This window comes from Roseateles sp. (assembly GCF_049240545.1).
GTDB lineage: Bacteria > Pseudomonadota > Gammaproteobacteria > Burkholderiales > Burkholderiaceae_C > Paucibacter_A.
The window spans coordinates 1-57210 of record NZ_JBMLSK010000112.1; the positions used below are offsets into that span (position 1 = coordinate 1).

The 57210-nt window shown below is 61.7% G+C and carries 51 protein-coding genes and 1 pseudogene (1 of these 52 only partly in view); 15 read left to right on the plus strand and 37 right to left on the minus strand.

The window, feature by feature from the left end:
* The 3 genes and pseudogenes from ACOVRJ_RS07790 to ACOVRJ_RS07800 all read left to right on the plus strand — a co-directional run.
* A pseudogene (locus ACOVRJ_RS07790) lies at positions 1-173 on the plus strand (peroxiredoxin); the annotation flags it as partial.
* A gap of 279 nt (positions 174-452) precedes the next feature.
* Positions 453-2183 carry a PhoH family protein gene (locus tag ACOVRJ_RS07795; protein ID WP_422043317.1) on the plus strand — a complete coding sequence of 577 codons (1731 nt, stop codon included), beginning with the start codon at positions 453-455 and terminating at the stop codon, positions 2181-2183.
* Between the two features lie 80 nt (positions 2184-2263).
* A complete protein-coding gene (locus tag ACOVRJ_RS07800) occupies positions 2264-3100 on the plus strand; it encodes an HAD family hydrolase (RefSeq protein WP_422043318.1) in 837 nt (278 codons plus the stop codon).
* 44 nt (positions 3101-3144) lie between these two features.
* Here the strand turns inward: ACOVRJ_RS07800 and ACOVRJ_RS07805 are convergent, their stop codons facing one another.
* Both ACOVRJ_RS07805 and ACOVRJ_RS07810 read right to left on the minus strand, forming a co-directional pair.
* Positions 3145-3579, minus strand: coding sequence for a YidB family protein (locus ACOVRJ_RS07805; protein ID WP_422043319.1), 435 nt, complete (start codon positions 3577-3579; stop codon positions 3145-3147).
* Between the two features lie 134 nt (positions 3580-3713).
* The gene (locus tag ACOVRJ_RS07810) at positions 3714-5624 is read right to left on the minus strand and encodes a propionate--CoA ligase (protein WP_422043320.1); all 1911 of its coding nucleotides are present in this window, start codon (positions 5622-5624) and stop codon (positions 3714-3716) included.
* A 323-nt stretch (positions 5625-5947) separates the two neighbouring features.
* On the opposite strand from ACOVRJ_RS07810, the gene ACOVRJ_RS07815 reads away from it, so the two are divergent.
* The gene (locus tag ACOVRJ_RS07815; RefSeq protein ID WP_422043321.1) at positions 5948-6790 is read left to right on the plus strand and encodes a C40 family peptidase; all 843 of its coding nucleotides are present in this window, start codon (positions 5948-5950) and stop codon (positions 6788-6790) included.
* A gap of 58 nt (positions 6791-6848) precedes the next feature.
* Here ACOVRJ_RS07815 and ACOVRJ_RS07820 read toward each other — a convergent pair whose 3' ends face one another.
* Positions 6849-7373, minus strand: a complete 525-nt coding sequence (locus ACOVRJ_RS07820) for a hypothetical protein (RefSeq protein WP_422043322.1) — start codon at positions 7371-7373, stop codon at positions 6849-6851.
* Positions 7374-7570: 197 nt separating this feature from the next.
* Between ACOVRJ_RS07820 and ACOVRJ_RS07825 the strand changes: the two genes are divergently transcribed.
* Complete coding sequence (locus tag ACOVRJ_RS07825; protein ID WP_422043323.1) at positions 7571-8248, plus strand: DUF2306 domain-containing protein; 678 nt, start codon at positions 7571-7573, stop codon at positions 8246-8248.
* A gap of 1 nt (position 8249) precedes the next feature.
* Here the strand turns inward: ACOVRJ_RS07825 and paaZ are convergent, their stop codons facing one another.
* The 9 genes from paaZ to ACOVRJ_RS07870 all read right to left on the minus strand — a co-directional run bounded on the left by paaZ (position 8250) and on the right by ACOVRJ_RS07870 (position 16042).
* Positions 8250-10304, minus strand: a complete 2055-nt coding sequence (gene paaZ / locus ACOVRJ_RS07830; protein ID WP_422043324.1) for a phenylacetic acid degradation bifunctional protein PaaZ — start codon at positions 10302-10304, stop codon at positions 8250-8252.
* 39 nt (positions 10305-10343) lie between these two features.
* The gene (locus ACOVRJ_RS07835; RefSeq protein WP_422043325.1) at positions 10344-10970 is read right to left on the minus strand and encodes a TetR/AcrR family transcriptional regulator; all 627 of its coding nucleotides are present in this window, start codon (positions 10968-10970) and stop codon (positions 10344-10346) included.
* A gap of 21 nt (positions 10971-10991) precedes the next feature.
* The gene (gene paaE, locus ACOVRJ_RS07840) at positions 10992-12071 is read right to left on the minus strand and encodes a 1,2-phenylacetyl-CoA epoxidase subunit PaaE (protein WP_422043326.1); all 1080 of its coding nucleotides are present in this window, start codon (positions 12069-12071) and stop codon (positions 10992-10994) included.
* Positions 12072-12094: 23 nt separating this feature from the next.
* Positions 12095-12622, minus strand: a complete 528-nt coding sequence (gene paaD / locus ACOVRJ_RS07845) for a 1,2-phenylacetyl-CoA epoxidase subunit PaaD (protein ID WP_422043327.1) — start codon at positions 12620-12622, stop codon at positions 12095-12097.
* Positions 12622-13398, minus strand: coding sequence for a 1,2-phenylacetyl-CoA epoxidase subunit PaaC (paaC, locus tag ACOVRJ_RS07850; RefSeq protein WP_422043328.1), 777 nt, complete (start codon positions 13396-13398; stop codon positions 12622-12624). The genes paaD and paaC overlap by 1 nt, the downstream gene beginning before the upstream one ends.
* Before the next feature lie 13 nt (positions 13399-13411).
* Entirely contained in the window at positions 13412-13705 is a 294-nt protein-coding gene (gene paaB, locus ACOVRJ_RS07855) for a 1,2-phenylacetyl-CoA epoxidase subunit PaaB (protein ID WP_422043329.1), read from the minus strand.
* Complete coding sequence (gene paaA / locus ACOVRJ_RS07860) at positions 13702-14703, minus strand: 1,2-phenylacetyl-CoA epoxidase subunit PaaA (RefSeq protein WP_422043330.1); 1002 nt, start codon at positions 14701-14703, stop codon at positions 13702-13704. The genes paaB and paaA overlap by 4 nt, the downstream gene beginning before the upstream one ends.
* Positions 14704-14781: 78 nt before the next feature.
* Positions 14782-15225 carry a hydroxyphenylacetyl-CoA thioesterase PaaI gene (gene paaI, locus ACOVRJ_RS07865; RefSeq protein WP_422043331.1) on the minus strand — a complete coding sequence of 148 codons (444 nt, stop codon included), beginning with the start codon at positions 15223-15225 and terminating at the stop codon, positions 14782-14784.
* A 10-nt stretch (positions 15226-15235) separates the two neighbouring features.
* Positions 15236-16042 carry an enoyl-CoA hydratase-related protein gene (locus ACOVRJ_RS07870; RefSeq protein ID WP_422043332.1) on the minus strand — a complete coding sequence of 269 codons (807 nt, stop codon included), beginning with the start codon at positions 16040-16042 and terminating at the stop codon, positions 15236-15238.
* Positions 16043-16218: 176 nt separating this feature from the next.
* Here ACOVRJ_RS07870 and ACOVRJ_RS07875 point away from each other — a divergent pair, with 176 nt between their 5' ends.
* Positions 16219-16824, plus strand: a complete 606-nt coding sequence (locus ACOVRJ_RS07875; protein ID WP_422043333.1) for a phenylacetic acid degradation protein PaaY — start codon at positions 16219-16221, stop codon at positions 16822-16824.
* Positions 16825-16891: 67 nt separating this feature from the next.
* Here ACOVRJ_RS07875 and ACOVRJ_RS07880 read toward each other — a convergent pair whose 3' ends face one another.
* Entirely contained in the window at positions 16892-17884 is a 993-nt protein-coding gene (locus ACOVRJ_RS07880; protein WP_422043334.1) for a PfkB family carbohydrate kinase, read from the minus strand.
* 116 nt (positions 17885-18000) lie between these two features.
* Between ACOVRJ_RS07880 and moaA the strand changes: the two genes are divergently transcribed.
* Genes moaA through glp form a run of 4 tightly spaced genes read left to right on the plus strand, consistent with a single transcriptional unit; the run spans position 18001 to position 21752 of the window.
* Entirely contained in the window at positions 18001-19149 is a 1149-nt protein-coding gene (gene moaA, locus ACOVRJ_RS07885) for a GTP 3',8-cyclase MoaA (RefSeq protein WP_422043335.1), read from the plus strand.
* A gap of 14 nt (positions 19150-19163) precedes the next feature.
* A complete protein-coding gene (locus ACOVRJ_RS07890) occupies positions 19164-19724 on the plus strand; it encodes a GNAT family N-acetyltransferase (RefSeq protein WP_422043336.1) in 561 nt (186 codons plus the stop codon).
* A gap of 14 nt (positions 19725-19738) precedes the next feature.
* Entirely contained in the window at positions 19739-20398 is a 660-nt protein-coding gene (locus ACOVRJ_RS07895; protein ID WP_422043337.1) for a 3'-5' exonuclease, read from the plus strand.
* A gap of 40 nt (positions 20399-20438) precedes the next feature.
* Positions 20439-21752, plus strand: coding sequence for a gephyrin-like molybdotransferase Glp (glp, locus tag ACOVRJ_RS07900; RefSeq protein WP_422043338.1), 1314 nt, complete (start codon positions 20439-20441; stop codon positions 21750-21752).
* On the opposite strand, the gene ACOVRJ_RS07905 is transcribed toward glp, so the two are convergent.
* The gene (locus tag ACOVRJ_RS07905; RefSeq protein WP_422043339.1) at positions 21749-22795 is read right to left on the minus strand and encodes a hypothetical protein; all 1047 of its coding nucleotides are present in this window, start codon (positions 22793-22795) and stop codon (positions 21749-21751) included. The two genes, glp and ACOVRJ_RS07905, sit on opposite strands and share 4 nt — an antisense overlap.
* A 1-nt stretch (position 22796) precedes the next feature.
* Positions 22797-24275 (minus strand): MBOAT family O-acyltransferase, encoded by a 1479-nt coding sequence (locus ACOVRJ_RS07910; RefSeq protein WP_422043340.1) that lies wholly within the window; start codon positions 24273-24275, stop codon positions 22797-22799.
* 315 nt (positions 24276-24590) lie between these two features.
* On the opposite strand from ACOVRJ_RS07910, the gene ACOVRJ_RS07915 reads away from it, so the two are divergent.
* Complete coding sequence (locus tag ACOVRJ_RS07915) at positions 24591-25292, plus strand: YebC/PmpR family DNA-binding transcriptional regulator (protein WP_422043341.1); 702 nt, start codon at positions 24591-24593, stop codon at positions 25290-25292.
* Here ACOVRJ_RS07915 and ACOVRJ_RS07920 read toward each other — a convergent pair.
* From ACOVRJ_RS07920 to hrpA, 22 genes are all read right to left on the minus strand, one after another.
* Positions 25289-26173 carry a formate dehydrogenase accessory sulfurtransferase FdhD gene (locus ACOVRJ_RS07920; RefSeq protein ID WP_422043342.1) on the minus strand — a complete coding sequence of 295 codons (885 nt, stop codon included), beginning with the start codon at positions 26171-26173 and terminating at the stop codon, positions 25289-25291. The genes ACOVRJ_RS07915 and ACOVRJ_RS07920 overlap by 4 nt on opposite strands.
* 9 nt (positions 26174-26182) lie before the next feature.
* On the minus strand, positions 26183-26812 hold the full coding sequence (gene mobA, locus ACOVRJ_RS07925; RefSeq protein WP_422043343.1) for a molybdenum cofactor guanylyltransferase MobA: 630 nt from the start codon (positions 26810-26812) through the stop codon (positions 26183-26185).
* Positions 26813-26837: 25 nt separating this feature from the next.
* A complete protein-coding gene (locus tag ACOVRJ_RS07930; RefSeq protein ID WP_422043344.1) occupies positions 26838-27701 on the minus strand; it encodes an extracellular solute-binding protein in 864 nt (287 codons plus the stop codon).
* Complete coding sequence (locus ACOVRJ_RS07935; protein WP_422043345.1) at positions 27686-28411, minus strand: ATP-binding cassette domain-containing protein; 726 nt, start codon at positions 28409-28411, stop codon at positions 27686-27688. Before ACOVRJ_RS07935 ends, ACOVRJ_RS07930 begins: the two co-directional genes overlap by 16 nt.
* Positions 28408-29130, minus strand: a complete 723-nt coding sequence (locus tag ACOVRJ_RS07940) for an ABC transporter permease (protein ID WP_422043346.1) — start codon at positions 29128-29130, stop codon at positions 28408-28410. Before ACOVRJ_RS07940 ends, ACOVRJ_RS07935 begins: the two co-directional genes overlap by 4 nt.
* Before the next feature lie 7 nt (positions 29131-29137).
* Positions 29138-30208, minus strand: coding sequence for a DUF6352 family protein (locus ACOVRJ_RS07945; RefSeq protein ID WP_422043368.1), 1071 nt, complete (start codon positions 30206-30208; stop codon positions 29138-29140).
* Between the two features lie 24 nt (positions 30209-30232).
* The gene (locus ACOVRJ_RS07950) at positions 30233-30604 is read right to left on the minus strand and encodes a hypothetical protein (protein ID WP_422043347.1); all 372 of its coding nucleotides are present in this window, start codon (positions 30602-30604) and stop codon (positions 30233-30235) included.
* 28 nt (positions 30605-30632) lie between these two features.
* A complete protein-coding gene (locus ACOVRJ_RS07955) occupies positions 30633-31787 on the minus strand; it encodes a formate dehydrogenase subunit gamma (protein WP_422043348.1) in 1155 nt (384 codons plus the stop codon).
* 17 nt (positions 31788-31804) lie between these two features.
* On the minus strand, positions 31805-32041 hold the full coding sequence (locus ACOVRJ_RS07960; RefSeq protein WP_422043349.1) for a hypothetical protein: 237 nt from the start codon (positions 32039-32041) through the stop codon (positions 31805-31807).
* Complete coding sequence (gene fdh3B / locus ACOVRJ_RS07965; protein WP_422043350.1) at positions 32038-32676, minus strand: formate dehydrogenase FDH3 subunit beta; 639 nt, start codon at positions 32674-32676, stop codon at positions 32038-32040. Before fdh3B ends, ACOVRJ_RS07960 begins: the two co-directional genes overlap by 4 nt.
* A gap of 32 nt (positions 32677-32708) precedes the next feature.
* On the minus strand, positions 32709-35684 hold the full coding sequence (locus tag ACOVRJ_RS07970; protein WP_422043351.1) for a formate dehydrogenase subunit alpha: 2976 nt from the start codon (positions 35682-35684) through the stop codon (positions 32709-32711).
* A gap of 71 nt (positions 35685-35755) precedes the next feature.
* A complete protein-coding gene (locus ACOVRJ_RS07975; RefSeq protein ID WP_422043352.1) occupies positions 35756-36007 on the minus strand; it encodes a formate dehydrogenase in 252 nt (83 codons plus the stop codon).
* 146 nt (positions 36008-36153) lie between these two features.
* Positions 36154-36744 carry a TorD/DmsD family molecular chaperone gene (locus tag ACOVRJ_RS07980; protein WP_422043369.1) on the minus strand — a complete coding sequence of 197 codons (591 nt, stop codon included), beginning with the start codon at positions 36742-36744 and terminating at the stop codon, positions 36154-36156.
* A 68-nt stretch (positions 36745-36812) separates the two neighbouring features.
* Entirely contained in the window at positions 36813-38966 is a 2154-nt protein-coding gene (locus ACOVRJ_RS07985) for a 4Fe-4S dicluster domain-containing protein (protein WP_422043353.1), read from the minus strand.
* Positions 38887-39564: a DUF3306 domain-containing protein gene (locus ACOVRJ_RS07990; protein WP_422043354.1), complete on the minus strand. Its 678-nt coding sequence runs from the start codon at positions 39562-39564 to the stop codon at positions 38887-38889. Before ACOVRJ_RS07990 ends, ACOVRJ_RS07985 begins: the two co-directional genes overlap by 80 nt.
* A complete protein-coding gene (locus ACOVRJ_RS07995) occupies positions 39564-40094 on the minus strand; it encodes a DUF3305 domain-containing protein (RefSeq protein ID WP_422043355.1) in 531 nt (176 codons plus the stop codon). Before ACOVRJ_RS07995 ends, ACOVRJ_RS07990 begins: the two co-directional genes overlap by 1 nt.
* Before the next feature lie 71 nt (positions 40095-40165).
* A complete protein-coding gene (locus tag ACOVRJ_RS08000; protein ID WP_422043356.1) occupies positions 40166-41836 on the minus strand; it encodes a methyl-accepting chemotaxis protein in 1671 nt (556 codons plus the stop codon).
* 314 nt (positions 41837-42150) lie between these two features.
* Entirely contained in the window at positions 42151-43245 is a 1095-nt protein-coding gene (apbC, locus tag ACOVRJ_RS08005) for an iron-sulfur cluster carrier protein ApbC (protein ID WP_422043357.1), read from the minus strand.
* A gap of 122 nt (positions 43246-43367) precedes the next feature.
* Positions 43368-45035 carry a glycosyltransferase family 39 protein gene (locus ACOVRJ_RS08010; RefSeq protein ID WP_422043358.1) on the minus strand — a complete coding sequence of 556 codons (1668 nt, stop codon included), beginning with the start codon at positions 45033-45035 and terminating at the stop codon, positions 43368-43370.
* A 338-nt stretch (positions 45036-45373) separates the two neighbouring features.
* Positions 45374-47863 (minus strand): protein kinase domain-containing protein, encoded by a 2490-nt coding sequence (locus tag ACOVRJ_RS08015; protein ID WP_422043359.1) that lies wholly within the window; start codon positions 47861-47863, stop codon positions 45374-45376.
* Positions 47864-47925: 62 nt separating this feature from the next.
* On the minus strand, positions 47926-49794 hold the full coding sequence (locus ACOVRJ_RS08020) for a serine/threonine protein kinase (protein ID WP_422043360.1): 1869 nt from the start codon (positions 49792-49794) through the stop codon (positions 47926-47928).
* Positions 49795-49939: 145 nt separating this feature from the next.
* The gene (gene hrpA, locus ACOVRJ_RS08025) at positions 49940-53992 is read right to left on the minus strand and encodes an ATP-dependent RNA helicase HrpA (protein ID WP_422043370.1); all 4053 of its coding nucleotides are present in this window, start codon (positions 53990-53992) and stop codon (positions 49940-49942) included.
* A 58-nt stretch (positions 53993-54050) separates the two neighbouring features.
* Between hrpA and argA the strand changes: the two genes are divergently transcribed.
* From argA to ACOVRJ_RS08045, 4 genes are all read left to right on the plus strand, one after another.
* On the plus strand, positions 54051-55400 hold the full coding sequence (argA, locus tag ACOVRJ_RS08030) for an amino-acid N-acetyltransferase (protein WP_422043361.1): 1350 nt from the start codon (positions 54051-54053) through the stop codon (positions 55398-55400).
* Positions 55401-55472: 72 nt separating this feature from the next.
* Positions 55473-55745, plus strand: coding sequence for an oxidative damage protection protein (locus ACOVRJ_RS08035; RefSeq protein ID WP_422043362.1), 273 nt, complete (start codon positions 55473-55475; stop codon positions 55743-55745).
* A 280-nt stretch (positions 55746-56025) separates the two neighbouring features.
* Positions 56026-57027: a Fe(3+) ABC transporter substrate-binding protein gene (locus tag ACOVRJ_RS08040; protein WP_422043371.1), complete on the plus strand. Its 1002-nt coding sequence runs from the start codon at positions 56026-56028 to the stop codon at positions 57025-57027.
* 160 nt (positions 57028-57187) lie between these two features.
* Positions 57188-57210, plus strand: the start of a protein-coding gene (locus ACOVRJ_RS08045) for an H-NS family nucleoid-associated regulatory protein (protein WP_422043363.1). Its footprint extends 274 nt past the window's final position; 23 of the gene's 297 nt are visible here — the first part of the coding sequence; its start codon is at positions 57188-57190; the stop codon falls past the right edge of the window.

Here is a 57210-nt window from a genome sequence, read left to right on the forward strand (position 1 = left end):
GCGTGGTCAAGAACAAGATCATGTACGGTAAAAAGGTCAAGGGCATCGAGCGCTCCACCTTCTTGATCGACGCGGCTGGCGTTTTGCGCGCCGAATGGCGCGGCATCAAGGTTGCCGGCCATGTGGACGAGGTGCTGAAGGAAGTCAGCGCACTGAAGAAAGAAGCCGCTTAAGTCTTTTCTTGACCTTGCGTCGAAAAAAAGCCGGTTGGGCCATGGGCCTGAACCGGCTTTTCGCATTGGGCCAAGCGTCTTGCGCTCGCACAGATGTCTTCGAGTTCAGCAGCGCCAAGTGTCACTTGGCTTTGTGCATAATGGTTCCATGCTCGAGAGTCCTGAAGCCGAAATCAAAAGCCGCACATTGGCCTGTGCGGCTTTTCTTTTTTCTTCACCGCCTTCTTGTTTCCAAGCCCACGGCCCTTCGGCCGATCTAACGCAGCCTGACACCACGCCATGCCTCTGCCCAAAGCCCCGACAAAACGCGCCAGCCGTCTAGAGTCAAACGCATTTGAGACCACGCTGACTGTCAGCAAGCCCGATCCAAGCCGCAAGGCGGTGGCCGCAACGCCGGCGCCAATCCTCGCTGCGCCGCCAACGCCGGCGCTTCGCCCGAAGTCCTCCCCGGCGGCCACCAGCAAGTCGACAACACCAGCCGTGAACGCCAAGCAGGCAGAGCCGGTGCAAACCACGTTCGCGCCCAGCGCCGTGCAGGCCGCCAGAACACAAGCCCCCAAGCCCGCCAAACCCAGCGCACGCAAAGCTGCAGCCAAGCCAGCCAATGGCGAGGCCACCAAGTTGTTCGTGCTGGACACCAATGTGTTGATGCACGACCCGATGTGCTTGTTCCGCTTTGAGGAACACGACATCTATCTGCCGATGATCACCTTGGAGGAGATGGACGGCCACAAAAAGGGCATGACCGAGGTGGCGCGCAATGTGCGCCAGGTCAGCCGTGAGCTGGACAACCTGGCCGGCGGGCTGAAGAGCAGCGGCGTCGAGGAAATGGCCAAAGGCTTGCCGCTGGACCACACCGGCCACCGCGAAGCCGGCGGCAAACTCTTCTTCCAGACCGAGTTGATCGACGCACCGCTGCCCGCCGGACTGCCGCAAGGCAAAGCCGACAACCAAATTCTGGCCGTGGTGCAGGCGCTGAAGCTGAAGAACCCGGGCCGCGAAGTGGTGCTGGTGTCCAAAGACATCAATATGCGCATCAAGGCCCGTGCCTTGGGTCTGCCCACCGAGGACTACCGCAACGACAAGACGCTGGAAGACTCCGACCTGCTCTACACCGGGGTGCAGGCGCTGCCGGCCGACTTCTGGGAGCGCCATGGCAAGACCATGGAAAGCTGGCAGCAAGGCGGCCTCACCTTCTACCGCATCAGCGGGCCACTGGTGCCTTCGCTGCTGGTCAATGAGCTGGTCTATCTGGAAGCGCCCGGCGCTGCACCGCTTTACGCCAAGGTGCTGGAGATCACCGGCAAGACCGCCGTGCTGCGTACGCTGAAGGACTATGGCAACCAAAAGCACTCGGTCTGGGGCGTCACGGCGCGCAACCGCGAGCAGAACTTTGCCCTCAATCTGCTGATGGACCCGGACTGCGACTTCGTCACCCTGACCGGCACCGCCGGCACTGGCAAGACGCTGATGACCTTGGCCGCCGGCTTGTCGCAAGTGCTGGACGAGCGCCGCTACTCGGAAATCATCGTCACCCGCGTGACCGTGCCGGTGGGTGAAGACATCGGCTTCCTGCCCGGCACCGAAGAGGAAAAGATGAGCCCCTGGATGGGCGCGCTGGACGACAACCTGGAAGTGCTGGCGCGCGGCGACAGCGCGGCCGGCGAATGGGGCCGCGCCGCCACCAACGACCTGGTGCGCAGCAAGATCAAGATCAAGAGCTTGAACTTCATGCGCGGGCGCACCTTCTTGAACAAGTTCGTCATCATCGACGAGGCGCAAAACTTGACGCCCAAGCAGATGAAAACGCTGATCACCCGCGCCGGCCCCGGCACCAAGATCGTCTGCCTGGGCAACCTCGCGCAGATCGACACGCCCTATTTGACCGAGGGCAGTTCCGGCCTGACCTTTGCCGTGGATCGCTTCAAGGGCTGGGCTCACAGCGGCCACGTCACGCTGGCGCGCGGCGAGCGCTCACGCTTGGCGGACTTTGCCTCCGAAGTGCTCTAAGTACGAAGCTCGAGCACTTCATCCAAGGGCGGCCTGCGGGCCGCCCTTGTTCTTTCTTGTTTGCGACAATTGCAGCCCTCATGACGCTTTACGTTTCCGACCTCGACGGCACCTTGCTCGACGCCCAAGGCCGCCTCGCCCCCAGCACCCGCGCCGGCCTGGTGCGGCTGCTCGACCAAGGCCTGCTGTTCACCGTGGCCAGTGCGCGCCATGTCACTTCGATCCGCAACATCCTCGGCGACCTGCCGCTGCGCCTGCCGGTGATCGGCAGCAATGGCGCCTACCTCAGCGACATGGCCAGCGCCGAGCATGAGGTGGTCCATGCCATGGAGCCAGCCCTGGCACAGGCCGTTTTCGCCCTAATCCGCCGGCATGGCCTTATGCCCTTCATCTCGACCCATGGCCCCAAGGGCGATCAGTTGTTCTACCAATCGGTGCACAACGAGGCACAGCAGAGCTTTGTCGATGAACGACTGCGCAACGCCGACCCACGGCTGCGCCACAGCGCCAGGCTGCAAGACGAGTTGCATGACCCGGCGGTGACTTTTGTGGTGGTGGAGCGCGAAGCCCCTTTGGCGGCGCTACAGGCCGAGATTGACACGCTGTGTGGCGACGCGGTTGAAACGCATCTGGCGGAAGACCTCTACAAACCCGGCTGGCCCTGGCTGACGGTACACGACCGCCGCGCCACCAAGGATCAAGGCATCAAAACGCTGGCCGAGCGCTACGGTCTGCACGACCGCGAGGTGGTGGTCTTTGGCGACCATGTCAACGACATCAAGATGCTGCGCGCCGCGCACCGGGGCATTGCCGTCAGCAACGCGATTGCGGCCGTGAAGGATGAGGCCCATCAGGTGATTGGCCCACACCACGAGGACAGCGTACTGCGTTTTATTGAAACGGACTGGCGGCGCTAAGACATTCGCCGCCGGCCCGCTTCTTTTCCAAAAGCTGGAGGCGATCAGGCCTTCAGCAAGCTACCCAGCAAGCCGCCGAGATCACCCAGATTGCCAGCGCCTGCAGCAGGCACTTCGCCATGCGGGGTCAGCTTGTCGATGATTTGCGGCAGCAATTGGCTCAGTACATTACCCACTTCACCGTGGGAAACCCCAGCTTGGCCGGCCAATTGGCTGACCAGATCGCCACCCAGGGCCGAGCTCAGTTGCTCGCCCGACACCGGCAGATTGGCGCCGGTCGAAACCCAGGACTTGACCTGCTCACCCAGGCCGGCACCGGCCAGCTTTTCCACCAAACCGCCCAAGCCACCCTGGGCCGAGCCATTGGCCAGCAGGCTCGAAGCGATACCGATCCAATCAGGGCCGCTACCGCCTGCCGCGCCACCTTGACCCGCCAAAGCCTGTTGGGCCACGCCCAGCAATGTATCCATCAAACTCATTGTTCATCTCCCTGATGTCTCAAACCATGACTCGATGAGGAACTTCATCGCGCTTCGGATTGTCAGGGAGACGGCGATGACAAGGGTTTCTTTCTAACGGGTAATTTGAACGTCGACCGGGCTTCAGCCCGCCATCAACCCAAGAGAAGCGTCTTGATTTGCTGCAAGGCGCTGGGGTCTTCGATGGTGGTCAAGTCACCCGGATCACGCGCCTCACAAACGGCCTGGATGGCGCGACGCAGCAGCTTGCCAGAGCGTGTCTTGGGCAGCACGCTGACGAAACGCACCCGCGCCGGGCGCGCCACGGCGCCAAGTTGTTCGTCCACCCGCTTCATGATCTCGGCCTCTTGCTTGGCGGCGCCTTCAGGTGAGTCCGCCAAGCTGGCGTCCTTGAGCACCGCAAAAGCCATCGCCACCTGCCCCTTCAAGGCATCGGCCACGCCCACCACCGCCACCTCAGCCACATTCGGATGGCTGGCAATGCTCTCTTCGATCTCACGGGTGCCCAAGCGGTGGCCGGCCACATTGATCACATCATCGGTGCGCCCGAGGATGAAGTAGTAGCCATAGGCGTCACGAACACCCCAGTCAAAGGTGGAATAGACCTGACGGCCGGGGATGCTGGACCAGTAGGTGTTGACGAAGCGTGCGTCGTCGCCCCATACCGTCTGCAAACAGCCCGGCGGCAGCGGCCCTTGAATCGCCAACACGCCTTTTTGATTGGGTCCCAGCAATTCTTCACCGGTGTTTTCGTCCAGCAGCATCACCTTGTAGCCATACATGGGAACGCCGGGAGAGCCCAGGCGACTGGCCTGCGGCGTGACGCCCTCGACGCTATTGGCCAGGGACAGAATCGGCCAACCGGTTTCGGTCTGCCAGTAGTTGTCGATGATGGGCACGCCCAGGCCATCGGCGATCCAGGCGCTGGTGGATTCGTCCAAAGGCTCACCGGCGAGGAAAAGACCGCGCAGCGAGCTCAGGTCATAACGCTTCAGATAACCGGGGTCTTGCTTCTTCAAAACGCGGATCGCTGTCGGCGCGCTGAACATCAAGCTGACCTGATAGCGCTCGACCAAGCTCCACCAAATGCCCGCATCGGGCCGCGTCGGCAGGCCTTCAAACATCAGCGTGGCCATGCCCGCCAACAGCGGGCCGTAAATGATGTAGCTGTGCCCCACCACCCAGCCGATATCGCTGGTCGAGAAAAAGGTCTCACCGGCGCGACCACCAAAGATATGCCGCATGCTGGCTGCCAAAGCCACGGCATAGCCGCCGGTGTCACGCTGCACGCCCTTGGGCTTGCCGGTGGTGCCACTGGTGTAGAGGGTGTAGCTGGGATGGGTGGCATCCAGCCAGACACAGGGCACGCGTGCGCCCGCATGCTGAAGGCGCAAGGCCGCAAAGTCCAGGTCGCGCCCGGCGACCTTATCCATCGCCGCCAGGCCACGATCGACCAGCAGCACCGCCTGCGGCTTGTGCTGCGCCAGCGTGATGGCCTCATCCAGCAAGTGTTTGTAGGGCACAACCTTGCCCGAGCGGCTGCCGGCGTCGGCGCTGATGATGAGCTTGGGCGTGGCGTCATCAATGCGGCTGGCCAGACTGTGGCTGGCAAAGCCGCCAAACACCACCGAATGGATGGCCCCGATGCGGGCGCAGGCCAGCATGGCGAAGGCCGCCTCGGGAATCATCGGCATATAGACCAAGACCCGGTCGCCGGCGCTCACGCCCTGGGCCAGCAAAATCGCAGCCATGCATTCCACCTCGGCCTGCAACTCCGCAAAGTTATAGACACGCTCTTGCTCGACCTCGGTCGACACCCAGATCAGCGCCCGGTCGCCGGGGCGACTGCGGGCATGCCGGTCCACCGCGTTATGGCAAAGATTGGTTTGGCCACCAACGAACCAACGCGCAAACGGCGGATGGCTGCTGTCGCAGATCTGCTCGGCCGGCTTGTGCCACTCGATCAGCTTCGCCTGCTCGGCCCAGAACTCTTCCGGCTGATCCAGCGAATGCTGATGAAACTGGGCATAGCTTTGAGCGGGCATACAAGTCTCCAATCGTTTTTTGCGATGCAAACCATTTCAAGAGCAGCGACTGACGACAGCCTGACCCCTGCGCCCCCTTGAATGGTGAACACAACAGAACTGAGTAAATCCGTGCATAGCTTGCGCTGACGCAGAGTTTGTCAAACGACTCGAACCCGGTCTTCAAACCGCATGCGTTAAGATCCGCGTTTACCCTAGCTTAGGTGATTTCTTCTGCCTGCAACCGCCGCCTGATCGCCGTTTCAGGTCGGACTTACCCTCGATGAGCCGCCTATTTGCTTGACACTCGAAACAACCCCCGCCTAAGCTGCGCGCCGAACACCATGCGCGCCATCCGCTTCCGCTCCCCCTCTGCCAAATCCCCTGTGTTGTCTGTCTGCCGCTTGACGGTTTGCGCGGCTGGCTTGGTGTTGGCCGCGATGGCGCATGCGCAGCAGGCATCGACCACCCCGCCAGCGGGCATGGTCACCGGGGCTTGGGGTCAGAGTCAGCAACACCATCGCGCGTCTACAGCTGCCGCAGCCTCGCACGAGAAGACCAGCGGCCAGACCCAGAGCGCCTTGGCTCAGAACAACCCCGGCGCGCTGGGCAGCACCAGTCCCATGACGCCCCTTGCAACAGCGGCAGAAAAAAAACCAGCTCTCCCAACCTTGGGGACAGCCACCGACCCGGTCAGCAAATTCTTGCAAGAGCGTGGTTTGCTGGCCCAGGCACCCGGTGAGTCCAGCCGCGTGATGGAGCAAGTGCGCGACGCGGCTTCGGGCTTGGTGGTGTCAGCCATGAACTTCCTCGGCGTGCGCTACACCCGAGGTGGCAAATCGGTCGAGAGTGGCTTTGACTGCAGCGGCTTCACTCGTCATATTTTTGAGATGAGCGTGGGCATGGTGCTGCCGCACCGGGCCGATGAGCAGGCTCGCATGTCCAGCTTGCTGACGGTCAAGCGCGAGGAGCTAAAGCCCGGCGACCTGGTGTTTTTCAACACCATGAAACGCACCTTCTCGCATGTAGGCATCTACGTGGGGGAAGGCAAGTTCATTCATTCCCCTCGCGTTGGCGGTGCCGTGCGGGTGGAAGACATGCGTGAAGCCTACTGGGCCAAGCGCTTCACCGGCGCTCGCCGGGCCGACTTGAACGCTTCGGCCGACTCGGCCAACGCCAGTCGCTGAAGCCGCGAAGGCTTTACTGACGCCCGCTGCAAGAGCGGCAGCCAAACTTTTTCTTAGATCAATCGCCGCCAGCGCCTGGGGGCCTTGCGAAGCCTTGCTCCACCCAAGCCTGCGCACTACGCTCGCTCAGCTTGAAGCCCGCCGACACGCGCACTTGCGCCAAGAGCTCACCGCTCAAGTCCTTGGCACTCAGCATGGCATAAGGGTTATCTTCATCGGGCACGATGTCCAGCATCACCTGCACCCGCCCTTGTTCGCTGTCCACGCGCAAGCTCTTGTGCAACTGGGCATGCAGCTGCTGCTCATGGCGGCGCAGCACCTCGGAGGCGGTCTTCACCAGGGTGTGAAAGGCCGGTGCCGACAAGGGTTTGGGGTTTTTCTTGTCGCGCCCCATGGTCCAAGGTCCGACCAGAGCCGGCTCGGCCTCACCGGCCAGGGTCATGGCCACGGCCCAACCCTCATCGTCTTCGTTTTTGATGACCTGGGCGGTCCAGCGCTCATCGCGCCACAGCAGATCGCTCTGCACCCAGCTCTCTTCTTCGTTCAACAGCACGCCCTCGGCGGCCTTCAAATGCGTATTCATGGCCGGCACGGTATCACGCCCGGCAGCAAAGCAGGCTCGACGCCTCTGCGCCCGCAAGGACCCAAGCGCGCCCAATCGGTGGAACCTTGACGGGCTATACCGCCATTTCAGCAGTCTGTCCGATCCCTGTATCGGCCCCTTGTGCTCAGTGCGTAGCATCGCCAGCGCTCGTCACCATCAAACAAGGCGCCCACCCTATGAATGCTTTGAACTGGAGTCACTACCTTTTCGGCCTCGCCGCCGTCTTGGCCGGCGCCTTGGCCCTGTCAAGCCTCAAGGGCGCACGACTGCACCGCCAAAGCGGTCGGGTCTTCGCCATCACCATGGTGGTGATGGCGCTGAGCGGCTGCGTCCTGGCCGCGCTCAAGCCGATGCCCATCGCAGCGGTGGCGGGGGCATTCACGGTGTACTTGGTGCTCAGCGGCTGGCTCAGCATCCGGCGTGCCCAGTCTCCCGCCGGGGCTCCTGAGCTGGGGCAGGCGCTGTTTGCAACAAGCCTGGGGCTCTTCTCCGTCGTATCGGCTTGGCCGGCCTTGAGTGGGCACAAAGAGGCCGCCGACTTCCTGTTCTTTGCTTTGCTGGCACTGATGGCCGCTGGCTTCGATGTGCGCCTGATTCTGCGCGGCGGCTTGAGGCAGATGGACGGCCCCAGCCGCTTACGCCGACATCTTTGGCGCATGGGTATCGCCATGTTTATTGCCACCGGCTCTTTATTCACAGGGCCCGGGGCGCGGGTTTTTCCAGCCTCGTGGAGAGACTCGGGCTGGATGTCCCTCCCCGAGCTGACCGTGCTGGCCTTGACGGTTTATTACCTGATCAAGCTGAGCTGGCGCAGGCCGGCAAGGCCGAGCACGCCCGCCCTCAACAAGCGGTGATTCAAGCGCCCTTCTTGGCCACCAGGGTCAGGATGTCATAACTGGCCACCAACTCGCCACGCTGGTTCATCACCTGTACATCCCAGGCCACGACGCCTTGCGGCGGCTGGTCCGGGCGATTGCCACGGTCGATGCGGCGTTTGCAGGTCAGTCGCGCCTGAATGGTGTCACCAATCGCCACCGGGTTCACGAAGCGCAGCGTATCCAGGCCGTAATTGGCCAGCACCGGGCCGGGCGCGGGCGAGACAAACAAGCCCGCCGCGGCCGAGAGCACGAAGTAACCGTGCGCGATGCGCTGGCCAAACTGCGTGTCCTTGGCTGCCACCTCGTCGAAGTGCATGTAGAAATAGTCACCCGAGACGCCGCCGAAATTGACGATGTCGGCCTCGCTGACGGTGCGGCGGTGGGTCAACAGCGAATCGCCGACTTGAATCTCTTCGAAGTGCTTACGGAAAGGATGAACGGCATCCTCCTGCACCTTGCCACCGCGCTGATACTCGCCGGTGATGGCGCTCAGCATGGTCGGGCTGCCCTGCACCGCGCAGCGCTGCAGATAGTGTTTGACCGAGCGGATGCCGCCCAACTCCTCGCCACCGCCAGCGCGGCCCGGGCCGCCATGCTTGAGCTGCGGCAGCGGTGAGCCGTGGCCGGTGGATTCCTTGGCGGCGTCGCGGTCCAGCACCAGCAGGCGGCCGTGGAAGGCCGCGGCGTGATAAACCGCCTGCGCGGCAATCGCCGGGGTCTTGGTGACGACAGAGCCGACCAGGCTGCCCCGGCCCTTGGCGGCCAGGCTTAGCGCCTCATCCAGCTCCTGGTAAGGCATCAAGGTAGACACCGGGCCGAAGGCTTCTAGGTTGTGGACTTGCTCGTTGGCAAAAGCATCGCGGCAGAGCAGCAAGGTCGGCGCGAAGAAGGCGCCCTCGCCCACGCCCTCACCCACCGGCGCAAAGCCCTCCTTGGCGCCGAACACCACTTCATTGCCGGCGCTCAGCAAGGCCACGCGCTCGGCCACATCGGCCTGCTGTGCCTTGGAGGCCAGGGCGCCCATGCGCACGCCGTCCACAGCCGGGTCGCCGACCTTGATCTTCGCCAGGCGCGCACGCAGGGCCTCGGCCACCGCATCGATGTAGCGGGCGGGCACGATGGCGCGGCGGATGGCCGTGCACTTCTGGCCGGTCTTGGCCGTCATCTCGCGCGCCACTTCCTTGACGAAGAGTTCGAACTCGGGGTCGCCCACCTCGACATCGGGCGCCAGGATGGCGCAGTTCAGGCTGTCCGCTTCGCCGTTGAAGGGGATGGACCTGGCAATCAGGTTCTTGTTGACGCGCAGCATGGCGGCGGTGTCGGCCGAGCCGGTGAAGGTGACCACATCGGTCTCTTCCAGACGGTCCAGCAAGTCACCCGAGCCGCCGACGATCAGCTGCAAGCTGCCGGCGGGCAGCAGGCCGCTTTCATGAATCAAGCGCACGCAGGCTTCAGCCACGAAGGAGGTGGCCGTGGCTGGTTTGACGATGCAAGGCATGCCGGCCAGAAAGCTGGGCGCGAACTTCTCCAACATGCCCCACATGGGGAAGTTGAAGGCATTGATGTGCACTGCCACGCCGCGTTTGGGCACCAGGATGTGGGAGCCGATGAACTGCCCTTCCTTGCTCAGCGGGATGGCCGGGCCCTCGTGGAAGACATTGCTGGAGGGCAGTTCGCGCCGACCGATGCTAGCGTAGGCGAACAAGGTGCCGATGCCGCCCTCGATATCGATCCAGTTGTCGCTGCGCGTGCCGCCAGTGTGGGCCGAGATGGCGTACAGCCCCTCCTTGCGCTCCATCAAATAAGTGGCCAGGGCCTTGAGGCGAGCGGCGCGTTGCTGGAAATCCAGGGCCAGCAGGGCCGGCAAGGCCTTGCCGCGCGCATAGGCCAGGCTCTCGCCAAAGTCCGGCGCATCGGCATGGGTCAGGGCTACGGCGCGGCCGTTGATGGCGCTGTGCAAGGCACGGCCGGGCTCGGCGCCAAACCAGCGGTCAGCGATCAGGCTTTGCAGCAGAGGAAGCGTTGCAGTCATGATGGAATCCGAGTCAATCAAAGGTTAGGGGTGGGTGGCTCAGCGCCCCAGCGCTGCGGGCGCAGACACCGCGCCCAGTCCACCAAAAAACAGGTCGGCCACCATGGGCGCCACCGATTCGTAGCTGAGTTCGCCGTCCGGCTTGAGCCAGGTGAAGGTCCAGTTGATCATGCCGAACAGCAGCATGGTCAGCGGTTTTTGCAGCTTGGCAGCCTGCAGCTCGGGCCGAACTGCGGCTACGGCATCGGCGAAAGCCACCACCACCCGGCGCTCGATCTCCAGCAGTCGGGCGCGGTCTTCATCATTCAGGAATTTGACGTCCTCGGTCAGCACGCGATGCTCGTTCTGAGCCTCACCATAGGCCTGCACAAAGCGAGCAATCAAGCCGCGCAAGAGCTGCTCTGGGCTCGCGCCCCGCGCCTGCTCTTGGGCCTGCACTTCCATCACCAAGCTTTCCAGCCACTGCACATGGGTCTCGCAGATTTGCATCAAGAGCTCATGCTTGTCGCGCACATAGTGGTAAAGCGTAGGCTTTGACACACAGCAAGCCTCGGCCACCGCATTCATCGACGTGCCGGCATAGCCGAGATTGGCGAACAGCCTTGCGGCCTCGCGCAAGATTTCACCGCGTTGATTCTCAAAGCCTGGGGCTCGTCCTCTTGCCATCTGGGGTCAGGCCTTGCTTGATCAACGTTCGTCGAAAGAGATCACCACACGCGGCGTCAGCGCGTGAGCCTGGCAGCTGAGGATGAAGCCGGCGGCGACTTCATGCTTGTCGAGCGCGAAGTTCTTGTCCATGCGCACCTCGCCTTCCAGCAGCTTGCAGCGGCAGGTCGAGCAGACCCCGCTCTTGCAGGAGAAGGGCACGTCCATACCGGCACGCGCGGCGGCGTCGAGCAGGCTGGCATCGCTCTTGGAAAACTCGATCTCGCGGCTGATGCCGTCGCGAATCACCGTCACGCGGGCGCTGTCGGCGTCGCCGGCCAGGCTCTGGTGCGGCGCCGGCTGGCCCGCCTGCATCTCGGGCGTGCCGAATCGCTCGACATGAATGCGCGACTCGTCCACACCCGAAGCGCGCAAGGTGGCCTCCGCCGCCTCATTCATCTCGAAAGGCCCGCAGATGTAGGCCTGGTCGATGCTGGACGGTGGCAGCACCGTAGCCAGGAACACCGCCAGCTTGCCCGCATCGATACGCCCCGCTTGCAGCGGTGCATCGACCTGCTCGCGCGAGAACACCGGGTGCAGGGAGAGCCGCGTCATGTAGCGGTTCTTCAGGTCCTCGATCTCCTCCTTGAACATGGTGGAGGCCTGCGCCCGGTTGCCGTAGATCAGGGTGAAGCGGGCCTCGGGGTCGCGCGCCAACACCGTCTTCATGATGGACAGGATGGGTGTGATGCCCGAGCCGGCGGCGATGCCGACATGGTGCTCGCCGCGGCCGGCCAGGGCTTGGGCGCCGAAGCGCCCCTGCGGCGGATAACTCTCAATCACCGCACCGGCCTGCAGCTCACCATGCACCCAGCTTGAAAAGGCTCCGCCCTCGACCCGGCGCACGCCCACGCGCAGCTCGCCGTCGTCCGCGCCCGAGCAGATGGAGTAGGAGCGGCGCAGGTCCTGGCCCTTCACCTCATAGCGCAGGGTCAGGTATTGCCCGGGCACGAACTGGAAATCGGCTTGCAGGCTGGCCGGCACCTCGAAGCTGAGGATCACGGCGTCGTCGGTGTCGGGAGTCACCGAACGTACGGTCAACGGGTGGAAATGCAGACTCATCGCGGGATCCGTCTTCTTTGAACTCAGATGGGTTTGAAATGCTCAAACGGCTCGCGGCAGCTCAAGCAGCGGTACAGGGCCTTGCAGGCGGTGGAGCCAAAGGCGGACAGCTTCTCGGTCTGCAGGCTGCCACAGCGCGGGCAGGCCAGCTGGCTCAGCGAGGCGCGGTGCACCAGGCGGATCGGCTGCTCGGCACCCGCCGCCACCGGCCCCGGTGGCGCAATGCCATAGGCGCGCAGCTTCTCTCGGCCCTCGGCCGTGATCCAATCTGTGGTCCAGGCCGGCGCGCGTTGCAGCGTCACCTGCACCGTACCAAAGGCGGACAAGGCCGCACGCACATCGTCCTGGATCAATTCCGTGGCCGGGCAGCCGCTGTAAGTGGGCGTCAGCACCACCTCCAGGCCCTCGACCCCGTCCTCGCGCAGGCGCAGATCGCGCACGATGCCGAGCTCGCAGAGCGAGATCACCGGCACCTCGGGGTCGGGAATCTGGCGCAGCACCTCCCAGGCGGCTTCCAGCCGACCGCAGGCGCTGCTTGAAGGCAGACTCATTACCACTTGCCCCCGGGGTAGGCGCGCTGCAGGTACTGCATCTCCGTCAGCAGATGGCCCATATGCTCGCTGTGCACACCGCGGCGGCCTGCCGAGACATAGGCGCTGGGCTTGGGATGGGCCAGGGTGGCGTCGGCCAGCACCTCGACCATCTGCGCCTGCCAGTCGGCGCGCAGCTCAGACCAGGCCGGACCCAAGCCCTGGGCCACGGCCGCGGCGTCCACCGCATCGGCGTCGAAGAGCTCATTGAACAAGGGCCAGAGCTGGGTCAAAGCTTCGCGCATGCGGGCGGCGGATTCATCCGTGCCATCACCGAGGCGCACCACCCAGTCGGCGGCATGCTGCTGGTGGTAACGCGATTCCTTAACGGCCTTGGCGGCGATGGCCGCCACTTCCGCATCGCTGCTGGACGCCAATCGACCCCAGAGCAGCTGCAGCCAGGTGGCGACGGCGAAGTTGCGCACCTGGGTAAAGGCGAAATCGCCGCGCGGCAGCTCCATCAGCACCGGGTTCAGGTACTGGCGCTCTTCGCGCAAGAAGGCAAGTTGGTCTTCGTCATGGCCCTGCCCGTCCAGATGAGCGGCATGGGTCAGCAGGGCGCGCGCCTGGCCGATCAGGTCCAAGGCCATATTGGCCAAGGCCAGATCTTCTTCGAGGATGGGGCCGTGGCCGCACCACTCGCCCAGGCGCTGGCCCAGGATCAGGCAACTGTCGGCAATGCGCAGCAGGTACTGCACTTGCGGGCTGGCGCCCACTTGAATCGATGCTTGCGTCATACCAGCGGCTTCTTTACATGTGGTTGATGGCATCGGGCAGCAGATAGAAGGTCGGGTGGCGGTACACCTTGTCTTCGGCCGGGTCGAAGTACATGCCCTTCTCGCCCGGGTCCGAAGCGACGATCTGGTTGGACAGCACCACCCAGATGCTGCAGCCTTCCTGGCGGCGGGTGTAGACCTCACGGGCCATTTGCACCGCCATCTTGGCGTCGGGTGCGTGCAGGCTGCCGCAGTGCTTGTGGTCCAGGCCGGCCTTGCTGCGCACGAACACTTCCCACAGCGGCCATTCTTTGTCGATCGAACTCATGCGGCTTGCTCCTTGTTCATTTGTTTCCGGGCATGGGCCAGGGCGGCTTCGCGCACCCAGGCGCCTTCGTCCCAGGCCTTGACACGGGTGGCCAGGCGTTCGCGATTGCAGGGGCCGTCGCCACCGACCACGCGCCAGAACTCGGCCCAGTCGATGGCGCCGAAGTCATGCTCGCCGCGCTCTTCGTTCCATTTGAGATCGGGGTCGGGCAGCGTGATGCCCAGGATCTGCGCCTGGGGCACGGTGGCGTCCACGAACTTCTGGCGCAGCTGGTCGTTGCTGATGCGCTTGATGCCCCAGCGCATCGATTGCTCGGAATTGGGCGAATCCTTGTCGGCCGGGCCGAACATCATCAGCGAGGGCCACCACCAGCGGTTCACCGCGTCCTGCACCATGGCCTTCTGCTCGGCCGTGCCCTCTTGCATCATCACCAGCAAGGATTCATAACCTTGACGTTGGTGGAAGCTCTCCTCGCGGCAGACGCGGATCATGGCGCGGGCATAGGGCGCATAGGAGCAGCGGCACAGCGGCACCTGGTTCATGATGGCCGCGCCATCGACCAGCCAGCCGATCACGCCGATATCGGCCCAGGTGAGCGTGGGGTAGTTGAAGATGGAGCTGTACTTGGCCTTGCCACTGTGCAGCGCGTCCAGCATCTGATCTCTAGAGGTGCCCAGGGTCTCGGCGGCCGAGTAAAGATAGAGGCCATGGCCGCCCTCGTCCTGCACCTTGGCCAGCAAAATCGCCTTGCGCTTTAAGGTTGGCGCGCGGCTGATCCAGTTGCCCTCGGGCAGCATGCCGACGATCTCGGAATGCGCATGCTGGCTGATCTGGCGCACCAAGGTCTTGCGGTAATGCTCGGGCATCCAGTCCTTGGCTTCGATGAAGTCGCCCGCGTCGATGCGGGCCTCGAAAGCCGCCTCGCGGGCTGCCTCTTCGGCGCTCTTGACCTTGGCGGCCGCATCTTGCGGGCCGACGCTCATGGCTTGGGTGTACATCTTGAATAACTCCTCAGCTCATTGCAGGCGGCTGCTCATGCCGCTGCGTTTGCAAATCCGATGGGTGACAGCTCCGACTCATTCATCAGGACCATGCAAGGCCACCACCGGCTTGCCCTTGATGCGATATGAACGCCCCCGAAACACAGCGATCAATTCATCCGCTTGATTGGTGATGGTGATGTCATAGACCCCGGTGCGTCCGGCCAGCGAGACCTCTTTGGCCACCGCCTTCAAGCGATCGCCCAGGCGCGAGGGCGCCACGATGTCGATCGAAAAGCCCGAGGCCACGGTCAGCTCGTTGTAGGAGTTACAGGCGAAAGCAAAGCAGGAGTCGGCCAAGCTGGTGATGAGGCCGCCATGGCAGATCTCGAAGCCATTGAGCATGTCTTCGCGCACCGTCATCGCCACCGTGGCTGAGCCCGGCCCGATGGACAAGACATCCATCCCTAAAGACTTGCTGGCCCGGTCATGGGCCAGCATGCCCGCGAGTACTGCTTCGGCGATTTCTTGTGAAGTCATGGTGCCCTGCCTATCGGTCAGTGAATTGAGGGGCGCGCTTTTGCAAAAAGGCCGCAGCGCCCTCTTGATAGTCGTGCGCAAAACCGAGCCGGCTCTGCATCACCGCCTCCATCTTCAATGCCTGCTCAAACTCCATCAAACCGGCTTGGTCAAAGGCGCGGCGAGTCTCGGCCATCGCCTTAACCGGTAGTGTGCTCAGTCGCTGTGCCAAGGCCTGAGCGCTGGCCGCCAATTCTTCATCGGGCACACAGCGATAAATCAAGCCCATGGCCTGCGCCTCGGTGGCGCTCAGCTTGTCCCCCAGCAGAGCCAGTTGCAGCGCGCGGGCACGGCCCACCAAACGCGGCAACAGCCAGGTGCCACCACAATCGGGAATCAAGCCGATCTTGGAGAAGGCCTGGATGAATGACGCCGACTGGCCAGCCAAGACCAAGTCGCAGCCCAATGCAAAGTTGGCACCCGCGCCTGCGGCCACACCATTGACTGCGGCCACCACCGGCACCGGCATGCTGCGCAAACGCAAGGCCAGCGGGATGTAGTAGCCGTCTAGCAAATGGGCGATGTCTTTGGGCGCTTCGCCGGGCTGCAACTGAGGATTCACCAAGGGGTCTGACAAATCCTGACCGGCGCAGAAACCGCGCCCTGAGCCCGTGATCAGCACGCAACGCACCTCGGCATCCTCGGCCGCCGCATTCAGCGCGGCACGCAGCTGCACCAACATCTCAGCCGTAAAGGCGTTCAGAGCGCCGGGACGGTTCAATGTCAGCGTGCGCACGGCCCCGTCTTGATGGGCCAGGATGGTCGGTTCTGTTTGCATGGGGTCAACCTCGACTCTGCGGCAAGGACGCCGCCCCCGGTTCAAGGTCAAACACTATTGACCGACCGGTCGGTAAATCGTAAGGTTGAGCTTGATTTGACGCAAGCCCGGGTCGACTGGTGTAAACCCTAGGCTGATCTTTTTTTGCCCCCCCTCAACCCCTGAACAAGCTCACCATGACTTGCTACGCCATTGATGGCCTGATTCCCGTCGTGCACCCCAGCAGCTATGTCCACCCCACGGCGGTGCTGATTGGCGATGTGATCATCGGCCCCGATTGCTACATCGGCCCCCTGGCCAGCCTGCGGGGCGATTTCGGTCGAATCCGCATCGAGGCGGGCGCCAATGTTCAAGACAGCTGTGTGGTGCACGGCTTCCCCGACTCGGAGACCGTCGTTGAAACGCGAGGCCACATTGGCCACGGCGCGGTTTTGCATGGCTGCATCATTCGTCATGATGCCCTGGTGGGCATGAATGCGGTGGTGATGGACGAGGCAGAAGTTGGCGCCTACAGCATCGTGGCGGCCTGTGCTTTTGTGCGCGCTGGGCTGAAGCTGCCCGAGAAATCGCTGATCGGCGGGCTCCCTGCCAAGGTCATGCGGGCCTTGAGCGAGGAGGAGATCGCCTGGAAGCTGACGGGCACCCAAGCCTATCAAGACCTGACCCTGCGCTGCCACGCCTCCATGGTCGAGGTGCAGCCCCTCAGAGAGGTGGAGGCTGATCGACCGGTCTTGCAAGTCCAAGGTCCGGCCACCTTGCAAAGCCAGCGGCGCGGCTCTTGATCAAAGCTGTAGCGTCGCGAGCAAGCACCACACGCCCAACAGCCGCACCCGGCAAAGCCGCTTCGCCTCACGCCCCTATCGTCGGCAGGACCGAGGCGGCCAAGGTCGCCACCAAGGCATGGGGCAAGGTCCAGGGCCGGGCGTGAGCCAAGGCGTACTCTGGACTGGCCGTGCCGGCGGCTTCAGCCGCCGCAACTGCCCAACGCAAATGCAAATCCGGCGTCGCCTGCGGATGCCGCATCCGACTGAACAGGAGGCCCGCCAAGCCGGCATCACCCAGATCCAGGCAAGTGCCTGCATCCAGATCAAGACCGGAAAGACTCGCGCGCCACTCCTGAGCCCCAGCAAAAAGGGAAACGCGGCGACTCGCACCCACCGTCAAGAGCAGCATCGCGCCCGGATTCCAGGCGCTGATCTGAGCCAAGCCCAGATGATGATCCGATGCGCGGAACAAGGCGCAAAGGTCTTCGGCGTTGACAGCAATCACATCCGCCAAACGGCACATATGCTCCAGCATGTCGTCATAACGCGAATCCATGCCGGATCGGAACCCAGGCGCATAGCTGATTTTTTTGCCTTCCGCTTTCAGCCCTTCGGCCAAGGCGCTGAGCCGAGAGGCCAGCGGCTCTCGGCTCAAACCCACGCCCCCAAAATGCGCCCAACGCAACGCCTTGACCCAACCCGAGGGCAAGCCATCGGGTCGAAACAACAAATCGGCCGCGTCGCTACCAACCAGGAAGCTCTCATCTCCAGAAAGCCCGGGCTGCGACTGACCCGCGTTAAAGCTCAGCAATGGGGGCTTGGACAACTGCTGCAGGAAACGCAGATCAAGATTGGCATCGGTACAGGCTTGCCAGATTTCTTGACCGAAGACATCCCGGCTGATGGCGCCTGCATAGGCGCTCAACTCGCCCAGGCTGGACATGGCCATCGCCACCTGCCAAGGCGCACCGGCACAGCGACTTTGCCATTGGTCGGGCGCCGTGCGTAGCAAATCAATGCGCACCTCACCAAAGGACACAAAGTGCGGAAGATCCGGGTGCAGAACAACTGAACTCATGGGGAAGTATTCAAACTCGCGCCGCTTGCGCCCGCAAGCCCTATCTGCGAGAAAGTCGTTCGCAAACAGCAGGGCACACCGCACAGGGGAGATCCGTCACCGGGCACAATGCAAGCATGGCAGACAAAGTCATTCCCATTGCAGACCTGCGCCGATTTGAAGCCAGCACCAGCCCCGTTCATCTGAGACCCATGGTGCAGGCCCTTCCAGCCAGCGGTTGGCTGCCAGATGCGCTGGGACGACCTCTGCGCGACTTGCGGATTTCTGTCACCGATCGCTGCAACTTCCGCTGCAGTTACTGCATGCCCAAGCAGGTGTTTGACAAGAACTACGAGTTCTTGCCGCACAGCGACTTGCTCAGCTTCGAGGAAATCACCCGTTTGGCGCGCATCTTTGTCGCGCATGGAGTTCAAAAAATCCGCTTGACCGGAGGCGAACCCTTGCTGCGCCGGCATATCGAAGCCTTGATCGAAATGCTCAGTGAACTGCGCACGCCCGAAGGCCAAGCACTGGACTTGACCTTGACCACCAACGGCTCCTTGCTCGCACGCAAGGCGAACAGCCTGCGCGCCGCCGGACTGCAGCGCATCACCATCAGCCTGGATGGTCTGGATGACGCGGTGTTTCAGCGCATGAACGATGTCGGCTTCCCTGTCAGCGATGTGCTGCAGGGCATAGAGGCGGCGCAAGCCGCGGGGCTGGGGCCGATCAAGGTCAATATGGTGGTCAAGCGCGGCGTCAATGACGAGCAAATCCTGCCGATGGCCCGCCACTTCAAAGGCAGCGGCGTCACCTTGCGCTTCATCGAATACATGGATGTGGGCGCCACCAATGGCTGGCGCATGAATGAGGTGCTGCCTTCCCGAGAAATCCTGTCGCGCTTGCGCGAGGTTTTTGAGTTGCTGCCGCTGTCGGCGGCTGCACCGGGCGAAACCGCCGAACGCTGGGCCTATGCGGATGGCCAAGGGGAGATCGGCCTGATTTCCAGTGTGACGCAAGCGTTTTGTGGTGATTGCAACCGCGCCCGGCTGTCGACCGAAGGCAAGCTCTACACCTGCTTGTTTGCCCATGGCGGTCATGATTTGAGAAGCCTGCTGCGCGGTCAAGCCGCAGACAGGACGCCGGCCACGGACCAAGATTTGAGTGCGGCCATTGCCCAAGTTTGGAGCTCTCGCATCGATCGCTATTCGCAACTGCGAACGAACGAGTCGACTCTCCTGGACGACGGCCCACGCCGGGTCGAAATGCACTACATCGGCGGATGACAGGCCTGACACCCATGACTGCGCACCTCGCCTCGCCCTCAGACTTGGCGATTCGACTGCTGCGCGCCAACGAACTCAAGGCCTACAAGGCGCTTCGCGACGGCATGTTGGCAGCCCACCCCGAAGCCTTCACCTCCGATGCAGCCACTGAACTCAGCCGGGATGCCGAAAGCTACCGCAGTCGCCTCAGTGGCGGAGGGGGCGGCGCCAACCTCTTCACCTTGGTTGCCTGGAGCAGTCAGGGGCCGGGTCGGGCCGAGATGGTGGGCGCCATCAGTTGCGAGCATGAAGCGCGGGTCAAGGTACGCCATGTGGCCCACATCGTCGGCATGATGGTCAGCGACCATCATCAAGGGCAAGGCATCGGCCGGCAACTGCTGGAGCGTGCGCTGACGATGCTGCGCGGCGAGCCCGTGCTTGAGTTGCTGACCCTGAGCGTCACCGCCAGCAACCTACCGGCCGTGCGTTTGTATGAACGCTGCGGATTTCAACGCTATGGCCGACTCGAGGGGGCCATCAAGCTGCCCGACGGTCGGGTGGTGGACAAAGACTTGATGAGCCTTCGCCTGCGCTGAGCGCTCCAGCCCCGATGAAACCTGCTAGAAAAGCCACCCCGAGCAAGGACGAGACCGCCCTGCTGCCGCCCTTCCCCTGCCTCGGCCTGGATCAGATCGAGGTGCCGGATTCGCCCGCACGATTCGAGTCTGCAGCCGCTGAAATTGCTGCGGCCAGCGTGGTCGGCTTCGACACCGAATCCAAGCCCACCTTCCACCGGGACGAGCAAAGCCAGGGGCCCCACATCGTGCAGTTCGCACTGGCCCACAAGGCCTTCATCTTTCAGTTGCATCACCGCGCCAGCCTGCCCGTTTTGGTGGAGTTGTTGCAGACCGAGCGTTTGCTCAAGGTCGGTTTTGGCCTCGAGTCAGATCATGAACAGATTCAGAACAAATTCGGCGTACAAATGAGCGCCGTGCTGGATCTGAACCGAATTTTCCGCCAAGAGGGCTATCAAACCTCCACCGGCGCGCGCGCCGCCGTCGGCATCGTCTTCGGTCAAAAGTTTCACAAGTCCAAGAAGATCACCACCTCGAATTGGGCCGAGCCTCGATTGAACGAGCGCCAACTGCTGTATGCCGCCAATGACGCCTATGTGGCGCTGCGCGTGCTCGAAGCGCTGAATCGACCCCATGCCGACTTGCCCATCACCGGCTTGAATGGACGGGGCAAGACTCCAGCGACTCCAGCCTGAACGCCCCTTTATAGCCCAGAGTCTGAATCCACCGACGACCATGAACGAGACATTGACCGACCGTTCTTTCAGTGAAATTGCCGCGCAGTTGGCCGGTTATGACCCGCAGGCACTTCGGGTCGATTTGGCGCAGGATTTCATCCGCCAACTGCTGCCGCGCCCGACCGAGCTTGAGCGCCTGCCCTTGCGCTCAGCACTCGGCCGGGTCTTGGCCGCCGACATCGTCTCGCCCCTGCAGGTGCCAGCACATGACAACTCCGCCATGGATGGTTATGCGCTGCGCGCCATCGATCTGAATCCGCAGGCAGAAACGCGGCTGCGCGTGGTCGGCACCAGCCTCGCCGGCGCCGCAGCGGTCGGCCCTGTGGGAGTGGGCGAATGCCAAAGAATCATGACCGGCGCCTTGATGCCAGCCGGCCTGGACACGGTGGTGCCGCAGGAGTTCACGCGGGTGGAAGAAGGCTGGGTCATCATTCCGCCGGGCCTCTTGCGCGCGGGCGACAACCGGCGCCTGGCCGGCGAAGACCTGGCGCTGGGCAGCGTGGCCTTGGCCGCCGGGCGCCGTTTGACGCCCTCTGATCTGGGTCTGCTGGCTTCGCTAGGCCTCGGGCAGGTGCAGGTATGGCGCCGAACACGGGTGGCCATCATGTCCACCGGCGACGAATTGCGCGCCGTCGGCACAGACGCCCAAGCGCAGCCTTTGCCGGAAGGCTGCCTCTATGACAGCAATCGCCACACCCTCTGGGCCATGTTGGAGCGACTGGGCATGATCGAGGTGATCGATCTCGGCCTGGTGCCGGACCAACCCGAGGCCTTGCGCCAAGCCTTCGAGCGCGGCGCGCGCGAGGCTGACGCCATCATCAGCTCCGGCGGCGTCAGCGTCGGCGAGGCCGACTACACCAAGCGCGTCATGGCCGAGTTGGGTGAGGTGCTGTTCTGGAAGATCGCCATGCGTCCTGGCCGGCCGATGGCGATTGGCAAGATTCGCAGCGGCGAGCGCGAAGCCCTGCTCTTCGGCCTGCCCGGCAACCCCGTCGCGGTGATGGTGACCTTCTACGCCTTTGTGCGCGAAGCCCTGCTACGCATAAGCGGAGCCAAGCCCGAACCCTTGCTCATGCTGAAAGCAGCCTGCACCCGGCCCTTGCGAAAGAAGGCCGGCCGAACAGAGTACCAACGCGGCATCGTCAGTCGCACGTCGGATGGCCGCTGGCAGGTCGAAATCACCGGCAATCAAGGCTCCGGCATTTTGTCCAGCATGAGCCAAGCCAATGGCCTTGTGGTGCTTGGGCATGAGCAGGGCAATATCGCCGCAGGGGATGCGGTTGACGTACTACCTTTTGAAGGGCTTCTCTAGGGGCTCGTCTGGGCCTTTTGTTTCAAGGCCTCGGCCGCTGCCCCCATTGCCACTTCAACGCCCAAGCGGTTGTAGTGCGCGTCATAGGGACCAACTTCAAACTTCAAACCCAAAGCCTCATAGCTACTTCGAAAACTCGGCTCCAAATCAAGCAACTGGGCGCCGTGCAATTGAGCCAGTTTTCCCAACATCTCAGCGCGAGGACTCGCTTGCGCAGCGCCCTTATAGACTTGAACGCGGTCGCCATCGAGCAACAGAATCAGTTGCCCAGGCACAAAAGGTGCGACACGTTTGAAGAACTCTTCCGCCGCTTGCACCTCTTCAGGACCTACAGACTGCATGCCGCTTGAGCCCCGCAAGGGCTGGGGGCGCCCTTCCGGGTGCGCCTGCTGTATGGCTTGTTGCCAAAATCGGGTGGGGCTCAGCATGATCTGCCCGCTCAAATACTGAGCCAGAGCCGAATGTCGCAACACTCGTTTCACGACGCTGGCCTGCTGAACCTGGACCTGACTCGGCTTCAAAGTCAGCGGATCCAAACAAGGGCCATGATTGTTGCCTGAGCCGCAGATCGCTTGGCGCAAATCTCCCCGCTCAAGCAAAACAACAAAGTCACGAACACCCAATGTCTGACTCGCCCAGCGGATACGTTCGGCGTAGTCGAGGATGGAAGACCCGGGCCCGGACATGGCATAAACGGGTCGATCACCCAGCGCGCGTTGCAACTGGGCCTCTGGGCGATCCCGTGACGCAAGCATGGAGGCTTCAATCATGCTGTCACCAATCAGAGCGACTGCATCCGTACCCGCATGGAAATCACGAGTCGCAGAAAAACCGTAGTTATTGGATTGAAGCCTTTGAGCATTGCGCAGATCCCATCCGGTGGCACTTTGCCATTGGTGATGGGGTGGATAGGTGACCAACAAGGGGTCAAGTGTTCGACCACTTCGGGTCGCCGTCGAAACCGGCAGCAGCTGAAGCACCAATTCCAGCAATGCGAGCGCCAAGGCGACACCCGCAAAAAACATACCCAATCGGCGTGCCATATCAGAAGTTGAAATAGATGAAGGCACTGACGGAGTCGCGCGCCGTATTGATCATGATCAGAACAAGTATCAAGGTGAGGCTTAAACCGGCACCCAATGCGCGCAAAGCGGACTTGGCTCTAACCTTCGCAAGAATGAACTCGCCAATCCGATTTGAGTTGGGCGCCAAGCAAGCGACCGCACCCAGTGCGCCACACCAAAGCCAACCCACGTCCATCTTCAATCCCGCCTCCCACAGCATGCGATGAACTCCTTCTGCAGGTTGCCATGCTGACATGGCAGCAAGCATTCGCAGGGCACCACTCATCGTTTCTGCCCTGAAAAACACCCAAGCAACAATCACACAAACAAGCGTTAGTGCCCAACTCGACAAACGGTAGAACTGATTTCGCGCCAGTCGCGCGCACAGACGCTCTCCGCAGAGCGCCCGAAACCCATGGTTGAGCATGAGAAACACCCCATGCAAAGTCCCCCACAAAACAAAGGACCAACTTGCTCCATGCCAAAGCCCACCCAAAACCATGGTGGTACCTAGGTTCACATAACGGCGAATGGCACCTTTTCGATTGCCCCCCAAGCTGATGTACAGGTAATCGCGCAAAAAATTCGACAGCGAGATATGCCAACGCCGCCAGAACTCGCTAATGTTGCCGCTCTGATAAGGTGAGTTGAAGTTGTAGGGCAGCCGGACATTGAACAAAAGGGAAATGCCGATCGCCATATCCGAATAGCCCGAGAAATCAAAATAGAGCTGCAAGGAGTAAGCGACAGCCCCGAGCCAAGCTTCCCAACTGCTAGGCGAAAAACCCAAATCTGTGGGGCGGAAAACAGCGTCCGCATAAGGAGCGACACCGTCAGCCAGCACCACCTTTTTGAACAAACCGATCAAGAGAATGCACAAACCAGCGACGCAATTTGCTGGATCTATCTTGTAAGTTCTGGGGTCCGCAAACTGCGGCATCATCTGCCCGTGATGCAGCACCGGCCCGGCCACCAGATGCGGAAAGTAGGTTACAAACAAGCCGTAATGACTGAAGCGCAGTTCCCTGACTCCCTTTTGGTAGCTGTCTGCCAAAAACGCAATCTGCGTAAACGTGAAGAAGGAAATGCCAATCGGAAGCAGGACGCGCGCCATCTGCAGCTCGCTACCCAGAAACAACTGCAAGTTCTCGACGAAAAAATTGGCGTACTTGTAATAGGCCAACAATGCCAAGTTAATGCCGACGCCAATCAATAGCCACACACGGCCCGTTTTCCCGGCCTCTCTGTCCTTGCCGATTTGCCGCCCCAGCAGAAAATTCATCACGATGGAACCGAGCAACAGCATCGTGTACTGCGGCATCCACACACCGTAAAAGAACACCGAGACCAAGAATAGCCAAGACGCTCCGAGCGACTGTCGCCAGTGCGAAATCAAAAAAAATCCACCCCAAACCAGGGGCAAGAAAAGCAGCATGAAGGCCGCTGAAGTGAAGAGCATGGTTGACAGACGGAGTTAGTGAATCACGCTGGGGTTCCGTTGACGAGGCCCGAAAGGCTGCCAGAGGGGATTGAGCATTGACCATCTGATGATGGCGCCGAAAGCTCCGGCGGAGATCGTATCTTGAGCAATGCACATTTCAGTTCGGTACGCAGTTTTTCGCTACAGCAAGTTTTTCTCTTGGTCAACTTTCTGGCGAAAAATCTGCAGTGTTTTTGTTCTCTCAGATCCAATTAGTGTTGGCCACAGTCTGAGAATGCACGGGGACTTATCTGCAAAAGTGTATAAACCTTGCCTTCAATCAATGGAGTAAGCATGGGCGCGCAGTGGAAAGCTAAACACAAAGATCTGGCGGCGAACGCCCGAGGACGCATCTTTGGCAAGTTGTCAAAAGACCTGATGGTGGCGGCCCGCAACGGCGCTGACCCCGATATGAACCCGCGCTTGCGCCTGGTGGTGGAGCAGGCCAAAAAGGTCTCCATGCCACGCGACACGATTGAACGGGCCATCAAGAAAGGCGCCGGCCTTCTGGGCGACCCGGTGCATTTCGAGCGCGTCACCTACGAGGGCTTTGCGCCGCACCGGGTGCCCTTGATCGTTGAATGCCTGACCGACAACGTCAACCGCACCGTCTCTGAGATTCGCGTGCTGTTCCGCAAGGGCCAGCTGGGTGCCGCCGGCTCGGTCGCCTGGGATTTTGATCATCTGGGCATGATCGAAGCCTCGCCGGTGAATGCCGAGTCAGACGCCGAGCTGGCCGCCATCGAAGCCGGCGCACAGGACTTTGAAGCAGCCGAGGACGGCGCCAGCTTGTTCCTGACCGACCCGGCCGATCTGGACCTGGTTTGCCGCGCCCTGCCTAACTTTGGATTCACCGTGCTCTCGGCCAAGATCGGCTACAAGAGCAAAACCCCGGTCAGCTTGGGTGAGGCGGAGATGGCCGAGGTGGAAGCCTTTCTGGACGCCATCGACGGCCAAGACGATGTGCAAAACGTCTATGTGGGCCTGGCCAGCTAAGTCGCAGTTTCAGCGGCGGTGTTGATGCGCGGCGCTTCGGGTTCGCTGTCAAAGCGATCGAAGCCGCTGTAGCAAATGAAGTGCCGGCCCTTGGCCCGGCCGATCAGGGTCAGGCCCAGTTGCGTGGCCAAGGCATGGCCCATCTGGGTGATGCCGTTGCGCGACACGATGATGGGCACGCCCATCTGGGCCGACTTCATCACCATCTCGCTGGTCAAACGGCCGGTGGTGTAGAAGCATTGATGTTGGGCGCCCGCCTGGGCCACCTCATCCGCATTCATCCACATCCAGCCGGCAATGCTGTCGATGGCATTGTGGCGGCCCACATCCTCCATATGCACCAGCATCTGCTCGCCGCTGAACAGCGCGCAGCCGTGTACCGAACCGGCCTTTTTGTAGACGCTCTCGATCTTGCGCACGGTTTCGAGCATGGCGTAGAGCGCCGACTGGCTCAGTCGTGAAGTCTCCGCTGGCGGCAATTGCAGATTGGCCACATCGGCCATCATGGCGCCGAATACCGTGCCCTGGCCGCAACCGGTGGTGACGATGCGCTGCGCCGTTTTCTCTTCGATCTGCGCGATGCCAGCGCGGGTACGCACCGCTGCGGCGCCCACCTCCCAATCGACGGTGATGGACTCCACCTCGCTGGCGCTTTCCACCAAGCGCTGGTTGCGCAAATAGCCCAGCACCAGCAACTCCGGCGCTAGGCCCAAGGTCATCAAGGTGACCAGCTCGCGCTTGTCCACGAAAACGGTCAAAGGCCGCTCGGCCGGGATGCTCATGCTGCGGCGCTGGCCAAATTCATCCAGCACCGTTACCTCTTGCGTCAGCGGTGCCTGGCAGTGGGTCAGACGCGGCAGCAGCTTCGATTCGAGCGCCATCACTTCGCCTCAATCGCCATGCGACAAGGCTTCACCCCGCTGCAGCTTTTGCAAGTCATCCACGGTGTTGGCATTGGCAAAGGCCTGCGCATCGTCAAAGCGCACACGCACACAGCGATGCTGGCTGGCCCAAGCCATGATCTTGCTTTGCCCGCTTTGGGTGAAGCGCACCAGGCTTTCCAGCAGGCTCGCCTTCATCAAGCAAAACACCGGCTGCGCTTGACGCCGAGTCTCGCCATCGATCTCGGCCAGGGTTTCGACCAGCGCGATCTCAGCTTGCTCGGCCTCCAGCGCTGCTGCTAAGCGAGCCACCATGTTCTCAGGGAACAGCGGCGAATCGCAAGGCACGGTCACCAGATAAGGCGTCTCGCAATGCTCCAAGCCTGCCATGAAGCCCGCCAGCGGGCCGGCAAAGTCAGGCAGGCTGTCGGGCCAGACCGGTGCGCCAAAAGACTCATAAGCGCTCAAATTGCGATTGGCATTGATGAGGCAGGCGCCGACTTGCGGCGACAAGCGCATCAGCGCATGCAGGGCCAGCGCCATGCCCTGGTAGTTTTGCAAGCCCTTGTCGACCCCGCCCATGCGGCTGCCGCGGCCGCCGGCCAAGACCAGGCCGGTGATGTCTTGCGTGGGGATCATGCGCTATGCCCAGTGATAAAAACCGTCATTGATTCGCGTTAGGGAAGAACAACTGCTCGCCGCCGATCTTGTAGGCGGCAATTTGCGCCTGACCGTCGGGCGATACCACCCAGTCCGCGAAGGCTTGCGCCAAGGCGGTCTTGGTGTGCGGATGCTTGGCCGGGTTGACCACGATCACGCCGTATTGATTGAATAAGCGCTTATCGCCCTCCACCAGCACCGCCAGCTGCGCACGGTTCTTGAATGACAGCCAGGTGCCCCGGTCGCTCAGCGTGTAGGCCTCACTGCTGGCCGCCATATTGAGAGCCGGGCCCATGCCGCAACCACAGGCGCGGTAATCCAGTTTGGAGCTGCCTTTGACGGCAGGATCATCAACACCGGCCTGCTTCCAAAAACGCAGCTCCGCCGCATGGGTGCCGCTCTTGTCGCCACGCGAGATGAACACAGCCCCAGCTTCTTGCAGCTTTTTCAAGCCGGCCACCACATCGCGGCCTTTTGCCTTGGCGGGGTCGGCGAGCGGCCCGATCAGCACAAAGTCATTGAACATCACCGGACGGCGCTGCAAGCCAAAGCCCTCGGCCACAAACTTTTCTTCCGCCGCCTGGTCGTGCACAAAGACCACATCGGCGTCGCCACGACGGCCCACATCCAAAGCCTGGCCCGTGCCCAAAGCCACCACACGCACATCAATGCCGCTGGCGCGCTTGAAAGCCGGCAAGAGATGAGCGAACAGGCCGGACTGCTCGGTGCTGGTGGTCGAGGCCATCACGATGCTGCGCTCCTGCGCCCAAGCCGACAGGCTGAGCGCAGCGCCCAGGCTCAAGGCCATCAAGGCGCGGACGAGGTGGCGACGCGGGCTGGCCGCCATGTGTTTCAGCTCATATCCCATTTCAACTCTCCCTTAAGAAACAGTTCGATTCGTGGGTCCAGATCGTGCGCGCCGAAGAACTCTTGGCAAGGCAAATCGACGCGGATCTTGCCACGATCCAGATAGATGACGCGACTGGCCAAGCGCTTGGCCTGGCCGAGATTGTGGGTGCTCATGACCAGGGTCATGCCTTCGGCTTTGAAGGCAGCCAACATGGCTTCAATTTCGGCCTTGGCCGAAGGGTCCAGATTGGCCGTGGGTTCATCCAAGAACAGAATTCGGGGCTGCCTGGCCCAAGCCCGCGCCAGCGCCAATCGTTGCTGCTGGCCGCCCGACAGTGCACGAGCCGGCCGGTCGCGCAGAGCCGCCAGACCGGCACGCTGCAAAGCCTGTTCGGCTCGGGCCCGACGCTCTTGACGCGGCACTCCCGCCAGCCACAAAGCAATCAAAAGATTGCGCCACACCGACAGTCGCAGCATGAAGGGCCGCTGAAACACCATCACCTGGGCTGCGAGCGCCTCAGGTGCGACCTCGCGACGCCCCGACAGCTTCACCAGCCCATGCAAGGCGCTCAAAAGACTGGTCTTGCCCGAGCCATTGGCACCGATCAAGGCGATGAATTCGCCAGCATGGACTTGCAAGGACACCTCGCTCAAAGCTTGCACATCGCCAAAGCGCAGGCCGACTCGCTCCAGGCGCAGCAAAGGATCAACAGCTTGCGCAGCGCTCATGCCTGGCACCTCCCCTGCGTCCCTTGGCGGCGCTGCAGCGTCTTCACCCCTGCGATCAGCGCATTCACGACCGCGACCATGCCCAACAAGACCAAGCCCAAGGCCAGGGCCAGCGGCAAATCGCCCTTGCTGGTCTCCAGCGCAACGGTGGTGGTGATGACGCGGGTGAGCCCGTCGATATTGCCGCCCACAATCATCACCGCGCCCACCTCGGAAATGGCACGGCCAAAAGCGGTGAGCAGAATCGTCAGCACCGCCCAGCGCTCATGCAGCAGCATCAAGCACGCAGCGGTAAAGCGGCTGGCCCCCATGGAGCGCAACTGATCGCCGCCCTCGCGCAGGGCGTCGCCCACCAATTGCTGCGACAAGGCCGCAATCACCGGCAAGACCAGAAAAGTCTGCGCAAAAATCATGGCCTGGGGTGTGAACAGAATGCCCCAGCTGCCCAGCGGCCCGCTGCGCGACAAAAGCAGATAGACAACCAAGCCCACCACCACCGAAGGCAGGGCCAGCAAAGTGGACATGAAACCTTGCAGCAAGCGCCGGCCAGGGAAACGAGCCACGGCCAGCCAAGCGCCCAATGCCAGGCCCAAAACGGCGGCATAAATGGTGGCGCTGCCGCTGACAAACAAAGACAAGCCCGCCGTATGCAGCAGCACCGGGTCCGCGCCCAGCACCAGCTCCCACGCCTTGCTCAGGCTCTCTGAAAACGCGCTCAAGCCCGGCTCACCCGCGCAAGGCCCACTCGGGCGGCAGATTGAGCAAGAGGTTCTGAGGCTTGAGTCTCAGGCTGCCATCGGTGCGCATTGCCAGGCCTAAATAAACCGGTTTGTCGGAGCGCGCCGGAGCATCCAGGCGGAACAAGCTGAGCAAACGCCCCAATCGCACACTATCAACCGCCCTGCCCTCATACAGATCATTCAACAAGCTCATGGACTCTGCATCCAAGCCGATATGCCAACGCCAAGCCGAGTCGTCCACCTGGGGCAGGGGCTCGATGGACAAGGACTCGTTCTCCTGCGTCTGCAAGAAATGGCCAAGCCACTGCGTCAAGACTTGGCTTAGAGCCTTCAGGCCCGAGTGGCTGCGGGTCAGTTTGAAGCTCAGGCCATGAACCAATTCCTTGGACAATTCGTGAGTCAGATCGAGCGCGTACAAGGCCGATTCGCCCTGACGCCAAAAATCAGCGGCATTATCGGGGCTCAAGACATCGAGCAATCCAGCCGCCGAATGCGCATATGCCTGGCGCTGATCCAAGGCTTCCGAATCAGCGCAAAGCGCCCGCCCCTCGCTCAGACTCAGGCGCTGCTCGCGATAGAGCAACTGGCCCGCCCGAACCTGGAAGGCATCCAGGGTTTCGCGCTGCACAAAGCCCAGCACGGTGGCCACAAGACTGTCGAGAAACAGCGGAGGGACCCGAACGCGACCGCTGCGCAGCACCTCCAGGTAGTAGGCCTCCAGCGTTCCCGCAGCCAGCAGGGCCTCGCGGAAATCCACAAACATGGCAAAGTTGTCGCGCGCATCGGCATCCTGGATGCTGCCCAACTGATCCGGCTGAACGCACGCCATCGGGTCGATCAACAAGGCCTGATGCAAGGCGATCTCAGCCTCGCAAGACTCCGCGACCAAGGCCAATTCTGGCCGGCGCAAGATTAGGCTCAAAAATGCAGAACCCGGACACAACCAGCCCTGCGGGCCTAGCGAGAGCGCAGAACTCGCGCCCAATTGCCAGAACGAATGGAATGGGTTGGCGGGGAGAAGCAAAGCCTTGGAGGACTCGACTGACTCAGCGTGCAAGGTAATCGGGAGATTCAATCAGCGTCACTTCTTCGGCTGAGCGGCAGGCGCGGCTGGGGCCGCAGCGGCGACAGCGCTGACAGCCGCTTCTGGCGGAACAAAAGGCCCGGGATCCGCGCAAGCCGGTGTTTCCACCACCGGCTGCAACTCTTTACCAGCGGCCTTGGCGCTCTTGCGGTAGCCCTCGGCGACGCGATTCATGGACTGGCACAACTGATAGGCCGAGACCTTGTCGGTCCAGGCCGTCTTAGCAGCCGTCACTGCGGCCTTGGCTTTAGCTTCATCGGTGGGTGCTGGCAACTTGGCCCAAGCGGCCGACGAAGCCATCAGACCGACCCCGCCCAGAAGCAGACCAAGACTCAGACGCGAAAAATGAGGGGAACGCAGCAAACGCATGATGTCTATCCTTTTCGAGTGCAGCGACTCAAAGCTGTGTGGCAGGCTTGGAAGCAGCCACACCGGCCGATTGCGGCGCGGAGCGCTGAGCCGGAATCTTGCCCGCCTTGATGTCCTCATACCAAAGCTCATGGTGCTCGCGCGCCCAGCCCTCATCGACTTGGCCTGTTTTCATCGCGTTGAAAGCACCTTTCATGCCGATCGTGCCCATGTAAATGTGGCCGAGGAAGAGCACCATCATCAAGAGGGTCGACACCGCGTGAACCATATGGGCGATCTGCATGTCGCCACGCAGATAAGCCATTCCCGGCACCAATTGATCCAGCACCAAACCCGAGGCCACGGCAACAAAACCCAGCAGAAACACACCGCCCCAGAACACCACTTTCTCACCCGCGTTGAAACGCTCCGAGGGCACCTCGTGACCGCCAAACAAGCCCCCGCCCTTGAGCAACCAAACCAAGTCATGGCGATTGGGCAAGTTGTCACGGACAAAGGTGAAGAACACCACCAGCAAAGAAACCGCGAACAAGGGGCCTGCAAAGTTATGTGCGGTCTTGAGCACATAGCTCAGCCAGCCAAACAAGGTGGCACCCAGCACAGGCAGCATAAAGAACTTGCCAAAAGCCATCACCAAGCCTGAGATGGCCAAGACACTGAATGCGATCGCATTGCACCAATGCGCGGCGCGCTCGAAGTAGGTGAATCGTTCGATCTGACGCCCGGTGTCGGGCTGATGACCACCCAAGCTTCCCTTGCTGAAATAGAACAGGGCCAAAGCCAACAAGGTGATGACGATCAAGGCCCCACCGTAGGGAATGATCCACTGATTGCGAACTTGTCGCCACGCTTCGCCCGCCGTGGTGTAGTGCGATCCTGGGTACTGCACAAAGGGCTGAACCAAGACGCCTTTCTCGGCACCCGGCAGGCTGGAGGTCCCTTGTTGCAGACCCGAGTCCCGCACACCCCGCCAAAACGGGGCGTTATTGCCCGGCTGGGACTTGGCACGCTCTGCGTTGCTTTCGTCCGCCTTGGGTTCAGCCGGCGCAACAAAGCCGGCTGGGGCCGCGCCAGTTTGCACAGCCTCTGCTTGAGTCATCGATGCCGCCGGCGCAGGCGCCGCCTGAGCGCAAGCCAGCGACACACTCAAACCCGCAAGCATGGAAACGAAAAAACTTCGCATGGTGACGCTCCAAGAACTCAACGCGAATAGTCGTTTTGCGCTTGATGGCGCTGCTGAATCTTGGCCTCCCAGGCAGCCTTGTCACCCGCCTTCCATCCGGGCGCCGCGAAGGCGGGGTTGGCCGCCTCACTGACACTCCAGGCCGTGCTGTCACCGCCATGCTTGCCCTGCAGTTTCTGGCTGGGTTCGCTACAGCCTTGAAACAGCATCAAGCTGCAGCTGCAAGCCAGCGCGGTCATCAAGCGTGAGTTCATGACTTCACCTCCGTACGAGGCGCAGCCTTGGAGCCTTGCCCGCCATCGCTGGGCTTGCCGTAGGCCGTGCCCCAGCCCCAAACCTCGCTGCCCTTGCCCCGTACCAGCACCCGGTTACGGAAGATGTCCGCCACCACGTCGCCATCTCCGCCCAACAGGGCTTTGGTGGAGCACATTTCGGCGCAGGCCGGCAACTTGCCTTCGGAGAGGCGGTTACGACCATACTTTTCGTACTCGGCCTGGCTGCCGTTGGCCTCGGGCCCACCCGCACAGAAGGTGCACTTGTCCATCTTGCCGCGCAGGCCGAAAGTGCCATTGCTGGGGAACTGTGGCGCGCCAAAAGGACAGGCATAGGAGCAGTAGCCGCAGCCGATGCAGATGTCCTTGTCATGCAGGACCACGCCTTCGTCGGTGCGATAGAAGCAGTTGACCGGGCAGACCGCCATGCAAGGTGCGTCCGAGCAATGCATGCAGGCAACCGAAATGCTCTTCTCGCCGGCCACGCCATCATTCAGGGTGACGACGCGCCGGCGGTTGACGCCCCAGGGCACATCATGCTCGGCCTTGCAAGCGGTCACGCAGCCGTTGCACTCGATGCAACGCTCGGCGTCGCAGATGAATTTCATTCTTGCCATGCTTTTGTCTCCGCTAGACGGTGGATTTCAAATCAAGCGCGGGCGCGCTCAACCTGGCAAACCGTTGTCTTGGTTTCCTGCATCATGGTCACGCTGTCATAACCATAGGTCGTGGCGGTATTGACTGCTTCCCCTCGCACCAAGGGAGCAGCGCCTTCAGGGTAGTAAGCCAGCATGTCCGCCCCCTGCCAGCGGCCGGAGAAGTGGAAAGGCATCCAGACCGTGCTGCGATCGACCCGCTCAGTCACCATGGCCTTGACGGTAATCTTGGCGCCGGTCGGCGTGGTCACCCACACGTCTTCACCGTTGCGGATACCACGGTCGTTGGCTGCGGCGGGATTGATCTCAACGAACATATGCTGCTGCAACTCGGCCAACCAGGGGTTGGCGCGGGTTTCTTCGCCGCCACCTTCGTACTCGACAAGACGACCCGAACTCATGATCAGCGGGAAGGTCTTGCCAATGTCGGCATTTTTCTCCTGCACGCTCTTGTAGAGCGTAGGCAAGCGCCAGAAGGCCTTCTTGTCCTCGTGCGTTGGGTACTTGGCCACCAGATCGGGGCGGGTCGAGTACAAAGGCTCGCGATGCTGCGGAATCGGATCTGGGAAGTTCCAAACCACCGCCCGGGCCTTGGCATTGCCAAAGGGATGGCAGCCATGCGCCATCGCGACGCGTTGAATGCCGCCCGACAAGTCGGTCTTCCAGTTCTTGCCCTCGGCCAGTTTCTGCTCGGCCTCGGTCAAGTCGTTCCACCAGCCCAGCTTCTTGAGCAGGAGATGGTCAAACTCAGGGTAGCCGGTGGTGATTTCTGCGCCCTTGGAGTGCGAGCCATCTTCAGCCAGAAGACTGACCCCTTCCCGCTCAACACCGAAGTTAGCGCGGAAGTTGCCGCCGCCCTCCATCACATGCTTGGAGGTGTCATACAAATTCGGCGAGCCGGGGTGCTTGAGCTCGGGCGTACCGTAGCAGGGCCAAGGCAGGCCGAAGAAGTCTCCATCGAGCTTGTAGCCGGTTTCCTTGTCGATGCCACCCTTGGCCTTGAGCGTCTTCACATCGAAGACATTCATATTGCGCATATGCGCTTTCAGGCGCTCCGGGCTTTGGCCGGTGTAGCCAATGGTCCACAAGGCCTTGTTGATCTCGCGCAGGATGGACTCGGTTTCTGGCTCCATCATGCCGCCCTTGCCCGGCACCATCTTGTAGGTCTTGACCAATTCCTTGTCGAAGCCCAGCTTCTGCGCCAGCTGAACCATGATCATGTGATCGGTGCGCGACTCCCAAAGCGGCTCGATCACCTTTTCACGCCACTGGATGGAGCGATTCGAGGCGGTGCAGGAACCGCTGGTCTCAAACTGGGTACAAGCGGGCAGCAGGTAGACGGCTCGATTCGGGTTCTTGTCTTCGTCCTTGCCGGGCATGGCCGCCATCGCCGCGGTGGCCGAAGGGAATGGGTCAACCACCACCAACAGGTCCAGCTTATCCATGGCCTTCTTCATTTCCAGACCGCGGGTCTGGGAGTTCGGCGCATGGCCCCAGAAGAACATCCCACGCAAATTGCTGTCTTGGTCGATCAGCTCGTTCTTCTCCAGTACACCATCAATCCAGCGCGACACCGTCATACCGGGCTTGGTCATCATGCCCGGGGCATACTGCTTCTTGATCCATTCGAAATCCAAATCCCAGATCTTGGCAAAGTGCTTCCAAGCGCCCTCGGACAAGCCGTAGTAACCCGGCAGGGAATCTGGATTGGGGCCAACGTCGGTGGCGCCCTGTACATTGTCGTGGCCGCGGAAGATATTCGTGCCGCCGCCGCTGACACCCACATTACCCAGCGCCAGTTGCAAGATGCATGAAGCACGCACCACCGCGTTGCCGGTGGTGTGCTGGGTCTGACCCATGCACCAGACAATGGTGCTGGGGCGGTTGTCGGCCAGGGTCTTGGCCACCTTGTAGCAAGTCGCTTCATCGACGCCGCAGGCCTCTTCGACCTTGTCCGGCGTCCACTTGGTCATGATCTCGTCACGGACCTTGTCCATGCCGTAGACCCGGTCGTGGATGTACTTCTTGTCTTCCCATCCGTTCTTGAAGATGTGATACACCAAGCCGAAGACGAAGGGGATGTCGGAGCCGGAGCGGATGCGCACATAGTCATCCGCCTTGGCTGCTGTGCGGGTGAAGCGCGGATCCACCACAATCATCTTGCAGCCGGTTTCCTTGGCATGCAGCATGTGCAGCATGGACACCGGGTGGGCCTCGGCGGCGTTCGAGCCGATGTACATCGCAGCGCGGGCATTGCGCATATCGTTGTACGAGTTGGTCATGGCCCCGTAGCCCCAGGTATTGGCTACACCGGCCACCGTGGTGGAGTGACAAATCCGGGCCTGGTGGTCGCAGTTATTGCTGCCCCACAGGCTCACCCACTTGCGCAGCAAATAGGCCTGCTCATTGTTGTGCTTGCTGGAACCGACCACAAAGACCGAATCGGGGCCGCTTTGTTTCTTCAGCTCCAACATCTTGGCGCTGATCTCGTTCAGCGCCTGATCCCAGCTGATTTTTTGGTACTTGCCGCCGACCAGTTTCATCGGGGTCCGCAAGCGATGCTCACCGTGGCCATGCTCGCGCAGGGCGGCACCCTTGGCGCAGTGCGCGCCCAGATTGATCGGCGAATCGAACACCGGCTCCTGGCGCACCCAGACCCCGTTCTCCACCACCGCGTCCACGGCGCAACCGACCGAACAGTGGCCGCAAATGGTGCGCTTCACTTCGACCTTCTTGGCTCCGCCAGCGGCAGGCGCTGCATCCGCCGCATGGGCTTTCTTTTGCACCAGGCTCAGTTGCGAAGCGGCAAGCCCAGCACCAAGACCCAATCCGGATCGCCGCAGGAACAAGCGCCTGTCCATGGTGGGAATGGCACGTCGGCTTTGGGCTTCCAGGCCACGCACCAAGCTGTTAACCATGCCAGATGGATTCGACCCAGCACTCCCAGAGTTTTTGCGTGTAAGCAACATATCATCTCCTGCTGGCCGAGGCCCGAGAGCCCTGCCTGGTTCTATTTCATGCCTGGATACCGCCGCTCAGTTCAAGAACGGGCGGTCTCGTAATAGCGCAAGACATGCGGGCTGACTTGGTACCCGCCACCGGCCTCAGGCATCACGCGGGCGCTGGCAACAGCGACCTCTTCGACCGCAGCCCCAGGCAAGACCTTGACCGCCACGGCCGCAGCGCCTGCGGCACCCAAGCCCATGAGCCAGCCGCGGCGCGAAGCAGGCTCAGCCGACGCAGACACTTCAGGCTGCGCAGCCTTGGATTCGGTGATTTGCTTTTTACTCATGGTCATCAGCTCCGAATAATGCTTGCAGGCTGAATATATCCCTTGACGCCTCGCTGTGCACGATGGCCAGACCCGCAGTTCGCACGCCGGGCAATCCGCAGCTTTGTCAGCCTACAGCAAGCAAGCCGTGAATCAACTGGGGAAGATCACACCTCCAAGAGATCAAATCCCTGCGCTTCAACGGCGAAAAAATCTCTCGCAAACACGGCTACTGCACGATAAAAATCGGCACGCGGGTGCTCAGCCAAGGCTTCACAAAAACGCTCTGCCCAGGCCCGCAAATGCATGTTGAAAAAGCGCTGCTGCCCAGCAAGATTGCTAACCCCCGCATCATCACCCGCGATCAAATAACGCATCACTTCACAGACCGAGGCGATGTGATCCTCTGTCTCCAAAACCCCCGGTGGCCGTTCCAAGCCCAAGCCCTGCAAGTCCTGGCGCAAATTGACCAGTGGCTGTTGATTCAAGAATCCAGCCAAGTAAAACGATCCATAAACGCAAACCTCGGGCTTGCCCACACCCCCAAACAAGGCCACAAACTCGTCATTGATTTCTGCCCAACTCAGGCGGCGCGCAGCCCCCACCACCTCGGACCAGTGCGTTTCCAAAAAGGCGCCCGCAGTCGGTGCTTCGGTCACAGCCACCCGCAACTGCTCGAACAACTCGCCACGAGGCGGCGCATAGAACAGTTCGGCCAACAGACCATAGACCTCGGCACGGGCCAACTCCTCAGCCATGCCCCCATCGGCATTTTCGATGGATCCGACCCAACTGATGGGTTTGGCTGCTGGGATCAAGGTCTGACTCATAGATCGGTAATCCTGACTTCGTTCGGGTTGCTGTGCAAATCGACCACCCGGCAGTCGGCACACATCTGCAAACGACGTGCGCCCGCGCCCTGAAACATCGGGTGCGCCCCGAGCTTGGCCAACATCAGCTCGATCGCCTTCGGGCTGGCAAAGGGCTTGGCGCAGCGCACACAGCAAAAGGGCTCCACTTCATTGAGCACCTGCATTTGTTTGCGAGTTCGCCCGCCATCGGCCAAGAAAAGGCGCGGCAACAAGGTGATGGCCTGCTCCGGACAGGTACTGGCACACAAGCCACACTGCACGCAGTTCTTCTCGATCATGCGGAGCTGCAGCTTGTCCGGGTTGTCGGCCAGAGCGCCAGCGGGGCATGCGCTGACGCAACTCAAGCACATGCTGCAGCGATCCGCATCGACATGCAGGCTACCAAAAGGCGAGCCTTTCTCCGGCAGCGGGATTTCATCCGGAATGTGCTCGGCCTGATTCATCAAATGATCCAGGCACAACTCCAATGTGGCGCGCTTATCGGCCAAGACACGGTAACTGGCGACCTGAGGCACCACTTGAGCCGCTGCACCTCGCAAGGCGGCATCCAAGTCTTGCACTGTTTGGGCTTCAATCAGGGTCAGGTGTTGCCCTTTAAAGCCCAGACCACTCAGGATCGCCTGCGCCGCCGCCATTTGTGCCTTCACAGCAGCCCGGTAAGCCGGCGCCTCTTCTTCGGTCATCAAGACCCAGACATTGGCCGCGCCGTAGGCCAGGGCCGCCAACCACAGCTCCATCCCCATGGACGCGGTGTGCCAGGCGTCAATGGGCAAGACGCGAGCGGGCACACCCTGCACAGCTGCCTCGGTGCGCGCCGCACGACCCAAAGCCCCAATCAGGCGAGACCCCGCTCCCTGGCTGTGGATCAAGAGCGCGGCGTCCTTGCCTCCAGCTCTTGCATACGTACTCAACAAGGTGCGGATACGTTGCCCCTGCGCATCGGCCGCCGGCGTTGCATAACTGATCGCACCGGTGGGGCAAACCGTGGTGCATGCACCGCAACCGACACATAAATGCGGCTCCACGATGATGCCGGCCAAGGCCGCCCCCCCTGCTTTGCCCTTGCGCGAGGCATCGCTGCGGATCGCTTCAGCCGAGCACACATCGATACATGCAGAGCAGCCGATCTGCTCATTGCGGCTGTGTGCGCAAAGCTTTTGCTTGTAATTGAAGAACTTGGGCTTCTCAAACTCACCCACGGCATCACGCATTTGCAAGACTGCGGCCATCAACTGCGCATCACCGGGCGCATGAAAGTAGCCCTGCGGCGGCTGATGCAGGGCCATCAAAGGCGAGTCGCTCAGATCCAGCACCAGATCAAACGACTCGCTCTGCGCTTGAGGCGCGCGGTCGAAGTCAATCGCCCCAGCCGCAGCGCAAGCCTTGACGCAGTCTCGGTGGCTACTGCATCGGCTCATGTCGATTTGGTAGCTGAAGTCGATGGCCGACTCCGGGCAGACCTCAATGCACGCATTGCAACGCGTGCACAGATCCAGATCGATGGCATTGACCTGCGACCAACTGACCTCGAATGCACCCAACCAACCCCGGACTTGAATATCCTCGCCCGCAAACACCGGTAGATTTCTCTGTTGTGGCAAGCTCCCACGCCCTTGAACGAGCAGACTCAGATCGAGCTTATCGGCCAGCATCTCGGCAGCGCGCCCTGCTCGGGCGGGCGATCCGATGATCAGTGCCCGGCCTTGAGAGCGGTAGCTGACCGTTGGCACAGGATCCGCCTCGGGCAATTGCGCCAAGGCCAGCAGCGCCGCCGTCTTGGGGGTCGCCTTTGCTGCATCTTTGGACCAAGCACCGGTCTCGCGGAGATTAACGAAGCGAATCGGCCGCTCGGCCAATGTAGGCGCGCCGACGGTCTGTGCATTCAGCGCCAGGAACAGCTGACTCTCTTGGGTACAGGCCACCAACAAATCGCCACCGACCTCGGCACTGGCCTTGGCTGCACGCTGAAAGTCGCCGGCTTCGCGGCGACACAGCAAGGTGTGAACCTTTTCCAGACCCCGGCTGGCCTCAGGCCCCAGGGCCTTTTGCAGCGCCGGCCCATCCAGCGCCATGGTCTTGTTGCAATTGCAAATCAGGGTTGTCGTCATCGGGCTGGCTCGAAGTGTCGATAGCTGGCGTGGAGAGCGGTGCCGGCGCGGCGCTGGCATCAAGAATCGGTTCATGCAGGGGCATGGATGAGAGCGAGGACGGCTGCGGCTGCGGTTCCTCCTCCACCTCAAACAAGTTCAGCACCTGAGACTGATTCATCTGCCGCAGCATCGACAGAGGGATCGGGTCAGGCCGGCTGTAGTCATCGATATAGGTGTCCAAACCATCCATCACATTGAAGTGCGGATCGGAAAAAAACAGCTTCTTCATCGCCGCGCGTTGCACGCCGCGGTCCACATCCTGTGCCATGAAGCGCGTGTAGTCGGAGCCCGCATTCAGCGCCGCAACATCGGCCAAGCTAGGAGGCGGTGGCAGCGAAGGCTCCGGCGACTCGACGACATCGCTTGACGCCGCCTGGGCCTGCTGCAGGCCACCTGAGGCATGGAGGGCCCCTGACTCCGGCTGCGGCGGAGCTTCGCCAATCGCTGCGGCAGCAGGCGCGACATCAGGCACAGGCTGACCGGCTCGCACCAGGGCTTTGCGGCGCCCCCAGCGCGCCAAAAAGCCGGCCGGCTCATCTTGCGCAGACGAGGCCATCAGCGCCGCTCCCCGGGCGAGACAAAGGACTGCGGCCTGCGCCGCTCCTTTTTGACTTCAGGCCGGTAGTAGACCTCGACATAGGCTTGCAACCACGCCGCCAGATCGGCCGGCAAGGGCACGTTATCGACCCGCTCCTGCGCGTCCAGCCAGCGACCGGCCTCGGTATAGCTCAGGCTAACACGCTCGGCCCAGGCCAGGGACGGATCCTCATCGCTGACACGCCAGACCACAAACCAAACCGGCGCCCCAGAGCTGAGGTTCAGAAAATAACCCTCAGCCTCATCAGGAAAAAGCGTCAACTCGAAATTCGGGTGCAGACAGGTTTGCAGCTTGCCGTCATCGCGCAAGACCCGCGGCACGTCGCCAAAAGCGGCTTGATGCGACACCACATCGGCCACCGAAAAGCGCCAGTCCTCCCATTGATTCGCCTGGGCCTCGCGCTGCATCAGCACCGCCACCTTCACCGAGGGTCGACCCGTGGGCAGACCTTCCTGAGCATGAGTTCCAATTGAATTGGCAGCGTCCATCGCCCGAGTCTAGCGGTAGCGGAGGCTGATGCAGAGGCAGGCTTGCGTTTACCCGCCGCGCAGCAATGAAATCAGCGCAGGGTAAACACCGCCACCGCCTGCTGCAGGGTTTGTGCCTGTTGGCGCAAACTTTCCGCCGCTGCCGCGCTCTGCTCGACCAAAGCCGCGTTCTGCTGGGTGGTTTGATCCATTTTGGTGACCGCATCGCCGATCTCAGCAACGCCGGCGCTTTGTTCGCTGCTCGCACTGCTGATCTCGCCCATGATGTTGGTCACTCTCTTGATCGAGGCCACGATCTCCTCCATGGTGGCGCCCGCCTCATCCACCAAACTGGTGCCGCGCTCGACCCGCTCAACACTGTCATTGATCAGTTGCTTGATTTCTTTGGCTGCCTCAGCACTGCGCTGCGCCAGGCTGCGCACCTCGCTGGCCACCACGGCAAAGCCTCGCCCCTGCTCACCGGCACGGGCCGCCTCCACGGCTGCATTCAAGGCCAGGATATTGGTTTGAAACGCAATGCCGTCAATGACGCTGATGATGTCGGCAATGCGGCGGGAGCTGTCATTGATGCCCTTCATGGTGTCCACCACCTGGCTGACCACCTGTCCGCCTTTCTCGGCCACGGAACTGGCATTGACCGCCAACTGGTTCGCTTGATGCGCGTTGTCGGCATTCTGTCGCACGGTGCCCCCCAGGATGGCCATCGACGACGCGGTTTGTTGCAGCGAGCTCGCTTGCTGCTCGGTGCGGACACTCAGGTCGTTATTGCCCTGCGCGATCTCAACACTGGCATTCACCACGCCATCTGTGCCGTGACGAACCTGGCTGACCGCCTGGGAAAAACGTTCCACAAGTTCGCCCAGCACCCCCATCACGCTGTTCGGATCCGCGCTTTCGTTCTTCAACTGCTGCGCCAGATTGCCAGCAGCAATCAGCTTGACGGACGACACAACCTCGTCGGGCTCTCCACCCAAGCGCCGGCTGACCCAGTGCTTGGCGTACCACAACAGAGACAGGCCAGCGCCGGCGGTCAGCAGTGCCAAGGCCAACACAACGATGAACCAGCGCTGGTGGGCAGCCTGCGCCTCATGTACTGCCGACTCGGTACGCGCATCCAGCATCCGCAAGAACTCATCCACCGGCTTCATGATCTTGGCCTTGAACTGGTGGTAGTTTTTGTCATGCATCAAGGCCTGCGCCTTGGCCAAATCAGGCTCACCCTGTTTGGTGAACTTACCACTGCCGTCGTCGTACAGGCCTTTGACCAAATTCATGGCCACGGTCTCGGTCTTGACCAAGTCGTCCGAGTTGCCTGCCGCTTCCTTGAGCTTGCCGAACTCCGCCTCAGTGAAGCCGGCAGCCTTCATCATCTCCAATAGCGGGGTACTTGAACTGCTGCCCTTGCCTGCCGGCGGCGTGAGGTCTGCGGCTCGGAAGTCCCAGTAAATCTTCTCGTAGCCGGGTGGGCGCGGTTTCTTGCCGTTGCGGATGTCCAGCACCTCGAAATACTGCTGCTCCCACTGCGGATCCCCGGTCATGACATAGGTACGCGCCAAACGGGTCAAGTCATCCGAGCTCTGGCGCAACTCATCCGCCAGCATGGCCGATACAAAGCGTGTGCTCTCAGCCGCGGTGACCGCGTCGCCGGCGGCATTCAATCGCGAAACGGCAATAAGAAGCAGCAGCACGATGACGCCCATGACGAGCAAGGCCGCGCTGAACATCTGCTTAACGGTTTTCATCGCTGTGTCCCCTGAGAAGATTCGCTGCGCGAATCCATTTCACCCAGGTCACCACCAGGCATGACAGTCAGCACCCCCTCCGACCCCCTGCACTGGCCAGGCTCAGACCGGCGTTCAGCAAGATCGCAGCGCGTGCATCCCATCGCGACCAGCCGCGACCACGCAGGCCGGACGGGAGACTCTGTGCGAGGGCCTCAAGCCCTGCTGCACGCCTCATTCTTGCACCGGCACCTCTGGGCTATCGGACGGAACGCGCCGAGCTTGAATGTAAAAACCTCACAGAAAGCAGCAGCCAAGGCATGCCGCGACCGCGATCAGGTGCTCTTGGAGATCGAGATACTGGGGAACTTGGCCGAGTAGTCCTTGGCCTGAGCCGCAATCTTGACCGCCACCTGGCGAGCCAGAGCTTTGTAAAGTGCTGCGACCTCACCGTCGGGGTCGGCCACAACCGTGGGCTGGCCGGCGTCGGCTTGAACCCGAATCGACATGGCCAAAGGCAAGGCGCCCAGATAGTCGACGCCATAGTCCTGCGCCATCTTGCGGCCACCATCTGCACCGAAGATGTGTTCGGCATGGCCGCAGTTGCTGCAAACATGAACCGCCATGTTTTCCACCAAGCCCAAGATCGGCACGCCGACCTTTTCAAACATCTTCAGGCCCTTCTTGGCATCGATGAGCGCGATGTCTTGCGGGGTGGTGACGATCACCGCGCCGGTGACCGGCACCCGCTGCGACAGCGTCAACTGGATATCGCCAGTGCCGGGCGGCATATCGACGATCAAATAGTCCAGGTCTTGCCAGCGGGTTTGGCGCAGGAGTTGCTCCAAGGCCTGGGTAGCCATGGGCCCGCGCCAGATCATGGCCTGATCGTCTTCCACCAAAAAGCCGATCGACATGATTTGCAAACCGTAGCCCAGCATCGGCTCCATCAGCTTGCCGTCTTCACTCTCGGGACGACCGCTGACACCCAGCATCATCGGCTGGCTGGGGCCATAGATGTCGGCATCCAAAACGCCGACGCGCGCGCCTTCAGCGGCCAGCGCCAGCGCCAGATTGGCCGCTGTGGTGCTCTTGCCCACGCCGCCCTTGCCCGAGGCCACGGCGATGATGTTCTTTACCCCAGGCAGCAATTGCACGCCGCGCTGCACGGCATGCGCAACGATCTTGCTTTGGATGTTGACGCTGACATTGCCCACGCCTTCAACACTGCGCGCCGCTGCCACCAAGGCACGCCGGAACTCGGCGTGCTGGCTAGCGCCGGGGTAAGGCAGGTCAATGTCGAAGGACACATCAGCACCGTCCACACGCAGATTCTTCAGCTGTTTGCTAGCGACAAAATCCTGCGCGGTATTCGGGTCGACAACGGTTTGCAGCGCTTGCAGCAGCGCGGATTCTTGGATAGCAGGCATGGGCTTGATAGGTGTGAGCGAGGGCGGAGCCAATACAGAGGCTCAGGAGAGGCGACGAAGTCTAGCCCACACCCTGAAAGCCGCACGGCAGTCAAGCCCAATGCGGGCCGCAGGTCTGCCGGTCAAAGCGGGCAAGCGCTCGGATTCTTGGCTTCCAAAATGGCCCACTGCACTTCCAATTTGGGCGCTTCGCTTCCGCGCGTCCAACGCACCTTGACCGTGCCTGTCTCCGAGGCCTGATCCAGCAAGGCCGCAACACGTGGATCCAGGGGGTTGGCGAAATCGCGCCGATCAATCACCAGCAAAGCGCCACAATCGCTCAGCATATGGGGCTTGATCCAGGGGGATTTCTGCGGGTCGGCATCGATGAACACCAAGGGCTGCGTCTTGCTGCGCACCGAGACATTGCCAGCCAGCCATGTTTCACCAATCACGACCCGCAACGGCGTACGGGCATGCGCCTCCCAGACCGTTTCGAGCTTTCGGGTCAAACGTGCCGCCGGAAAATTTGAGCGCGCCGCGTGGCCCACACGGTCGGCACCCCAGGCGCCGCCAATCACCATGCCCAGCGCCAACAGCAGTTCCATGCCGACACAGACCCACAAGGCCTTGCGGACCAGTTGAGGGGAATCCTGCTCGCGCCGCAAGGCATACAAGGCCAGCACGCCCGCCATCACAAAGAAAGTGGCCGCCCAGGCGGAACCGAGCCGCACGCCCGCCACGCCCAAGAGCGAAGTCAACAACACCGGACCTAGCGCCATGAACAGCACAAAAGACCATTCAGACTTGGGCTCAAGGGCGGATGGCAAGACCGCAGTTTCGGCAGTTGCGGGTTGTGCAGCTCGCCTGAGCCAGGCCAGCAAGAGCCCCAGTCCGATCAACAAGGGCAGCACCCGGCCGATTTGAATCAGCAAAAACTTGAACAAACGACCCCAGTGGTCGATGTCATCGGTGTCGTTTTGCCCCTGCACCGCACGGTCGGCATAGGCCAAGCCGGGAGAACCGTCGCGCAACAGCCAGTCGATGTGCGGCATCATCAAGGCCGCACACACCAGCAGCGCCAGCCCAACGCCAAGCCAGGCGCGCACGCTGTGCATGCGCTTGTCCTGCAGCATCCATACGCCGATCACGGCCATCCAGATTAACGCGCTGTACTTGGACAGCAAGCACAGTGCTGCCGCAGCGCCGACCAAGACCCAGCGCCCCAGTTGTTCAAGCTGAAGGGAGTGGCCCGACGGCCGTGATTGGCCTTGGGCACGCACGGCCAGCAAGCTCAGCCACAAGAGCAAGCCGACAGGCATCAGCTGAATCGTGTTGTGATTGGCCATGATGCCGTGCACGCCGTGATAGATCAGCAGACTGCTCAAGGCAAGGGCGACAAAAGCGCGGGCCGGCGTTGTCACCAGCAAGGCGATGCGCCAGATGAAGAACTGCATCAGCACCACGCTCAACTGCGCGGCGAAGAATGTGACCCACATCGATCGGCCGAGCAAACTGGTCCAGGCGTGCACCCACCAGGTCGGGAACGGGGGATGCTTGTAATAGCCCCACTCCAGCGACTGCTGCCAGACCAACTGTTCGACATTGTCCCAAGGCGGCGCGCGATGGCTCAGCGAGGCCAAGACCGTCCACAGCAGCAAATGAAATGCCATGAAGGACAGAGCCAGCCAGGCCATGTGCCGGGCATTGCGGGCATCCAAACCCCAAGGTAAAACTTGATGGGCAGCGGCTGGTCCCGCATCGTTCGCGCCGTCGGACACGCGCCCACGCGCCAACTCCAAGCCTGGCATGGCAGGCCGATTCCTCAACATTGAAACATCCCTCACTCGGCCGGATCAGGCCCGATGGGACTGTTCGGGCCCACCACCCTGTGATGCCTCATGGGCTTCATCTAGACCGGTCGCGACGCCTCAAGGATGGGGAGTCCAGGGCTGATGCGCACCAGTTGCTTTACATGGGCGCAATCATAAAACTACAAAAATTTACAAACCATCACCCTTTGGAGCGAGAGGGGCGTGGTTCTCGCGCCCTTGGCCGGGCTTTTGTCAGCTTTGAGGTCATGCGACGGGCCGGCCAAGGATTTCAGCCGCTTGGCCGCTCCCTCCGTACTCGCCGCTCAGGCCGATTCTCAGGCCGATTGCTTGAAGGCCATCACGGCCTGATTGCGCAAGGTGCGCAGCAAAGAAAGCTCCTTTTCGCCCAGGTCGATGCCGCCCTGCTGTGCCTTATCGGCATAAATCAGCGCGAAGGGCACACCCTTCATCAGCATCGGCAGCAGCAAAAAGCTCGGTGCACGCACTGCACCTTGATACCAAGGGGGCAGGCGTTCGGCAATATTGGCGGCCGTGGCATCGGTGATCAGGGTGTCGGCACCTTTTTGACACACCGCAGCAAACAAGTCCGCCTGAGTCGTCGCGGCAACACGCAAAGGTATCTTGAACAAGGGGGCGAGGGACTCCACCCCTTCACCGAGTCCAAAGCGGCCGGTCAGACAGTCCAACTTCGGGTCGCGCAAACAAAACACCACCCGCCGAAAACCCAGGGCACGAAAGATGGTCTCCAAAATCATGCGCAGGACTTCATTCAGCTTGAAGGTCTCCACCATGGCATTGGTGATGTCCTGAATCCCGGCCGCCATCATTTCGACCGCCTGTTCACGCGTGATCTGCTGACCGTCGAGCCCCAGCGTGGGTTCAAAAACCTCGGTCGCTTGCAAAGCATGCGGCGACAAAGAGTCCGTCATGGACGGCGCCAGCGGTGCTAGCAATCGATGCGCCGGGGAACTCTTGGCCAGGCGGATGTCCAAGGCCTGCGCCACCTGGGCCAAGCGTTGACGGGCCTGATCCGCGGCCACATCAAAATGCTCGGCCGTCACGCCCAAGACCCGGGCATAGCGCTGCGCCATGGCATGGACGCGACCATGGGCTTCGGCAGGCTCGGTGTTCAAAATGACATCTGCCACTGCATTGGCGGCATGGGCCAGCCAACGCTGGCGCTCGATCGGATGATCGCTTTGCCGCATGGGCGGATCTCCGGCAGGCCGACACATGCTTTGCTGCAGGCTTTCAGGCAGCCCCCAATGCCGCGCTACGCCCAGGCCAAGACGCTCGTAGCTCATGCCCAGCACCTGGGTCGACGCCAAATCCTCGCTGATCGGCGCTTTGTTGGTGCCTATCCCCGACTGCGCTTGCGACACCCGATCGGCACGCACCAGCCGTCGAACCTGCTGAGCCTCTTCCGGGAAGTAGAACTCGCACAAGGCTCGGCCCAGGTGATACATCATGGCGCCGAGGAAAGCCTCCTCGCTCTCGCGCGGGTTCAAACACAGCTCGCGCGCCAAAGAAGCAGCCATCAAAGAGCGCAAGAACTCTTCCCGCAGTTGTTGCGCATGAGCTTTGTTCTCCATGCGTTCCAACAAAATCAAGGACAAAGCCAGGTTGCGAATACCTGCGAAACCCACCAAGGCGACCGCCCGCGAGACCGTGCTGATACTGCCGCCCCCCGCATGGCTGTACTGCACGGTGTTGACCAGACGCAAAAGCTTCTGCGTCAGCGCCACGTCCTTCAAGATTTCATTGGAGAGACTGGCGAGACTGCCAGACTCGGACGCCGTCAAATTCTGGATGCGGTTGATGGCATCCGACATGGCCGGGAAGTCACTTTTGTGCCGCATGCGGCGCAGCAAGAATTCCAAGGCAACTTCATCGCCGCGCTCCTCCTCCGCCGCGGCCTGCTGGGGATACAACCATTCGGCCAGCGCATCATGCATGGCCTGGGCGCTGGGCCAACGCTGAGACAGATCGCGAGCCAAGCCGCGCTGCACGATGGCGCGCAAGGCATCGTCCACATCCGAGCCCAAGCCTGCAGGCAAAAGCAACTCTTGGGTCATGACCCTTTGCACAGCCAACCAAGGGTCGGGGTTGTGGTTGAGGCGTTGGCCGCTGAGCAACTCCGCCAGCACCACGGCCGCCGCGAACACATCGGTTTGCGGGTGAGCGGGCGCACCGGCAGCGGCTTCCGGCGACAGGTAGCCCGGTGTACCCACCACACCCGTGCTTGCAGCATTGGCAGCCACCCCAGGCGCGGCCAAACGCGCAGCAATGCCGAAGTCCATCACGCGGGCCTGGCCACGAGCATCAAGCAAGATATTGCTCGGCTTCAAATCCCGGTGCACCACACCGGCCGCATGGGCCGCTTGCAAGCCCGCCAGCACGCCCAGAGTCAGTTCAACCGCCGCACGCGCGGCCATCGGCACAGCACCGCGGACCGAATCAGCCCCCCACATGCGATCGGCCAAAGTGCCGCCCGGCACATACTCGAACACCAAGTAGAACTGTCCCGCCTGTGTGTCCGCCTCGAACACCGGCACGATGTTCGGATGCGTCAGGCGACTGACCGCGCGGGCCTCATGCAGCCATTGATCCAGACTGAGCGGGTCGGCGCCTGGTCTCAAGACCTTCAAGCCCACCTCGCGATCCAGTCGCGGGTCATGGGCCAGCCACACCTGGGCTTGCGCGCCTTCCCCTAGCTTTCTGAGCAAACGAAAGCGCCCGACCTCAGGCCCGGCGGCAGGCGCCAAAGACTGACTTGAACTGGCCGGCAAATCATGGGGCGACATCGGGATCGGTACTGGCTCTGCGATTCGGAAGGGGAGGATCTGTTTTCAAGCCGCTGCGGCACTCAATTCGAAGGCTCCGAGGGCTTGTTGGCAGCCAAGCGGGAACGCAGCGACGAGGGACGCGGCGTCTGCACGTCCAGCGGCCCATGTGCCGAAAGCGGGCCAAACCCCGAGTTGCTGGCATCCGATGCCGCTTGCTCGGGATTCATGGCCTGATGCACCTCGCGCAAGCCTAGCCCCAAGGTGCGGGCGTAGCGACGCGTGGCCAGTTCAATACCGGCCTGGCGTTTGGCCTCCGGCAGCGTCAAGGCATCCACCAATTCATTGGCCAGGCTGCAAGTCAGGCGCAAGACATCGGCCTCGTTGTCGGCGGCACGCAGCGCCGCGTTCGGCGCCTGCCGCCGAATCATGTGCAGCAACTCATCACCCAGGCTCCAATGCCGCGCAACTGCAGACCCCAAAGACTCTAAATCACAGCCCATCACGGCAAAGGCCGCCGCCTGCTCGGTCATGCCCTGGGGATGCGGTTGATCGGCAGTCGGCTCTGGCGGCTGCATCAGCTGACGAATTTGCTGCGCATCATCCGGGAAGTGGTACTGCACCAGCAGTCGCCCAAGGTTCTGCATGACCGTGATCAGGTACACCACCTCGGCGTCAAAGCCGGCCGGGCGCAAGGCCTGAGCAATCTGGCCGGCACGCTGCACCCGTTTCATCAGGCTTTGCAGCATGGCGGCCTGTACCTCATTGAGCGGGCCCGGCCAGGGCTTCAAGGCGCGCGCCGCTTGTTGAACGCCCTCCAAACCCAGCATGGCGATCGCTCGACGCATGTTTAACACCGTGCCATCGACCGGGGCACCGCTTTGCTTGAGCGAGTTGTTTACCCGACGCAGCAACTCAAGGCTGAGTGCCATGTCTTGCAAGACCAGGCCCGACAAGGCACTGGTGTGCTGCCGCTCCATGGCGGAGGACTGCCCCACGCGCTGCAAAGCGGTCGAGGTGCTGGGCAGATGGCCGATGCGTTGCAGCTTGTCGATCAAGAGCGCAATCGGGCCGTCTTCGGCATGCGAGGCGGCGGTACGCCAGCCTTCCAAGGCGCGCAAGAAGCTGCGCGCCATGTGATAGCGCTGCTTGGCTTGCCGATCGGTCGCGCGATTACAAATGGCGCGCAGCGGCTCCGGGATCGGATGGGGCGTTTCCCAGCCCATCCGCACCAACTCATGGCCGATGGGCTGCATCAGCTGAATCGCGGCCTGCAGATCCTGCTGCTCCAACACGGGCCGGCCGCTGAGGATTCGGTGCAGCATCAAACCCACACACAAGATGTCCTCGGCCGCAGATTCCCGCGCGGCGCGCCGGGTCACCGAGTTGAAATCGACATTTGCGGGCACCACCTCTTGCGCGACCTCCAGCCCCAACACTCGCACCTGATTGCTGGGGCTGATGATCAGGCTTGAGCATTGCACATCGCGATGCGAATGACCGGCCTCATGGGCAAATGCCAAGCCTTCCAGATACTGAGAAACCCACTCCGCAGCATCCAGCGGCAGCGGTGCGGCTTGTCGGGCCAAACGCTCGTCCAAGGTTTCGCCCAAAGCGCGGTCATACGCGATATAAGGCCACTGCTCCACCTTGGCGATCTCCACCACATGCGCCAAATTGGGGTGTTGCACACGAGAACCGGCATTCGCCATGCGGAGCCAATGCTCGGTCGCCGCGGCGCTGTTGGGCGCCACCCGCGGCATGCACAGCATCAATTCCTGACCGAGTCGAGGATCGAACACCAACCACAACATCGTCCGCGAGCTCTTGTTGAGCAGCGAGCGCAGCTCGAAGCGTCCAAACCGGCGCATCGGTGCCGCAGGCGCGGCGGCCTGCGCTGCGTTGGCGGGAGGTGGAGCTGAAGATGAGGAGGAGGCGTCGGGCACGGGCATGACTGGCCTCATGAGCCAGGGTCTGGGTTAATCCCTATTTGACCCAAACAGGCTGCGACGCGATAGGGGGAGCTAACTGTGTTTCACCCGGTATATCGCTCCCAGAGCGACAAATATGCGAAGAAACACCCCAGCAAGCCCGGCCTCACCCCTGCATCTGCGCCCACACCTTGTCCAGCCGCTTGACGCTGACCGGCTGCGGCGTGCGCAACTCCTGCGCAAACAGACTGACGCGCAGCTCTTCCAGCTGCCAGCGGAAGTCATTCAAGCGGCCGTCCTGCTGCCCCTTCAACTCGATGACGCGGCGCAGAAAGCGCTGCTCCAAGGGGCGCAACTCAGCCAAGAGCTTGGCATCGCGCGCCGGATCGGCACGCAGCTTGTCCAAGCGTCCGCTGATGGCCTTCAAGTAACGCGGTAGGTGCTGCAACTGCGACCATGGCGTTTCGGTGACAAAACGCTTGCCGATCAGGCGTTGCAGCTGGGCAGTGATGTCCTCGCTGACTTCCTTGCTGGCACGCGCATCCTTGAGCTTGCGGCTGGCCGCCGCAAACTCCAGCAGCACGACGCCGGTCTGACGCGCGACTTCCTGGGCGATCAGGTTCAGGCGGGTGCGCCCTTCCTCGATGCGCGCCTTGAAAGCGAACTCATCCTTGGGCAAAGGCTCGGCCAGAAAAGCCCGCTCCAGCGCCACGCCGATGATCTGTTCGCGCAACTCCTCGGCCGTGCCCAAGCTCATGAACAGCACCGACATCTTTTGCAGATCGGGGATGTTTTTTTCCAAGAACTTCAGCGGCTCTTTCAGCTGCAAGGCGACCAGGCGGCGCAGGCCGAGGCGGTGCTTGGCGGCCGCTACATCGGGCTCATCAAACACCTCGATTTCGACATGAGCACCGCGGTCGATCAGGGCCGGGAAGCCGATCAGCGTCTGCGCACCACGGCTCACCTCCATCAACTCGGGCAGTTCGCCAAAGGTCCAGCCGGTGTAGGTTTTGGCTTGTTCCTGCACTGGCTTCTTGGACTGCACCTCGGCGCGGATGCCTCCTTTGGCGACAGGCGCTTGCGCTTCGGCCTTGCTGGCTGAAGCCGAGTGAGCTGCAGGAGCCGAAGCCGGCAGCTTGAGCGCTGCCAAGGCCTGAAACGCCGAGCGCGCCTGACCTCCCAACTCAGCCTTCAAGGCGGCCAGATTGCGCCCCATGCCCAGTTGCCGGCCATGCTCATCGACGACCAAGAAGTTCATGAACAGATGCGGCTGCAACTGCTCCAGCTTGAAGTCATTGCGCTGAATCGCCAGCTGCGTGCGCTCCTTGACCGCCTTCAGCAAGACCTCGATCAAGGCGCCCTGGCCGAAGGGATGCGTGGCCGCAAACTCGGCCACAAAGTCGGGCAGAGGCACCAGGCGCGAGCGCGGGCGCTGATGCAGGCTTTTCACAAAAGCCAGCACCTTGGCTTCCAGCATGCCGGGCACCAGCCATTCGCAGCGATCCTCGTTCACCTGGTTCAGTGCATAAATGGGCACGCTGACGGTCAGGCCGTCACGGGCATCGCCCGGCTCATGCAGATACGTGGCTAGGCAATCGACGCCGCCCAGACGGATGGTCTTGGGGAAGGCACTGCTGGTGACACCGGCCGCCTCGTGGCGCATCAACTCCTCGACGCTGAGCTGCAAGAGCTTGGGCTCCGCCTTGGACGCATGGCGGTACCAGCGCTCCAAGGTAGCGCCCGAATAAACATCGGCCGGCAAATGCTCGTCGTAATAGGCGTAGATCAGCTCGTCATCGACCAAGACGTCTTGGCGACGGGATTTGTGCTCTAACTCTTCAACCTTGCGGATCTGACGCTGGTTGTGCGCCAGGAATGGCAGCCGAGACTCCCACTCGCCGTTGACCAGGGCCTCACGGATGAAGATGGCACGCGCCGCCGCAGCATCCACATTGCCGAAATCAACGCGTCGGTTGTTGTAGATGACGATGCCGTAGAGCGTGGCGCGCTCCAGCGCGATCACCTCGGCCGCCTTCTTCTCCCAATGCGGCTCCAGCAACTGGGTCTTGATCAGGTGACCGGCAATGCCCGGCAACCACTGCGGTTCGATGGCGGCGATGCCGCGACCGAACAAACGGGTGGTGTCGACCAATTCGGCCGCCACGATCCAGCGACCCGGTTTTTTGCTCAGGTGCGCACCGGGGTGGCGCCAGAATTTGATGCCGCGCGCGCCCAGGTACCACTCGTCCTCGTCGCTCTTGCAGCCCAGATTGCCCAAGAGGCCGGCCAGCATGGACAGATGCACCTGCTCATAAGTGGCCGGGCTGCCGTTGATGCGCCAGCCATGTTCGGCCACCACGGTGTGCAGCTGCGAATACACATCACGCCACTCTCGCACCCGACGCGGGCTGACGAAGTTCTCGCGCAATAACTGCTCATAGCGACGGTTGCTGAGCTTGTGCTCGCCATGGCCACCCTTGGCTTCTTCGATCCACTTCCACAGCTTCAGATAACCGAGGAATTCGGACTTCTCGTCGTCGAACTTCTTGTGCTTTTCGTCGGCCGCTTGTTGCTGCTCCATCGGCCGGTCGCGCACATCCTGGCCGCTCAGCGCACTGGCGATGACCAGAATTTCGGCCAGGGCCTCGCGGCTGCGCGCTTCCAGAATCATGCGTCCGACGCGCGGGTCGAGCGGCAGTTTGCCGAGCTCGCGCCCCATGGCGGTGAGCTCATTGGCCTCATCCACCGCGCCCAACTCGATGAGCAGCTGGTAGCCGTCGGCGATCGCCTTGCGTGGCGGCGGCTCCAAGAAGGGGAAATCATCCACCTGGCCCAGGCCCAAGGTCTTCATGCGAAGAATCACACCGGCCAGCGAGCTGCGCAGGATTTCGGGGTCGGTGAAACGCGGCCGGGCGAGGTAGTCTTTCTCCTCGTAGAGCCGGATGCAGATGCCATTGCTGACCCGACCGCAACGGCCGGCGCGTTGGTTCGCCGAGCTCTGGCTGACCGGCTCGATCTGCAGTTGCTCGACCTTGTTGCGGTAGCTGTAGCGTTTGACCCTGGCCATGCCCGGGTCGATCACATAACGGATGCCTGGGACGGTCAGCGAGGTTTCGGCCACATTGGTGGCCAAGACGATGCGGCGCTGGCCATGCGGCTCAAACACCCGATCTTGCTCTTGCTGCGACAAACGCGCGAACAGTGGCAGCACCTCGACGCCCGGAGGGTGGTGCTTGCGCAGCGCCTCGGCGGCCTCGCGGATCTCGCGCTCGCCGGGCAGGAAGACCAGCACATCGCCGCCACCCTCGCGCCAAAGCTCATCCACCGCGTCGCAGATGGCGTTGTTCAGGTCGTACTCGCGGCTCTCCTCGAAAGGCCGGTAGCGCTGCTCCACCGGGAAGGTGCGGCCCGACACCATCAAGACCGGCGCCGGGCCCTTGATCGACTCAAAGTGCTTGGCGAAACGATCGGCGTCGATGGTGGCCGAGGTGACGATGATCTTCAGGTCGGGCCGGCGCGGCAGGATCTGGCGCAAGTAGCCGAGCAAGAAATCGATGTTCAGAGAGCGCTCATGCGCCTCGTCGATGATGATGGTGTCGTAGGCCTTCAGCAGCGGGTCGGTCTGCGTCTCGGCCAGCAAGATGCCGTCCGTCATCAGCTTGACGCTAGCCCCCGGCTGCAGCCGGTCTTGGAAGCGCACTTTGTAGCCGACGATTTCGCCGATGGGCGTTTTCAACTCGTCGGCAATGCGCTTGGCCACGCTGCTGGCGGCAATGCGTCGCGGCTGAGTGTGGCCGATTAACTTGCCGGTATTGGCTCGGCCACGGCCGAGCGCCAGCGCGATCTTGGGCAGCTGGGTGGTCTTGCCGGAGCCGGTTTCGCCGCAAACGATGATGACCTGGTGCTCGGCCAGCGCCTGCGCAATGTCCTCGCGCCGGCTGGAAACCGGCAAGGACTCGGGGAAAGTGATGGGCGGCAGCGGATTGGCCGGCACAGGCGGGCGCCGCCCCTCGGCCACACCGGCTGGCCGGGGTGGCTTGGGAGACCGCTGAGCTTGCACAGATTGCTGGGGCCGCTGCGCCTTGGGAGCTTCAGTGGGCCGCGATGGGGGAGTGGTCGAATCATTCACGAGGCGCGGATTATCCGCGCCCGCTGAACTTTCAGGCGAGTCGGCCGTTTCAAGCCGGTCGGAGCGCGCGCGGCTAGCTCCGGAAGGCAGGCTGCAAACATGTCCCCACGCGTTCAGGCCCCGGATGGCCTGCGGCACAATTGCGGCCATGAGTCTTGTCTTCCCCCATACCTTTGTGCCCTGGTTCCGTTCGGTGGCGCCTTATATCCATGCCTACCGCGGCGAAACCTTTGTGGTCGGCATGCCGGGTGAGTTGGTGGCGGCAGGCAAGCTGAATGCTTTTGTGCAGGATCTGTCGATCTTGCACGCCATGGGCATCAAGATCGTGCTGGTCCATGGCTTCAGGCCCCAAGTGAACGAACAACTGGCCGCCAAGGGCCAAACGCCGAAGTACAGCCACGGCATGCGCATCACCGATGCCATCGCGCTGGATTGCGCCCAGGAAGCCGCCGGCCAACTGCGCTTCGAAATTGAAGCGGCCTTCTCCCAAGGGCTGCCAAATACGCCGATGGCCAACGCCACCGTGCGGGTGGTGTCCGGCAACTTCCTGACGGCCCGGCCGGTCGGCATCGTGGACGGCAAGGACTTCCAGCACAGCGGACTGGTCCGGCGTGTCGACGCGGCCGCCATTCAGCGCGCCATCGACAGCGGCGCGGTGGTGCTGCTCTCGCCTTTTGGCTTCTCGCCCACGGGCGAGGCCTTCAATCTATCGATGGAAGACGTGGCCACGAGCGCTGCGATTGCTTTGCAGGCGGACAAGCTGCTGTTTGTGTGCGAAGTGGCCGGCGTCCGGGAAGACCCGAACGACCCGGACAGCCCGGTGGACACCGAACTGGCCCTGGCCGACGCGGTGCGAATGCTGAGCAAAACACCCCGGTCGCCGGAGGCGATACAAGCTGTCAATGTCGAGTTTTATCTGGAGTACTGCGTCAAGGCCTGCCAGGCCGGCGTGGAACGCTCGCACATCGTGCCCTTTGCGGTGGATGGCGCACTGCTGCAGGAGGTCTACACCCATGACGGCATCGGCACCATGGTGGTGGATGAAAAGTTGGAGAGCCTACGCGAAGCTGACGCCGACGATATCGGCGGCATCATCGCCCTGATCGAACCGCTGGAGCGCGACGGCACCCTGGTCAAGCGCGACCGCACCGAGATCGAGCGTGATATCGACCTCTACACGGTCATCGAACACGACGGCGTGATCTTTGGCTGCGCCGCCCTCTACCCCTATGTGGAAGCGCGTACCGCGGAAATGGCGGCCCTGACTGTCTCGCCCGATGTGCAAGGTCAAGGCGACGGCGACCGCATCCTCAAGCGGATCGAGCAACGCGCCAAATCACAAGGGCTGAGCAGCATCTTCGTGCTCACCACCCGCACCATGCACTGGTTCATCAAGCGCGGCTTCCGAACCGTTGACCCGGAATGGCTGCCCGAAGAGCGCAAACGCAAATACAACTGGGATCGGCGCTCGCAGGTCTTGGTCAAGAAACTCAGCTGACTTCAGCTTTCTCTCAGCGCCGCTGCAAAGCCGATGCGGCGCTTTCACTGACATCCCTAGAAGAGGTTTTTCATGGCACGCACCGTTCAATGCACCCATCTGAATAAAGAAGGCGAAGGCCTGGACTTCGCACCCTACCCCGGCGAACTGGGTAAGCGCATCTATCAAAACATCAGCAAAGAAGCCTGGGCCTTGTGGATGAAGCACCAGACCATGCTGGTGAATGAGAACCGCCTCAATCTGGCCGATTTGCGCGCCCGCCAATACCTGGCGCGGCAAATGGAACAGTTCTTCTTTGGCGATGGCGCCGAAGCGGTCGCTGGATACGTGCCACCGACGACTTGATCAAGACCGATCTTGGCGCCCCGGCCCTGAGCGGCCGATCGCTGTGAAGCGCGGAGTCCGCGACTTTCTGAACCCACGCCTCCGATCGGAGGCGTTTTCATTTCCGCTCCCTCTTGGGCAAATGCCCCCTTGCCCCGCGCCGGTCAAGGCCTCGACCAAAGCCACAATGCAAACGGGAATAATTCTTGTTACGATAGACTCTTCAATTTCACTGTCTCGTTTTCTAGGGAGTCCCATGCGCGTTTCACTTTTCTCCGCTTCGATCCTAAGTGCCACCCTCATGGGCGCCTGGCTCTCGCCTGCTGCGGCCCAAGAGCAAGTGCTGAATCTCTATTCGGCCCGCCACTATCAAACCGACGAAGCGCTGTATGCGAATTTCACGAAATCCACCGGAATTCGAATCAATCGGGTCGATACCGATGACGCCGGGCTGCTGGCACGGTTGAAAAGTGAAGGCGCCGCGAGCCCTGCCGATGTGATTTTGTTGGTAGACGCCGCGCGCCTTTGGCAAGCCGAGGAAGACGGTTTGTTTCAAGCCGTCAAATCAAAAACTTTGGATGCGCGCATTCCCGCCCAATTGCGCGGCAAAGCCAGTGAAGCCGGCAGCGCATGGTTTGGTTTGTCGACCCGCGCACGCGTGATTGTTTACAACCAACAAGCCGTCAAAAAAGAAGACGTCCTGAACTACCAAGATCTTGGAAGCCCGAAGAACAAAGGCCGCGTTTGCACCCGTTCGGGCTCTCACCCCTATAACTTGTCGCTATTCGGCGCGGTCTATGAGCACATCGGCGCAGAGGCTACAGAGGCTTGGCTCAAGGGCCTGGTCACCAATATGGCGCGCGCACCCAAGGGTGGGGATACAGATCAAATCAAGGCCGTGGCCAGCGGTGAATGTGGTGTCGCCATTACCAACACTTACTATCTCGCGCGCATGATGCGCTCGGAAAAGCCCGAGGACCGCGAAGTGATGAGCAAGGTCGGCGTGGTTTTCCCGAACCAACAATCCTGGGGCACTCACATCAATATTGCAGGTGGTGCGGTGGCACGCCACGCGAAAAATCGCGACAACGCCATCAAGTTCCTTGAGTATCTCAGCAGCAATGAGGCGCAATCCTATTTTGCCAACGGCAACAATGAATGGCCGGCGGTGAGCGGTGTGCGCCTTAGCAATGTGGCCCTGGAATCCTTTGGCAACTTCAAGAGCGAGACCATTCCGATCTCCAAGGTTGGCGCGAACCAACCGCAGGTTCAGAAAATGCTGGACCGCGTCGGCTATAAGTAATTCCGCAGCGCGCTAGGGTTCAGTCGATCAAGCCTTGATGCAAGCACGACACAGTCTTGCTTGAACACAACATTCATAGTTAACACATGGCATATTATTCCGTGCCTATAATATGAACGTTCCCAACCGGCTGAACTCTAAACCTCGCGAGGAATTACACATGGCATCGCTGAAAGACCTTTT

Coding starts and splice junctions, on each gene's coding strand:
- ACOVRJ_RS07795 (WP_422043317.1), top strand. CDS start 453: ATGCCTCTGCCCAAAGCCCCGACAAAACGCGCCAGCCGTCTAGAGTCA.
- ACOVRJ_RS07800 (WP_422043318.1), top strand. CDS start 2,264: ATGACGCTTTACGTTTCCGACCTCGACGGCACCTTGCTCGACGCCCAA.
- ACOVRJ_RS07805 (WP_422043319.1), bottom strand. CDS start 3,579: ATGAGTTTGATGGATACATTGCTGGGCGTGGCCCAACAGGCTTTGGCG.
- ACOVRJ_RS07810 (WP_422043320.1), bottom strand. CDS start 5,624: ATGCCCGCTCAAAGCTATGCCCAGTTTCATCAGCATTCGCTGGATCAG.
- ACOVRJ_RS07815 (WP_422043321.1), top strand. CDS start 5,948: ATGCGCGCCATCCGCTTCCGCTCCCCCTCTGCCAAATCCCCTGTGTTG.
- ACOVRJ_RS07820 (WP_422043322.1), bottom strand. CDS start 7,373: ATGAATACGCATTTGAAGGCCGCCGAGGGCGTGCTGTTGAACGAAGAA.
- ACOVRJ_RS07825 (WP_422043323.1), top strand. CDS start 7,571: ATGAATGCTTTGAACTGGAGTCACTACCTTTTCGGCCTCGCCGCCGTC.
- paaZ (WP_422043324.1), bottom strand. CDS start 10,304: ATGACTGCAACGCTTCCTCTGCTGCAAAGCCTGATCGCTGACCGCTGG.
- ACOVRJ_RS07835 (WP_422043325.1), bottom strand. CDS start 10,970: ATGGCAAGAGGACGAGCCCCAGGCTTTGAGAATCAACGCGGTGAAATC.
- paaE (WP_422043326.1), bottom strand. CDS start 12,071: ATGAGTCTGCATTTCCACCCGTTGACCGTACGTTCGGTGACTCCCGAC.
- paaD (WP_422043327.1), bottom strand. CDS start 12,622: ATGAGTCTGCCTTCAAGCAGCGCCTGCGGTCGGCTGGAAGCCGCCTGG.
- paaC (WP_422043328.1), bottom strand. CDS start 13,398: ATGACGCAAGCATCGATTCAAGTGGGCGCCAGCCCGCAAGTGCAGTAC.
- paaB (WP_422043329.1), bottom strand. CDS start 13,705: ATGAGTTCGATCGACAAAGAATGGCCGCTGTGGGAAGTGTTCGTGCGC.
- paaA (WP_422043330.1), bottom strand. CDS start 14,703: ATGTACACCCAAGCCATGAGCGTCGGCCCGCAAGATGCGGCCGCCAAG.
- paaI (WP_422043331.1), bottom strand. CDS start 15,225: ATGACTTCACAAGAAATCGCCGAAGCAGTACTCGCGGGCATGCTGGCC.
- ACOVRJ_RS07870 (WP_422043332.1), bottom strand. CDS start 16,042: ATGCAAACAGAACCGACCATCCTGGCCCATCAAGACGGGGCCGTGCGC.
- ACOVRJ_RS07875 (WP_422043333.1), top strand. CDS start 16,219: ATGACTTGCTACGCCATTGATGGCCTGATTCCCGTCGTGCACCCCAGC.
- ACOVRJ_RS07880 (WP_422043334.1), bottom strand. CDS start 17,884: ATGAGTTCAGTTGTTCTGCACCCGGATCTTCCGCACTTTGTGTCCTTT.
- moaA (WP_422043335.1), top strand. CDS start 18,001: ATGGCAGACAAAGTCATTCCCATTGCAGACCTGCGCCGATTTGAAGCC.
- ACOVRJ_RS07890 (WP_422043336.1), top strand. CDS start 19,164: ATGACTGCGCACCTCGCCTCGCCCTCAGACTTGGCGATTCGACTGCTG.
- ACOVRJ_RS07895 (WP_422043337.1), top strand. CDS start 19,739: ATGAAACCTGCTAGAAAAGCCACCCCGAGCAAGGACGAGACCGCCCTG.
- glp (WP_422043338.1), top strand. CDS start 20,439: ATGAACGAGACATTGACCGACCGTTCTTTCAGTGAAATTGCCGCGCAG.
- ACOVRJ_RS07905 (WP_422043339.1), bottom strand. CDS start 22,795: ATGGCACGCCGATTGGGTATGTTTTTTGCGGGTGTCGCCTTGGCGCTC.
- ACOVRJ_RS07910 (WP_422043340.1), bottom strand. CDS start 24,275: ATGCTCTTCACTTCAGCGGCCTTCATGCTGCTTTTCTTGCCCCTGGTT.
- ACOVRJ_RS07915 (WP_422043341.1), top strand. CDS start 24,591: ATGGGCGCGCAGTGGAAAGCTAAACACAAAGATCTGGCGGCGAACGCC.
- ACOVRJ_RS07920 (WP_422043342.1), bottom strand. CDS start 26,173: ATGGCGCTCGAATCGAAGCTGCTGCCGCGTCTGACCCACTGCCAGGCA.
- mobA (WP_422043343.1), bottom strand. CDS start 26,812: ATGATCCCCACGCAAGACATCACCGGCCTGGTCTTGGCCGGCGGCCGC.
- ACOVRJ_RS07930 (WP_422043344.1), bottom strand. CDS start 27,701: ATGGGATATGAGCTGAAACACATGGCGGCCAGCCCGCGTCGCCACCTC.
- ACOVRJ_RS07935 (WP_422043345.1), bottom strand. CDS start 28,411: ATGAGCGCTGCGCAAGCTGTTGATCCTTTGCTGCGCCTGGAGCGAGTC.
- ACOVRJ_RS07950 (WP_422043347.1), bottom strand. CDS start 30,604: ATGCGTTTGCTGCGTTCCCCTCATTTTTCGCGTCTGAGTCTTGGTCTG.
- ACOVRJ_RS07955 (WP_422043348.1), bottom strand. CDS start 31,787: ATGCGAAGTTTTTTCGTTTCCATGCTTGCGGGTTTGAGTGTGTCGCTG.
- ACOVRJ_RS07960 (WP_422043349.1), bottom strand. CDS start 32,041: ATGAACTCACGCTTGATGACCGCGCTGGCTTGCAGCTGCAGCTTGATG.
- fdh3B (WP_422043350.1), bottom strand. CDS start 32,676: ATGGCAAGAATGAAATTCATCTGCGACGCCGAGCGTTGCATCGAGTGC.
- ACOVRJ_RS07970 (WP_422043351.1), bottom strand. CDS start 35,684: ATGTTGCTTACACGCAAAAACTCTGGGAGTGCTGGGTCGAATCCATCT.
- ACOVRJ_RS07975 (WP_422043352.1), bottom strand. CDS start 36,007: ATGAGTAAAAAGCAAATCACCGAATCCAAGGCTGCGCAGCCTGAAGTG.
- ACOVRJ_RS07980 (WP_422043369.1), bottom strand. CDS start 36,744: ATGGCTGAGGAGTTGGCCCGTGCCGAGGTCTATGGTCTGTTGGCCGAA.
- ACOVRJ_RS07985 (WP_422043353.1), bottom strand. CDS start 38,966: ATGACGACAACCCTGATTTGCAATTGCAACAAGACCATGGCGCTGGAT.
- ACOVRJ_RS07990 (WP_422043354.1), bottom strand. CDS start 39,564: ATGGCCTCGTCTGCGCAAGATGAGCCGGCCGGCTTTTTGGCGCGCTGG.
- ACOVRJ_RS07995 (WP_422043355.1), bottom strand. CDS start 40,094: ATGGACGCTGCCAATTCAATTGGAACTCATGCTCAGGAAGGTCTGCCC.
- ACOVRJ_RS08000 (WP_422043356.1), bottom strand. CDS start 41,836: ATGAAAACCGTTAAGCAGATGTTCAGCGCGGCCTTGCTCGTCATGGGC.
- apbC (WP_422043357.1), bottom strand. CDS start 43,245: ATGCCTGCTATCCAAGAATCCGCGCTGCTGCAAGCGCTGCAAACCGTT.
- ACOVRJ_RS08010 (WP_422043358.1), bottom strand. CDS start 45,035: ATGCCAGGCTTGGAGTTGGCGCGTGGGCGCGTGTCCGACGGCGCGAAC.
- ACOVRJ_RS08015 (WP_422043359.1), bottom strand. CDS start 47,863: ATGTCGCCCCATGATTTGCCGGCCAGTTCAAGTCAGTCTTTGGCGCCT.
- ACOVRJ_RS08020 (WP_422043360.1), bottom strand. CDS start 49,794: ATGCCCGTGCCCGACGCCTCCTCCTCATCTTCAGCTCCACCTCCCGCC.
- argA (WP_422043361.1), top strand. CDS start 54,051: ATGAGTCTTGTCTTCCCCCATACCTTTGTGCCCTGGTTCCGTTCGGTG.
- ACOVRJ_RS08035 (WP_422043362.1), top strand. CDS start 55,473: ATGGCACGCACCGTTCAATGCACCCATCTGAATAAAGAAGGCGAAGGC.
- ACOVRJ_RS08040 (WP_422043371.1), top strand. CDS start 56,026: ATGGGCGCCTGGCTCTCGCCTGCTGCGGCCCAAGAGCAAGTGCTGAAT.